Origin of the sequence: Bradyrhizobium sp. BRP23 (assembly GCF_020194135.1) — a bacterium.
Classification (GTDB): Bacteria; Pseudomonadota; Alphaproteobacteria; order Rhizobiales; family Xanthobacteraceae; genus Bradyrhizobium; species Bradyrhizobium yuanmingense.
The window spans coordinates 282888-339664 of record NZ_JADYVW010000009.1; the positions used below are offsets into that span (position 1 = coordinate 282888).

Sequence of the window (56777 nt, forward strand, 5' to 3'; positions counted from 1 at the left end):
TCTTTTCCCGATCCTGCTGTCGACCTATTACGGTGCCTCGACCGTCGAGCAGAAGCTGATCTGGTCGGCTATGGCTGCGGGATCGTCACGCTACGAAATTCTCTTCAAGGTAGTGCTGCCGGCAGCGATGCCGTCGATCCTGACCGGGTGCCGGATTGGCCTTGTCATTTCCTGCATCGTGGTGTTTCTGGCCGAGATGATCACGTCGACGGACGGACTGGGGCACGCGCTCGTGACTGCGGCCAGAACCTTCCAGGCCGTGGACATGTTCGTGCCGCTGATCACGATCTCGCTGCTGGGCTTGATCTTGAACGGCCTGCTGGGAGCCGTGCGCTCGTACTTGCTCCGGGGCTTCCCCGAAGCGTAACTAACAAGAATCCTGAAGACCGGGAGAGAACCATGCTGGCTGATCGTATCGAGGCAAAATGGATCGATGCGTTTTGCGAGATCTTTGAGCGATGCGCCGTCAAGGCCGGCGATACCGCGGCGATCCTGTCGGAGACCCAGTCACGCGCATTGAACGTCCATCTCGCGGAGCTGGCCCTGCTGCGGATGGGCGCGCGGCCGTTTCATGTGGTGATGCCGACGCCACGTAACCGGCATATCGTTCCGGTCCGCTCCACCGGGGCGAGCGAGGCGATCCAAAAGCTTGGTCCAGTGATCACGGCGCTTCAGCAGGCCGGCTTCGTCGTGGATTGCACCATCGAAGGACTGATGCATGCGGTGGAGACGCCGGAGATTCTCAAAGCCGGCGCGCGGATCCTGGTGATCTCCAACGAGCATCCCGAAGCGCTGGAGCGCATGGTGCCGGATTCCGCGCTCGAAAAGCGTGTTCGTGCGGCGGCCAAAATGCTGCGCGGAACGAAGCGCATGCGTGTCTCCTCGAAGGCCGGCACGGCGCTCGATGTCGATATGGTCGGAGCGTCGACTGTCGGTGTGTGGGGCTGGACCGACAAGCCCGGCACGCTCGCGCATTGGCCCGGCGGCATCGTCGTCAGCTTTCCCAAGAGCGGGACCATCAACGGCACTCTGGTGATGGCGCCCGGCGACATCAACCTGACCTTCAAGCGCTACCTGACCTCGCCGGTGAAGATGACTCTGAAGGACGACTATGTCGTGGAACTCGAAGGCGAGGGCACGGATGCCGCGATGATGCGCGCTTATCTGGCCGCCTGGGGCGATCGCGAAGCCTATGCCGTGTCGCATGTCGGCTTCGGCATGAATCCCGGTGCGCGCTATGAGGCACTATCCATGTATGACCAGCGCGACACCAACGGCACAGAGATTCGGGCCGTTTCCGGCAATTTCCTGTTCTCGACCGGTGCGAATGAATTTGCAGGGCGCTACACGGCCGGACATTTCGACCTGCCGATGATGGGAACGACGATCGAGCTCGACGGCGTTGCGGTCGTCCGCGAAGGCGTGCTTCAGGACGTCTTCGGGTAGCCGCGATCGAGCACGGGCGGCCGGGCGAGGTCGAAGTGCCGGAGCAGGTCGACCATGGCCTGCAACCGCTTCACGCGATAAGCATCGACGTCCATCCCGGAGTAATCCAGGAAGCCGGCGCCCGTGCGCAGGCCGATCCGGCCTTCATGCATGTTGCGGGAAATGACCTCCGGCGCGCGATAGCGGTCGCTACCAAGCGCGCCTTCGAGGTAACGGCTGGCGTAGTATAGGATATCGCCGCCGCCCCAATCGATGAATTCGAGCAGCCCGAGCACGGCATAGCGGAAGCCGAAGCCGTAACGGATCGCCTTGTCGATCTCTTCGGCGCTGGCGACGCCTTCCTCGACCATGCGCGCGGCCTCGTTCATTGCCAGCGCCTGGATGCGCGGGACGATGAAACCCGGTGTGGCGGCGCAGACCACCGGCACCTTCCCGATGCCTTCGAGCAGCGTCTTGACCTCGTCGATGACGGCCGGGTCTGTCGCCTTGCCGGGCGAAACCTCGACCAGCGGGATGAGATAGGCCGGGTTGAGCCAGTGCACGTTTAGAAAGCGGCGCGGGTTCACGATCGCGCCCGAGAGATCGTCGACGAGGATGGTCGAGGTCGTCGACGCGATGATCGTTTCAGGGCCGACCTGCTTTGCCGCCGCCCCCAGCACCTCGCGCTTGAGCTCGACCACCTCAGGAACGCCTTCGAAGATCATTCCGGCTTCGGCCAACGCTGCGCCGCTCCGGCTCGCCGGCACCACCGAGACCCGCGCGATCAGCGGATCGACATCCGCGTCGGTCAGCAGCCCCAGTTTTGACAGGCTGGCGAAGGTCTTCCTGACTTCGCCAAGCGCGTCCGTTTCCAGCTTGGTGAAGTCCTCCGCGGAACGCGCCTTGATATCGATCATCGTGACCCTGTGCCCTGCATACGCGAAGGCAACGGCAATGCCCCGGCCCATGCGGCCAGCGCCGAGACAGGCGATATTGATGCGACTGGTCATTGATCAGAATCCATTGCGGAGCAGCGTCTGCAATTCAGCCTTGCTGAGCTCGCCGAGTCCCAGCGTCTGGAGCGTTCGGCCACCTCGCGCAAAATCTTCGCCGCAGACCGCGCCGCCGATTGACAGAAACGCTTTGGCCAGCGGTGTGTCCACGCCAGCGAGACCCGCGACGGACACCAGCAGCGACAGCCCAAGCCGCAGATCCTCGCGCATGTAACGGTGCTCTGTCAGCACGATCCGCTCGCGCCAATCACCGGAATCGGTCAACCGGTCGTGCGAGCCGCGGCCATACATCCAGATCTCGCCTTCCCTCGCGTAGTGATGAGCCAGCGGGAAATGCGGCGCGCCGTAGCCGAGTGCCTCGCGCACTGCGATGCGTTCTGCGTCGAGCGCGTCAGTGACCCGGCGGATCGCGGCTTGCGTACCTTCCTTGTGAATGTCCCAGCGCTCGAAATGTTCGATCGGCCCTGCGTTCATCACGATCAACGGCGGGTGAATGATCGGACCTGCGTTCATCAGGGCGCCCGACAGCGCGTCTCCGCATGTCTCGATCGCGTCTAGGAAAGCGCGCCCGATCACTGCGAGGGCGTGGGGCGCCTGCTCGAGCGGGAACACGCCGACCGGGAGCCGCTTGGCGCGGATGGTGATCGCGACCTCGAACGGTCCGTGCTTGCGGGTCAGCCACGGAAGCGTGCCCGTTTCGGCAAAGCTGGCCTTGGCATTGTTGCCGGCATCTCGGGCCGCCTGGGCGAAGATCATCGAGCCGAACGTCGCCGGCGGCAGAAAGACGACCTGACCGTCCCGCAAATGCGGCGCGAGCAGGCGAGCGATATTTGATTGCGCGAAGGCGGGCGCGGGGCACAGGATCAGCTCCGTGCCTTCGACGGCGTCCGCGATGTCGGTCGTGACCAGCGCCAGCTTCACGTCATGACGGCCGTTGTGATCCTTGACCAGGATGCGCGAGCCGGCGGCGCGATGCGCTGCGACCTGATCGGCATCGCGGCGCCAGAGCCGCACCTCGTGCCCCGACAGCGCAAAATCGCCCGCGGCCGCGAAAGAGCCGTTTCCCCCACCCAGAACTGCGATCTTCAAGATGCTTCTCCTTGCGCCCGTGACTGCGCGTCAAGCTGCTTCAGCAGGAAATGCTGGACCTTGCCCAGCGCCGTCCGCGGCAGGTCGTTGACGAAGACGATCTCGCGCGGAATTTTGTAGCGCGCGAGTTGCGCCTGAAGATGCGCCCTCAATTCGTCCGCCTCGAGCCGGCAGCCGGATCTCGCAATGACATAGGCGACCGGCACCTCGTCCCAGCGCGGGTCCGGCCGGCCGATCACGGCGCATTCGCTGACGTCGGGGTGTTCGAGCAGGACGCGCTCGACCTCGGCCGGGTAGACGTTTTCTCCGCCTGAAATGATCATGTTCTTCTTGCGGTCGCGGACCCAGAAATAGCCGTCGGCATCGCACAGGCCGATATCACCGGTGCGATACCAGCCATCCTGCAGCGCCTCGCGCGTTGCGGCGTCGTTTCCCCAATATTCGAAGAACACGTTGGGACCGCGCACCGCGATTTCGCCCGGCGTGCCCGCGGGCAGTTCTTCGCCGGCCTGGTCGATCACCTTTGCCTCGCAGCACAGGCCGGCAAGGCCGGTCGATCCCGCGCGCGAAAGATCGCCGCCAAGCCGCGTGTAGACGGCGATCGGGCAGGTTTCGGTCGAGCCATAGACCTGAAGCACCGGGACGTCGCGCGCGACGAAGCGCTCGATCAGGTGCGGCGGTACGATGGTCGAGCCGGTGGCGACGGCCTTGAGTGAGGAAAGATCAGCGGTCGCCCAGGCGGGATGCTCACTCACCGCCTGAAGGATCGCAGGAACCATCACCGTGAGTGTCGGCCGTTCCCCTTCAATGGCCGCAAGCGCGGCGTCCGGCGTGAAGCGCGCATGGACCGTGACGGTCGCGCCCAGCTGCAACGCCGGCGTAGTCTGGATGTTGAGGCCACCGACGTGGAAGAACGGCAGCACGGTCAGCACGTGGTCGTCGGACGTCATGTTGTGCATGTGCTGGCTCATGACACCGTTCCAGAACAGCGCCTCCTGGCGCAGCACCGCGCCCTTTGGCCGTCCCGTCGTGCCCGACGTGTAGACGATGAGCAGCGGGCAGGAGAGGTCGGTATGTGGATTTCGGCTCGTGCCGTCACCGCGGGCCAGCAAATCTTCGAATGTCGTGCCGCGAGGTGGCGTGAAGTCGAGGCCGACGACGGATGTCCCTGCCGCGGTCTGTCCCAGCTCGGCAAGCACTCCGGAAAACGCCTGCTCGAGCACCAGGACCTTGGTGCCGGCATCGCCGAGAATGAACAGCTGCTCGGCGACGGCCAGTCGCCAGTTCAGCGGCACCAGCATCGCGCCGAGCCGCGCACAGGCGTAAAGCAGAACCAGATAATCCGGCCGGTTCAGGCTTAGAATCGCGACGCGATCGCCGCGGCCGACGCCGAGCGCCTGTTTTAAGGCCGTGGCCGTTTGCTCGATGCGTGCGGCGAATGCCGCATAACTCAGCCGCGTCCCTTCGAAGGCAATGGCCGTCTTGTCTGGCGCGAACGCCGCGTTGCGGTCGATCAGGCTACAGAGGTCCACGGTCAGTCGTCCGTTTCACCGGCCTCGTACAGCGCTTCGCGCCCGATCCGGTCGAGGCAGAGCTCGGCGGTCCAGGGCAGCATCAGCGAGCCGCAGCGGCTGTCACGATAGATTCGCTCCAGCGGCAGCGAGCGAAGCATGGCCTGACCGCCGCAGGTGCGGATCGCGAGCGCGGCGAGCTCATTGGCGCCCTCCATCACGGAATATTGCGCGGCATAGGCGCGCAGCACTTGCTCCTTGCTCGGATTGGCGCGCGCCTCGGTCACGGCCTGGAACCAGATTGCCTTAATCTGCTCCAGCTTGATCTGCATCTGCGCCACCGCGATCTGCTTGGTCGGGTACATCCGCCGCTTGACCGACGGCATGCCCGGGACCTCGCCGCGCAAGTAACGCACGGTGAAGTCGTAGGCGGCTTGCGCCAGGCCCATATAGGTCGGCGACAGCGTCAGGAACATGTGCGGCCAGCGCTGAGCTGCCTGGAAATACACGCCGCGCGGCATCAGCGCCGAATCTTCCGGAACGAACACATCCTTGAACAGCAGCGTCCGCGAAACCGTGCCGCGCATGCCCAGCGGGTCCCAGTCGCCGACGACCGAGACGCCTTCTGATTTGGCTGATATCGCCAGGTAAAGCGTGTTGCGGCGCGACGCCTTCTCGCCTTGCTCCATCTCGGTGCAAAGCACGCCGTAATAGTCGGCGTGGCCCGAAAGCGAGGCAAAGATCTTCTTGCCGTTGACGATCCAGCCCCCTTTAACCGGCCTTGCTTCAGTGCCGAATGCGACCCCGCCGGCAGCGGCAGCTCCACCTTCGGAAAAGGGCTGCGAGTAGATCGCTCCATCCTCGACGATGCGCTTGTAGTGCACCGCGCGCCGCCGCTCGTGCTCGGCACGGGTGTCCGCGTCCATGTCCAGATCGTCGGCGAGCGGACCCGACCACAGGGTCGAGCAGACATGCATGTTCCAGGTCAGCGCGGTGGCGCCGCAATAGCGGCCGATCTCGGCCGCCGCCAGGGCATAGGTCTGGTAATTCGCGCCGAGGCCGCCGTGCTTCTTTGGCACGGCAATGCCGAGCAGGCCGACGCGATGCAAATCGCAGTAATTTTCGGTCGGGAAGGTCGCCTCGCGATCGTAAGTGGCGGCGCGACCGGCAAAGACGGTCTGGCCGATCTCTCTCGCGCGGGTGATGATGCCGGCCTGCTCGTCGCTCAGGCTGAATGCGACAGGATCGAAGATCGGCGCATCCAGCGCGACCTTGTTGGTCGCGCCAATCGTCTTGCTGACTTGCATGGTCATCGCGCAGTTACCTTAGGCTTTGGTCGCGAGAGAGTTCAGGAACCGGCCGAGAGCTTCGTCGAAGGCCTCGGGGCGTTCGAGATTGGCGAGATGGCCGACGCCAGGCAGCTCGACATATTCGGCCCCCGGGATATAGGCCGCCGTCTTTGCCATCATCGGCGCGGGCGCGTTGTTGTCTTTTGAGCCGGACAGCAACAGCGTGGGAACAGAGATATTTCCGAGCGTGCTGCGCTGATCGAAGCCGATGAGGGCCAGCATCATGGCACGATAGCTCGCTTCGGGCACGCTCCCCATGCATTCGCGGGCGACCTCCATCCCATTCGGATCGGGATCGTCGCCGACGAGCTCCTTCACCAGGGAAGGGGCCAGCGACTTCATCGTCTCGCCGCGATCGAGCGGTCCCAGTCGCGCTGCGATGAATGATTTCTGCCAGTCGCCGTCCGCCTTTCCGAACGCAGGGCTGGTCTGCGCCAGCACGACTGCGCGTGCCAGCTTGGGGGATTGAACCAGCCACTTCTGAACGATCATGCCGCCGATGGAATGGCCGACCAGAACAGGTCTGCTGACGCCGAGTTGCGCGATGAACTGCTGGAGCGCCTCCGCCAGGGCAGCGATACTGACGCTCGCAAGCGGCGCCGATCCTCCATAACCGGGCATGTCCCATGCGATCGCGCGGAAGCGGTCGCCAAATGTCGCAAGCTGCCGCCGCCAGGCCCGCGCCGCGCCGCCGATGCCGTGCAGGAAGATCAGCGGTATCGCGTCCGGATCGCCCGCGGCTTCATAGGCGAAGCGTCCGTCCCTTGTTATCATTGGCACAGGCTGCGACACGCGACATCCTTCTGCTGGGCCCCTCGATGCTAACAGGCCTTTCGGAGATGGAAAGCGATAATTTTATACTTAAAGCAATTTTCGGGCCGTTGCTCGTGCCGCATCATTCGCCGCCCACGCGCCGCTTTCGTTGCAAAAACTTGAAGGTTAAAATATATCGGAAGCGCGATCACGAGAGCCGAGGGAGCCAGCGCATGTCCGGATTGCCGCATTCGCCGCACGCGCTGGTCACCGGTGGCGGGCGCGGCATCGGCCGCGCGATCGCGTCCGCTCTCGTCGGCGCCGGTGCGACCGTGACCGTGCTTGGCCGGAACGCGGCGGTTCTCGACGAGGCGGTCAATGCAGGCGCCGCGCACTTTACGGCTGTCGCTGATGTCTCGAACGAAGCGTCTCTGAAAGCCGCGATCGCCGGGGCAAGTGCGCGCAAGCCGATCGACATCCTGATCGCCAACGCGGGCAGCGCTGAATCGGCGCCGTTCGCGAAATCGGACAGCGCGCTCTTCAGCCGGATGATGGATGTCAATTTCATGGGCGTCGTGCATGCCGTCCAGGCCGTGCTGCCGGGCATGAAGGATCGTCCCTACGGCCGCATCGTCGCGGTAGCGTCCACCGCAGGCCTCAAGGGCTACGCCTATGTCAGCGCGTATGCCGCGGCCAAACACGCCGTGATCGGCCTCGTGCGTTCGCTTGCTCTCGAGATGGCCGGAAGCAACGTCACCGTGAATGCGGTGTGTCCCGGCTTTACCGACACCGACCTCGTCGCCGGGAGCATTGACAACATCATGAAGAAGACGGGCCGAACCCGCGAGCAGGCAATTGCCGAGCTCGCGAAGCACAATCCGCAAGGACGCTTGGTCACGCCTCAGGAGGTCGCAGACGCGGTTCTCTGGCTGTGCGGGGAGGGCGCGAGCGCGATCACCGGACAGGCGATCGCAGTGGCCGGTGGCGAAGTCTAGCCTGCCTGGCAGGCGCGGAAAAAGAAAGCCAAGGAGATCCCATGAGCAGACCAGCCAATCCCGTTACCGTGCCGCTTGCGGATTACTCACCGCAGCACTTCCTGCTCGCCGTGGTCGATGGCGTTGCGACGGTCACGCTCAACCGTCCCGAACGAAAGAATCCGCTGACGTTCGAGAGCTATCGGGAACTGACCGACTTCTTCCGCGCCTGCGCCTTCGACGACGCGGTCAAGTCCATCGTCGTGACGGGTGCCGGCGGCAATTTCTCGTCCGGCGGCGACGTGTTCGAGATCATCGGCCCGCTGGTGAAGATGGACACCAAGGGTCTGACCGCCTTCACGCGCATGACCGGCGACCTCGTCAAGGCGATGCGGGCCTGTCCGCAGCCGATCGTGGCCGCGGTCGAAGGTATCTGTGCCGGGGCCGGAGCGATCATCGCGATGGCGTCTGATATGCGCCTTGCGGCGAGCGGGGCCAAGGTGGCGTTCCTGTTCAACAAGGTGGGGTTGGCCGGCTGCGACATGGGCGCTTGCGCCATCCTGCCGCGGATCATCGGGCAGTCCCGCGCCTCCGAGCTGCTCTACACCGGCCGGTTCATGACGGCGGAAGAGGGCGAGCGCTGGGGCTTCTTCAGCCGCATCGTCACGCCAGAGCAGGTGCTGCCCCAGGCGCAGGTTCTGGCCAGGCAGGTCGCGGAAGGCCCGACCTTCGCCAACACCATGACCAAGCGGATGCTGGCCATGGAATGGGCGATGTCGGTGGAGGAGGCGATCGAAGCGGAGGCCGTGGCTCAAGCCCTGTGCATGACAACGGCGGATTTCGAGCGCGCCTTCGACGCTTTCGCCAACAAGATCAAACCGGTCTTCAGGGGCGACTGAGCCGGTCGCAATTATCTGCAGCCAATCCAGCGAGGGGGACTTGCGGGGGATTATTTTAGGTTTAAAATAATTTCATTGCCGCCTGCGTGAGATGAAGCTCGCCAATCGCGCGATGATGTCGCCGATGCGCATGTATTCGGGTTCCGCGACAGCGTGCGCGACCGGCAGGATCTCCAGGAGCTGAGAATTAAGGCTAAGCCCAAGACCCGGGCCGAGCTCAAGACGGAGGCGACAAAGCCGCTTGCGGCGGAGTGACCGCCCGTGCGACGTTAACCCATTGCCTGCGGTTCGAGTGGAGTTAGGGCGATGAAGGCGATTATCGTCGGTGGCGGTATCGGTGGTCTCACGACGGCTTTGATGTTCCGCTCGCGCGGCCTGGATTGCGAGATCTTCGAGCAGGCCGACACCATTCGCGAGCTCGGCGTCGGCATCAACACGCTGCCGCACGCGATGCGGGAGTTGGCCGGCCTCGGCCTGTTGCAGAAGCTCGACGAGGTCGCGATCCGCACCGATCAGCTCTATTATCTCAACCGCCACGGCCAGGAGGTCTGGCGCGAAGCTCGCGGCATCGACGCCGGCCACGATGTGCCGCAATTCTCGATCCATCGCGGGCGCCTTCAGGGCGTCATCCATCGTGCCGTCGAGGAGCGGTTGGGCCGTGAGGCGATCCACACCGGCTGCCGGCTCGGCGCCTTCACGCAGGACGAGGGCGGCGTCACTGCTTACTTCTTCGATCGCGCCGGCACCCATGTCCACACCGCGCGCGGCGATATCCTGATCGGCGCCGACGGCATTCACTCTCGCGTCCGCGAGACGCTGTTTCCGAACGAAGGGCCGCCGTGCTGGAACGGCCTCATGCTGTGGCGCGGTGCGCGCGACTGGCCGCTGTTTCTCACCGGAAAATCGATGATCGTGGCCGGCGGTCTCAATGCCAAGGTGGTGATCTATCCGATCGCGGAAGGATCGAGCCCGGCGAGCCGCCTGACCAATTGGGCGGTGCTGGTGAAGGTGGGCGAGGGCAACGCGCCGCCGCCGCGGAAGGAAGACTGGTCGCGGCCGGGCCGCCGCGAGGAGCTGATGCCGCACGTGGCACGCTTCTCGGTGCCCTATATCGACGTGACGAGCCTGATCTCGGCAACGCCCGAATTCTACGAATATCCGACCTGCGACCGCGATCCCTTGCCCTATTGGTCATTGGGCCGGGTCACGCTGCTCGGCGATGCCGCGCATCCGATGTATCCGGTTGGATCGAACGGCGCCTCGCAGGCCATTCTCGACGCGCGCTGTCTTGCGGATGTGCTGGTGCGCGCCGAACACCCGCGACAGGCCTTGCTCGAATACGAGAAGAAGCGTCTGCCGATGACGGCCGAAATCGTCCGCTCCAACCGGCGCGGCGGGCCGGAGGGCGTTATCGACGCCGTCGAGCAGCTCGCGCCCGACGGCTTCGACAATGTCGACAACGTCCTGAGCTATTCCCAGCGCGAGGCCATCGTGCGCGGCTATGCCACCAAGGCAGGTTTCGCCGCGGTGCCCGGACTCGCGGCGGTGCGCGCCTGAAGCGCGCCTAAAGCGTGATGCGATTGGGACGAATCGTCATCGCGCTTTAGGGTTCTTGTTTGAGCATGATCTTTTCGGAAAACCGCTACGCACTTTTCCGGATCATGCTCTAGCCGCCGGGCGGCGGCGGCAGGAAGTGGATGTTGAACTCGGCGGCCATCGCCACGACGTCCTCGGGCTTCTGCTCCTTCATGTTGTGGAGACCCCAGAACAGGTCGAACAGCTTGCGGCTCGGCGAGACCCAGAACAGCACCTTGGCGGTCTGCTCCGACTTGTTGAAGATGCCGTGCGGCACGCCCATGCCGAGGCGGATCAGGTCGCCTGCACTGGCCTGCGCCTCCGAATTGCCCAGCATGAAATCGAGCTTGCCCTCCAGCATGTAGAGATACTCATCCTGGTCGGGGTGAATGTGCGGCGGCACGAAGGTGCCCGGCGGCAGCGTCGCGTGCCAGGAGAAGCTGTTCTCGGCGTAGCTCTTCGGCACGTAGGTCTGGCCAAGGATGTTCCAGGAAATACCCTGGATTCCCTCATTGGCCCGCGTGATGCCGGTGATTTCGCTCTTCATTGCAGTCCTCCCGTAACGCGCTGCGTGGCTATTGTTAGAGCATGATCATTTTCGGAAAACCGCTGCGCACTTTGCGCTAGTGCGGCCCTTCGGGTCCGGATCATGCTCAGTTCGCCGCCTTGCAGTCCTTGGCATAGCGGTCGCCGTAATTCTCGAACACCTTCTGCACGATCTCGGTCTGGAATTTGCCGTCCGGACGCTTGGCGACCTTGGTCAGGTAGAAATCCTGGATCGGATAATTGTTGTTGTTGAACTTGAAGGCCCCGCGCAGCGAGGTGAAGTCGGCCTTCTTCAACGCGGCGCCAACGGCCTCCTTGTTGGAGAGATTGCCCTTCACGGCCTTGACTGCGCTGTCGATCAGCATCGCGGCATCATAGGCCTGGAAGGCGTAGGTGCCGGGAACGCTGTTGTAGGCGGCCTCATAGGCGGCAACGAACTTCTTGTTCTGGGGATTGTCGAGATTGGGCGCCCAGTTCGCGCCACCGAACATGCCCACCGCCGCATCCTGCTGTGCCGGCAGGGTCGATTCATCGACCGTGAAGGCCGAGAGCACCGGAATAGTATCGGCGAGCCCGGCCTGCCGGTACTGCTTGACGAGATTGACGCCGAGGCCGCCCGGCATGAATGTGAACAGTGCATCGGGCTTCTGCGAGGAAATCTTGGAGAGCTCCGGCTGGAAATCCAACGTGTTCAACGGCATGTAGGACTCTTCGACGATCTCGCCCTTGTAGTCCAGCTTGAAGCCAGCCACCGAATCCTTGCCCGCCTGATAGTTCGGCACCATCAGGTACATCCGCTTGTAGCCGCGATCCTGCGCGACCTTGCCGAGGATCTCGTGCACCTGATCGTTCTGATACGAGGTCACATAGAAGAACGGGTTGCAATCCTTGCCGGCGAAGGTCGAGGGACCGGCATTGGGGCTGATCAGGAAGGTTTTCGACTCCGTGATGGGCCGGTGGATGGCCTGCAGGATGTTGGAGAAGATCGGCCCGACCACGAAGTCGACCTTCTCACGTTCCAGAAGGCCCTTCACCTTGGTCACCGCAGCATCCGGCTTCAGCTCATCGTCGACGACGACGACCTCGACATCGCGGCCACCCATCTTGCTGCCGAGATCCTTCACGGCGAGCGCGAAGCCGTCGCGAACCTGCTGGCCCAGCGCTGCGGCGGGCCCCGATAGGGTCACGATCACACCCAGCTTGATTTTTTCCTGGGCGAGGGCAGGGGTCACCACGGTGCCGAGTAGCATCGCAGCTGCGGCCAAGGTTATTTTCGTCTTCATGATCTGTCCCTCGTGACGATTGGCTTGCGCTGCAAGCCACGTACTCCAATCCAAAGCTTATGCCGATGACGGCGGCCGCGGCAAGCCGAGCGCGGGGCGTCGCATCCTGCGGGCAGCGATGCATGCAAGCTGCGCGCCAATTATTTGAAGCCTAAAGAAATTGGCGTGCGGTCGATTGTTGCAGCTTTGGACTTGCGGCCGGCTCGGATTTATTTGAAGCTCAAAACGTTGGGGAATCCGTGCCCGCGCCATGGCCGGCCGTGAGTGACTGCATCGACATGCTCGATTCCGAGACCAAGGTTGTCGAAACACCGGAGGACCACGCCGAAGAGCTTCGGCTGTGGCTGCGGCTCCTGACCTGCACGACGCTGATCGAGGGCGAGGTGCGCGGCCGGCTGCGGCAGCGGTTCGACGTCACGTTGCCGCGTTTCGACCTGATGGCACAGCTCGACAAGGCGCCTGACGGCATGACCCTGTCAGATGTCTCCAAGCGCATGATGGTCTCGAACGGCAATGTGACCGGGCTCGTGGAGCGCCTGGTGGAATCAGGCCATCTCGACCGGCGGACCTCAGACACCGATCGCCGCGTCCAGGTGATCCGGCTGACCAAGCTCGGGCGTGCCGAGTTCCGCAGGATGGCCGCCGAGCACGAGACCTGGATCGCCGATCTGTTCGCCGATCTCTCCCCGAAGGATGTGCGCGAATTGATGCGCCTCCTCGCCAAGACCAAGGCGTCCGCGCAGAAATCGGCCGCCCGCCGCCGGCCGTAGCCTGCGGGCGCGACAGCCCGACACCCTTTGCCGCATGAAAAAGCACGGGATGCCCAAAATCCCCTATTGCGCTGAATTGCTTTAAGCCTAAAATGTTTTCCAGATCGTGCTGCCGGGTGCAATCCATGCTGAAAGGAGCGTGCGATGGCCAACGCCGCCAAGATTCAAGGGACGGGCTCGTCTGACGGCAGCGCCGCGACGGCCCATGTCGATACGTTCGCGCGGCAACATCTGCCGCCGCGCGAGCTCTGGCCCGAATTCATCTTCACGCGGCCGGAGCTGAACTATCCGCCGCGACTGAACTGCGTCAGCTATTTCCTCGATCGCTGGGTCGAGCAGGGCCATGGCGATGCCCCTTGCGTCATCAGCCCGGCCGTCAGCTACACCTATCGCGAGCTGCAGGCGCTGGTGAACCGCGTCGCCAATGTGCTGGTTGGCAAGCTCGGCCTCGTCACCGGCGGGCGTGTGCTGCTGCGCTCGGCCAACAATCCGATGATGGTTGCGACCTATCTCGCGGTGATCAAGGCCGGCGGAATCTGCGTGGCGACGATGCCGCTGCTGCGCGCCAAGGAGCTGTCCTATCCGATCCAGAAGGCGGAGATCACGCTGGCGCTATGCGATGGAAAGCTCGCCGAGGAGATGGAGAAGGCGAAGGCTGCGGCACCGGGCCTCGAGCGGGCCGTCTATTGGGGCAATGGCGCGGCGGATTCGCTCGAAGCGCTGATCGCCGATGCCAGTCCGGAGTTCGAGGCGGTCGATACCGCCGCCGACGACATCTGCCTGATCGCCTTCACCTCGGGCACGACCGGCGATCCCAAGGGCACCATGCATTTCCACCGCGACATGCTCGCGGTCTGTGACGGCTATGCGCGCAACATTCTGCGCGCCGAGCAAAACGATCGCTTTATCGGCTCGGCGCCGCTCGCCTTCACCTTCGGCTTCGGCGGCGTGCTGTTTCCGATGCATATCGGCGCCTCCTTCGTCGTGCTGGAGAAGACGACGCCGGACGACATTCTGAATGCGATCGAGCAGTACAAGACCACGGTCTGCTTCACGGCGCCGACCGCATACCGCGCCATGCTTGGCAAGCTCGCAGGCCGCGACATTTCTTCGCTCCGCAAATGCGTCTCTGCGGGCGAGACCCTTCCCAAGCCGACATTCGATGCCTGGCTTAAGGCGACCGGGATCAAGCTGATGGACGGCATCGGCTCGACCGAGATGCTGCACATCTTCATCAGCGCGACCGAGGACGAGATCCGCCCCGGCGCCACCGGCAAGCCCGTGCCGGGCTATGAAGCCAAGATCGTCGATGACGAGGGCCGCGACGTGCCGCCCGGAACGATGGGCTTTCTCGCCGTGCGCGGGCCGACCGGCTGCCGCTATCTGGCCGACGAGCGGCAGCGGAAATACGTTCAGAACGGCTGGAACATCACCGGCGACACCTATTTGATGGATAGCGACGGCTATTTCTGGTACCAGTCGCGCTCCGACGACATGATCGTGTCGGCTGGCTACAACATCGCAGGAACCGACGTCGAAGCGGCACTGCTCACGCATCCGGCGGTCGCCGAATGCGGTGTGGTCGGCGCGCCGGACGAGGCGCGGGGCATGATCGTCAAAGCCTATGTCATTGCCGCGCCCGGCGTGACCCCTGACGCTCAGCTCGTGGCCGAGTTGCAGGAGCACGTCAAACGCGAGATCGCGCCGTATAAATATCCGCGCGCCATCGAGTTCGTCGCGCAATTGCCGAAGACCGAGACCGGCAAGCTGAAGCGCTTTGCCCTGCGGCAGTTGGCGCAGGCTGCAGTGACGTCCTCAGGCGTCGCCGCGGAATGAGAGAAGGATAGAGAATTGTCTGTGACGACGCCGAAAAGCCCGCAACTCGCGGTCCTGCCGACCGCAGCCGAGGATGGAACGCGCACCAAGGCGCAGATCCTGCAGCCGTCAGGCTGGCCGCTGCCGAAGGGCTATGCCAACGGCATGGCTGCCGAAGGACGCATCGTCGTCACCGGCGGGGTGATCGGCTGGGACGCCGAGGAGCGTCTCGCCGAGGGCTTCGTTGCGCAGGTGCGCCAGACCCTGGACAACATCGCAGCGATCCTGGCCGAGGCCGGTGCCCGGCCCGAGCACCTCGTGCGCTTGACCTGGTACGTCGTCGACATGGACGAGTATCTGGCCAATCTGAAGGAGCTCGGCAGGATCTACCGCGACGTCTTCGGAACGCACTATCCAGCGATGGCCTTGGTTCAGGTCGTCCGCCTCGTCGAGAAGGCGGCGCGCGTCGAGATCGAAGCCACCGCCGTCATTCCGAGCTGAACTCCGCGGCAATCAGCTCGCTTTGGCGAGCTCGTCGTCTTCGGGCGAGTTGAGATAGACGCCGGATATGGTGTCGACCCAGCAGAGATGATCGTGCACCTTCTTCACGCCCTCGACGTTCTCCGCGGCGACGATCGCGGCCTGCCGTGCCCGCTCTTCGGTGATGACGCCGCTGAGATGAACGATACCGTCGCGCACGATGACGTTCAGCCCGAACGGGCACCAGTCGTTCTTCTCCATGGTGTCGATGATGCGGCTGCGAATGTGGTCGTCGTCCGCGGTCGGATCCGGCACTTCGCGGGCGAGCCCGGCCACGGCCTGTAACAGGTTGGCGCGGGACACGATTCCGACGACCTTGTCGCCGCGCACCACCGGCAGCCGCTTGACGTTGTTTCGCTCCATGAGGTCGACGATCTCCGCAAGCGCCGTATCCTCGGTGATGGTCACGGGCGAGTCGGTCATCACTTCCGAGATCTTGCGGCCGTGTTCGTGAACAAAGTCGCTGGCGGATTTGCCCGGACCGAGGATGAACCGCAGCCAGCGCCCGCGCTTGCGCCCGGTGCCGATCTCGCTGCGGCGGATGAAATCTCCTTCCGACACCACGCCGACCAGCTTGCCGGTAGCGTCGACCACCGTGAGGCCGCTCACATGTCGCTTCAGCATGATATTGGCCGCCTCGACGATGCTGGTGTCGGGGGTGACCGAGATGACCGACCGGGTCATGATCTGGTGGGCGCGCATGAACAACTCCGCTGGCATGTCAATTTCAATGGACAAAGCCTAGTGAAACCGTCCGGGTGCGGTTTGACCCAGGTCAAGCGACAAAGTTCAAGCGGACAAAGCTTGCCTTGATTGACCGATTTTGATCCGTGCCGCGATTTGATGCAGCTCAACGCGCGGCGGAAGCCTCGCCATATCCTGCCGCAGGCGTAGAACGGAAGCCCGCAGGAACAATGAGCCATGAGCGTCGTGAAAATATTTCCACGGGCCGAAGCGCCGCTGCAAGCTCCCGCTGCCAGGCCGGCTGCCGAGATTCACGAAAGGGTCGCAGAAACGCCGGCTGACTGCACTTGCCCGCAAACAACGGATTCGTATCCACTCGATCGCGCGTTTCATGCCATGCTGGCGCGGTTCACGGGCGGAATCTCGCCTGTTGCCTTGTCGCTCGCCTGGCTCGACTGGGGCGCGCATCTTGCGGCGGCGCCTCAGCACCAGATGGAGCTCTTCCGCAATATCTTCCGCGACTCAGGCCGCTTCCTGGAAGCTGCCGCTCACGCGACATCCAAAGAACCATGGTCCGTCATTCGGCCGCAGGCGCGGGATCGCCGCTTCAAGGACCGGCAATGGGAAGCCGCGCCGTTCAATCTGCTTGCGCAGGCGTTTCTGCTCACCGAGCGCTGGTGGCACGATGCCACGACCGGCATACGCGGCGTGTCGCACGCAAATGAGGGCATCGTCGAGTTCTCGATGCGCCAGATGCTCGACATGCTGGCGCCCTCGAACTTCGCGGCTACCAATCCGCAGGTGCTGGAAAAAGCGTTCCAGAGCGGCGGCGAGAACTTCGTGTTCGGCTGGCAGAACTGGTGCAGCGACCTGATGCGCCTGCTCTCCGGCTCGAAGCTGGCCGGCGAGGATCAGTTCGTCGTCGGCAAGACGGTGGCGGCTTCGCCCGGCAAGGTCGTCTACCGCAACAGCCTGATCGAGCTGATCCAGTACCATCCGACGACTGCGCAGGTGCGGCCGGAGCCGATTCTGATCGTGCCGGCCTGGATCATGAAGTACTACATCCTCGATCTGTCGCCGCAGAATTCCCTGGTGAGATACCTGACCGCTCAGGGCTTCACCGTCTTCGCGATCTCCTGGCGCAATCCGGACGCGAACGATCGGGATGTTGCCTTCGACGACTACCGCAAGCTGGGCGTGATGGCGGCACTGGACACGATCGGCCAGATCCTGCCGGGCCGGAAGATCCATGCGCTCGGCTATTGCCTTGGCGGGACGTTGCTGTCGATCGCCGCGGCGGCCATGGCGCGGGACGGCGACAGCCGTTTCGGCACCGTCACGCTTCTCGCGGCGCAAACCGATTTCACCGAGGCCGGCGAATTGACGCTGTTCATCAACGAGAGCCAGGTTGCCTTCCTCGAAGACATGATGTGGCAGCGCGGCTACCTCGACACCACACAGATGGCGGGCGCGTTCCAGCTGCTGCGCTCCAACGAGCTGATCTGGTCGCGGCTCTCGCGTGACTATCTGATGGGCGACGGGTCGCCACCGAGCGACCTGATGGCCTGGAATGCCGACGCCACGCGGCTACCCTATCGCATGCACTCGGAGTATCTGCGCAAGCTGTTCCTGAACGACGATCTGGCGGAAGGTCGCTATCGGGTCGAATGCCGGAGCGTCTCGCTGTCCGACATTCACACCCCGATGTTCGTGGTCGGCACGCTCGCCGATCACGTGGCGCCCTGGCGATCCGTCTACAAGATCCATTATCAGGTCGATGCCGACGTGACGTTCCTGTTGACCAGCGGCGGTCACAATGCCGGTGTCGTGGCGCCTCCAGAGGAGCCCGGCCACTTCTATCAGGTGCTGACCAGGGCTGCCGATGCGCCTTATGTTGGTGCCGACGAATGGCTGAAGCTGGCTCCGCGCATTGAAGGCTCGTGGTGGCCGGAATGGACCAATTGGCTGGCAGCACGCTCCGGTACGCTCTGCGCTCCGCCGCAGATCGGACTTGGCGACGCCCTCGGCCTGCCCGATGCGCCGGGGGACTACGTCCACACCTAAGTCTCCGGCTCCGAACTCGGCGCGAGATCCGAGGAGCGGAACGGTTTGGCCTTGTCCAGTTTCCGGTAGGCCGTCGAGGCCTTCCGCAACAGCTTCTTTTCGCGCTTGCGATCCAGGAAGCGATTGCTGGCCTCGATTCCGGCGCCATTCAATGACGCCGCCAGCGCTTGTCCGCGTGCATCGTCGTTCAATTGACCGAGCGAGCGTTGTGCCTTGCGCAATTGCTTAAGGATGGACTTCTGTTTCGTCGCCACCCCATCGGCGAACAGATCCGCAAGCGACTCGACCGAATAGGTCATCCGCTTGTTGAGCAGCCGCAGCTTGTGACGTTTCTCGACGTCGAGCTTCTTCAGCTTCCGGGCCTTCTTGAGCAGCGTCGTCTCCCATTCGGTCAGCCGCTCCGTCGCATGGTCGGCGAGGGTGCGGCGGCGCAACCGGATCGCTTCCTTGCTGCGGCGGGTCGACCAGGGGCCGCTTTCGATCCACGTTGAGGTTTGCTCGACCAGGCGGCGATACCGCGCCGATTGCAGCGCACGTGCCAGCAGCCGATGGCTCTCCGCGCGCTTCTCGTCCCAGCGCTGAAGCTCGGCGACCACGGCGAGCTCGTCGCTACTCTCTGCGACGATCCGCTCGATGGCCACGTCGAGGTCCCGCACCATGCCGAGCTGACTGTTCAGCCATTTCAGTTCGGCCCAGACATCCGGCCGCAGCGCATCGTCGACCATCGGCGAGAAGAAGCGGATGGCAGTCCGCAGATGAGTCAGTGCGATCCGGATCTGGTGCAGCGCATCCGGATCGCCGCGGCAGGTGCCGTCGTGCTGAGCGGTCACCGCGCCGAGGTGTCGGCGGGCGATGATGCGGAAGGCCGTGTCGCAGGCCATGCCGGGGCTGAGGCGGGCGGGCAGCGCATTGTGCCGCGTTGCCGGCTTGGCATGCGTATTTGCCGTCGAGCGCGTGGTGGGTCGCGACTTCCTTGCCCGCATCAGTCTGATTGCCTTGTTTCCCCCTCGGCGATGACGTTCCGGCAGTTCTGAAGCGTCTGCTCTTGTGTCCCGGATGCATCGATGGTCGCCCAGCCGACATGGCCGATATTATAGTGCTCTTGCAGCGCGGCAACCTCGGGCGTGGCGTCCGATGCGTCTCCTTGGCGGCTGCCGATGCGCGCCTGCCGGGTCGCAAGGTCTGCGACCAGGAACAGCCCATTCAACGTCACGTTGCACTTGCGCGCCAGCGCCGCGATCGCATCGCGTTCGTCCTCGCGCGCGAATACGCCGTCGACGATCGCCGAATGGCCCTGCGCCAGCACCCGCCGGGCCTGTTGCACCAGCGTGTCGTAGACGCGGGCCGTGACCTCCGGCTTATAGGCTGAAGGTGGCAGGCGATGGGTGTCCTCGACGGCGAACATCTGCTTGCGGACGAGATCGCTGCGCAGCACGACGGCGCCCGGCTCCGGTGCCACGACCGGCGCGAGCGCGTGCGCCAAGGCGGTCTTTCCGGTGCCGGACAGTCCGCCGACCGCAATCAGACGCGGAGCAGGAGGGCGGATCAGCGTCCCGGCGAGGTCGAAATAACGCCGTGCCTGGTCGACAATGCCGGGATCACCGGAGTGCGGCGGCTTCAGTCGCGCCAAGGTCACCTGCGCGCGGATCGCCGCCCGGATGGACATGAACAGCGGCAAGGCCGAGAGCGCGTCGAGATTGTCGGCCGGCGTCGCGGCGAGATAGCGGTTCAGCACCATGTTTGCCGCGCCCGGCTGATGGTGCTGCAACAGGTCCATCAGCGTGAATGCGAGATCGTAGAGCACGTCGACCGTCGCCATCTGCGCGTCGAACTCGATCGCGTCGAACAGCACGGGCCGATCATCGATCATGACGATGTTTGCCAGATGCAGATCGCCATGGCAGCGGCGCACAAAGCCCCGGCGGCCGCGCTCTGCGAGCAGGGGGCGAATACGCAGATAGGCCGCATGCGAAGCGTTCCCGAGTTGCTCGATCTCGTCTGCGCTGAAGTGTCCGCCGGCCCGCAGACCGTTCGTGTTGCCGTCGATCAGGGCCGGGATGGAGGAGACCCATGCTTTTCCGTCGGCGTGTGTCGCCGTCGCGTGCGAAGCCGCGATGGCGTCGGCGGTGGCCGAGGCAAGCTTCGCGTCCAGCGGGCCGGCCTCGGCCAGATGATCCAACGTCCTGCTTTCGTCGAAGCGCGACATCTCGACCGCATACTCGATCGGCCGGCCGGCGCCCGCGACCTTCACCGACCCATCCGGCTCTTCCGTGATCGCCACGACGCCATGATAGATCTGCGGCGCCAGCGGCCGGTTGATCCGGATCTCCTCCTCGCAGGCCGCCTTGCGCTTTTCGAGCGTCGAATAGTCGAGGAAGGGAAATTGGACGGCACGCTTGATCTTCAGCGCGCGCCTTGCGTCCAGGAACACTGAGGCAGCATGCGTGTCGATGCGCATCACGCCGGGATGGTCGGTCAGCATCCGAAAGATGCGCTCCTGAGCCGCCGTGTCATCCTTCATCGAAGCGGACATGGCAAGCACCATCAGGGCGTGAGCACGGCCGCGCCGAGGATCTGGCCATTGCGCAGCATGGTCAGGACCTCGTTGGCCTGATGAAGCGGAAACGCCGTTGTCTCGGTGCGCACGCCGGCTTGCGGGACGACCTTGAGAAAATCGAGGCCGTCCTGCCGGGTCAGATTGGCGACCGAGACCAGCTGCCGTTCCTGCCACAGCAGATCATACGGAAAGCTTGGAATGTCGCTCATGTGGATGCCGGCGCAGACGACGCGGCCGCCTTTGCGCACGGCGCGCAACGCCGCCGGCACCAGCTCGCCGACCGGTGCGTAGATGATCGCAGCGTCGAGCGGCTCGTCGGGCATCTGGTCCGATGACCCCGCCCAGACAGCGCCGAGACGACGTGCAAGGTCTTGTGCAGCGGCATCGCCAGGGCGCGTGAATGCATGGACGGAGCGTCCCTGCCAAACCGCGACTTGCGCAATGATGTGGCCGGCCGCGCCGAAGCCATAGAGGCCGAGTCTCTCGGCGGGGCCGGCCAGCACCAGCGAGCGCCAGCCGATCAGCCCCGCGCACAGCAGAGGCGCAATCTCGACGTCGCTGCCGGCCTCGCCGAGCGGAAAAGCGTAACGTGCATCGGCGATGGTGTGGGTCGCGTAGCCGCCGTCGCGCGTGTAGCCGGTGAACAGCGGTGCATCACAGAGGTTTTCCATACCCTCGCGGCAGAAGCGGCATTTTCCGCAGGTGAAGCCGAGCCAGGGAATGCCGACGCGGTCACCAGGCGCATGTGTCGTCACCTTCGCACCGACGAGGTCGACCCGGCCGACGATCTCGTGGCCAGGCACGATCGGGTAGCGGATGCCGGGCAGCTCGGCGTCGACGAGATGAAGATCGGTCCGGCACACGCCGCAGGCGCTGATCTTCAGCCGGATCTGACCCTCGCCCGGCATCGGGTCGGGCCGCTCCTCCATCCGGAGCCGCGCTCGCGGGGCCGGCAACACCATCGCACGCATATCTGTCTCCGGGCGAACCGCTCCGACTGAACTATCCATAGAATGAAGAGGTGGCCAGTCCTTGACGCCAGTCAACGCATGTTCCCCCGGCTGATCGGACGGAGGTTCCTGCGGTTGACGAGGATCAAGGGCCTCGACGACAACCAGCCTATATGGTGGCTCAGGAGAATTCCGATGCCCATCAAGGATGTGTTTCTGCCCCTCGTCGGCCGGCCGCGTGGGCCGGCCCTGGTTGCGATCGAGAAATGCGTTGCCGTGGCCGCCGATCTCGGCGCCAGGATCACTGCGCTCGCGCTCGAGGAAGATGTTTTCGAGCGACCGAGGGTGATGCTGCCTGACGATCGCGAATTGGCGCAGGCCAGCCTCGAGCCGAGCGACACGCAGCAACTGCTGAATGCCTTCACCGATGCGGCTTCGCGCGCCAACGTCCGCTCCCAAAGCCGGTCGGGCAAGGTGCCTGCGGATCAGATCGGAGCGATCCTGGCCGAGCACGCCCGCTTCAGCGACCTCACGCTGGTTCCCGTGAAGCCGCACGACAGTCGAACGGAGACCATCGTGGAGGCGCTGTTGTTCGAATCCGGACGGCCCCTTCTGCTCTGTCCCGAACATCGCGCCGACGAGCTTCGGCCCGAGTTCGAGAACGTTATGATTGCCTGGGATCATTCTGCACGGGCCGCGCGCGCGGTCGGCGATGCGTTGCCTGTTCTTCAGGCTGCCAGTTCGGTGCGTGTGCTGACCGTGGCGCAGGACAAGACGGACGCGGTCCTCCAGTCCGGAACGGCACTCGTCGACCATTTGCGGGAACATGGCGTCTTTGCCTCGTTCGAGACCACGAAGGGGGGCGGCAGCTCGACCGGCAAAGTATTGGGAAGCTGGGCGAATTCCCATGGCATCGATGCCATCGTGATGGGTGCCTATCATCATTCGCGCCTGAACGAGATCGTGTGGGGCGGTGTGACAAAGACCGTCATTGGCCAGCCACCATGCTGGGTTATGATCTCGCACTAGGTCTTCTTCCAGCCGGATCGTCCAATCATCGGAACCGCCGCTGGCGCGGCGCATTTGTTTTCATGTCGACTTATCGTCTGAACAACCTGCTGTCGCCGCGCTCGGTCGCGCTTGTCGGCGCGAGCGCGCGTCCGGCGTCCGTTGGACGCGCGGTCCTGGAGAACATTCGGAAAGCGGGATTCAAGGGGCGGTTCGGTCTCGTCAATCCGCGCCACGCCGAGATCAGCGGCCTCGCGGCGGTGAAGAGCCTGGACAGGCTGGATTTCGTGCCCGAGCTCGTCGTCGTCACGGCGCCCGCGGCCGAGATTCCAGGCATCGTCGAGCAGGCCGGCCGTCGCGGGTCTGCGGGTGCGCTGATCGTCTCGGCCGGGCTCGGCCAGGGACCGGGATCGCTGCACGAGGCGACCAGCGCTGCCGCCCGCAAACACGGCATGCGGCTGATCGGGCCGAACTGCCTCGGCATCATGATGCCCGGCGTCAGCCTGAATGCCAGTTTCGCCGCGCACATGCCGGGCGCCGGCAACCTCGCGCTGATCTCCCAATCCGGCGCCATTGCCGCCGGCATGGTGGATTGGGCCGCGCAGCGCGGCGTCGGCTTCTCCGGCATCGTCTCGATCGGCGATCAGATCGACGTCGACATTGCCGATCTGCTCGACCATTTCGCGATGGATCACAAGACCCGGGCGATCCTGCTCTACATCGAGGCGATCAAGGACGCGCGCAAGTTCATGTCTGCGGCGCGCGCGGCCGCGCGTGTGAAGCCGGTCGTCGTGGTGAAGTCCGGCCGCATGGCGCAGGGTGCGAAGGCCGCCGCGACGCATACCGGGGCGCTCGCCGGGGCCGACGCCGTCTATGACGCGGCGTTCCGCCGCGCGGGCGTGCTACGGGTGTCCGACCTGCGCGAGCTGTTCGATTGTGCCGAGACACTCGGCCGCGTCGAATCGCCGACGGGAAAGCGTCTCGCCATCCTGACCAACGGTGGCGGTATCGGCGTCCTCGCCGTCGATCGATTGGTCGAGCTCGGAGGTATTCCGGCAACCATTTCAGCAGAGACGCGCAAGAAGCTCGATGCGGCGCTGCCGCCGACCTGGTCGGGTGCAAACCCCGTCGACATCGTGGGCGACGCCGATGCTGCGCGCTACGCAGCGGCGCTGGAGGAACTGCTGGCCGATCGCGACAACGACGCAGTCCTCGTCCTCAATGTGCAGACCGCGATCGCATCGGCCGCCGAGATCGCCAAGACCGTGACGGAGCTCGTGGCTAAGTATCGCGAGCAGCACCGCCGATGGGCAAAGCCCGTGCTGGCGGCCTGGGTCGGGGCCGATCAGCACATCATCCAGGCACTCTCCAGCGCCGGCGTGCCGAACTATCCGACCGAGGACGACGCCGTGCGCGGCTTCATGCATCTAGTCCGGCACCGCGAGGTGGTGGAGGAACTGACCCAGGTGCCTCCCGCGATGCCCGATACGTTCGTTCCGGATGCGAGGGGGGCGAGAGAGATCGTCACCGCCGCGATCGCGGATGGCCGCCAGTGGCTCGAACCCGTCGAGATCAAGCACCTGCTCGAAGCCTACGATATCGCGATGGTGCCGACCTGTGCGGCAGCCGATGTCGAGCAGGCGGTAGCCTATGCAAAGGACATCTTCGCGCAAGGCGGCACCGTCGTGCTGAAGATCATGTCGCGCGACATCACCCACAAATCCGACGTCGGCGGCGTCGTGCTCAATCTGACGTCGCCGGAGGCCGTGCGTGCGGCGGCGACGGACATTCTTGCGCGAGCGCGGAAGCTGCGGCCCGAGGCGCGCATCGGCGGCGTCATCGTCCAGGCCATGGTCGTCAAGGCAAAGGCGCGCGAGCTGATCCTGGGCCTTGCCGACGATCCGACCTTCGGCACAGTGGTGGTATTCGGCCGCGGCGGCACGGCGGTGGAGATCATCAACGACAAGGCGCTGGCGCTGCCGCCGCTCGACCTGCAACTGGCCCGCGATCTGATCGACCGCACGCGCGTGTCGCGGCTGCTGAAGGCCTATCGCGACGTGCCGGCGGTCAAGCAGGACGCCGTCGCCATGGTGCTGGTGAAGCTGGCGCAGATGGCGGCCGACATTCCCGAGATCCGCGAATTCGACATCAATCCGCTGCTGGCGGATGAAACCGGCGTGACCGCGGTGGATGCCCGCGTCGCGGTCGGGCCGCCGCAGCGGAAGTTCGCCGGCTCAGGCCCTACCAATTTCGCCGTCCGCGCCTATCCGTCGCAATGGGAGCGCCGCCTCAAGCTCAAGGAGGACTGGCGCATCTTCGTGCGGCCCATGCGCCCCGAGGACGAGCCGACCATCCACGAATTCCTGCGTCACGTCACGGCGCACGACCTTCGCCTGCGCTTCTTCGCCCCGATGAAGGAGTTCACCCACGAATTCATCGCACGCCTGACCCAGCTCGACTATGCGCGCGCGATGGCCTTCATCGCATTCGAGGAGGCCAGCGGTGAAATGGTCGGCGTGGTCCGGCTCCATTCCGACTCGATCTACGAGACCGGCGAATATGCGATCCTGCTGCGGTCCGACCTCAAGGGCAGGGGACTCGGCTGGGCCCTCATGCAGCTGATCATCGACTACGCGCGGTCGGAAGGATTGAAGACCATATCGGGCGACGTGCTGCAGGAGAACACCGTCATGCTCGAGATGTGCCGGCAGCTCGGCTTCGAGGTCAAGCCGGAGCCGGCCGAGCCTGAGATCTGCGACGTCAGGCTGAAGCTCTGAGCGCGTCAGCTACGATTGCGCCTCGGCCGAATTTGCATCATCGGACGTTCTGGCCGTCGCCCGCAGAGTCTTGATGATGACCGCGATCAGCGGCAGCAGCACCCGCACGATCGTGCTGAGCGGATGATGCACCGCGCCCGACACCTGGGCCTGGAGCGCACGCGCCTCGAGCTGGAGGGCTTCGATCGAGCTGTCGTGAATTTCGTTCGCGAGCTCGATGTCACGCCCCGACGGCGCGCGGCCGGCGATCAGGAAGAGAGCGGCCGCGATGACGAAATTGACGGCGCCGAGGATGGCAGCCGCGACAGTCGCGCTCCAGATCTGCACCAGCGCGAAATAGGCCGACAGCTCCAGCATCATTAGCCCGAACGCGGCGATCAGCGCCGCGAAGGCGCGCAGGCCGAGGCCGATCAGCAAATGGCGCAACCTGATGTCGGCGATGATCCTGTCGGTGCGCCACAGCACGCGCAGATGTTTGACGACATTCTCGGTATTCACCTAGTGTCTCCTCAGCATGAAGCCGACAACCACGCCCAGCGCGAAGGCGGAGGCGAGCGAGGTGATCGGACGCTCCGCAACGAGGCCCCGGAGCTTCTCCCCCTCTTGTTCGACGGTCTCGCCGAGCTCGGCGAGTGCGGCCCTGATCTGATCGGCCAGTGCTTCGGTGCGAGCTTTCGAGCTCTCGAACATCTCCTCGCCGGCGGTGCTCAACAGGCGCGTGACGTCGACCTTCAGCGCGCGCAATTCCTCGCTCATCCTGTCACTGTCGAACATGGATTCGGTGTCCTCATTAAATTCGAACGAGCCTAAGACCAGCCCGTGCGATCGCGCTTGATTTGCGTCAAGAGACGGGCGTGTACGAAGGCTTGAGGCAGGTCAATCCGGCCGCCACATGCTGGCCTAGAAATGCCGGCTGAATGGGGACCAATTGTCCCGATGAGGTGGAAAGCGTGAATCACGAACCGCTGCTGCACGCGACGCCGGCAGGCGACGTGCTGAAATTGCGCCCCGAGGGGCCCTGGACCGCCGCGAACGTGGTGATGCTCGAGACTTTGTCCCGCTCGGTTGGGGTCAACGTCGATCGTTCGCGCGCCGTAACCTTGGACATGTCGGGCATCAGCGCGCTCGATACGCTCGGCGCCTGGGTCCTGGAGAAGCTGTCGCGCCGGGCCGCATCGTCAGGCAGGCCGGCCGAGTTCGTCGGCGTCGCCGATCATTTCAGCGGGCTGATGGACGAGGTGCGTCAGGTCAACCGCCACACGCCCCCTCCAAGCGCTGCGCCGAATCCGGTCCTGGCGCGGCTGGGCGAGCTCGGCAAGTCCACGCTCGGGGCGCGGGAGGACATCACGATCTTCCTCCAGATGCTCGGCGCCTTGTTCATGGCCGTGATCGGCGTGCTGCGCCGGCCGCGCTCGCTGCGCCTGACCTCGCTGGTGTATCAGCTCTACCGCATCGGGTGGCAGGCGATCCCCATCGTCACGCTCATCACCTTCCTGATCGGCGCCATCATCGCGCAGCAGGGCTTCTTCCACTTCCGCAGATTCGGCGCGGAGTCGTATACGGTCGACATGGTCGGCATCCTGGTGCTGCGCGAGCTCGGCGTGCTGATCGTCGCCATCATGGTCGCGGGACGGTCGGGCAGCGCCTACACCGCCGAGCTCGGCTCGATGAAGATGCGCGAGGAGATCGACGCGCTCTCGACCATGGGGCTCGATCCGGTCGACGTCCTGATTCTGCCGCGCGTTGCGGCCCTGGTCATTGCACTGCCCATCCTCACCTTCATCGGATCGATCGCCGCGCTCTACGGCGGCGGGCTGGTCGCGCAGTTCTATGGCGACATGGGGCCGGCGATCTACATCGCGCGGCTGCACGAGGCCGTTTCCGTTGCCCATTTCGAGGTCGGCATCCTGAAGGCGCCGTTCATGGCGCTGGTGATCGGGATCGTGGCCTGCAGCGAGGGATTGCGCGTCAAGGGCAGCGCGGAGTCGCTGGGCCGGCAGACCACGACGTCGGTGGTGAAATCGATCTTCCTGGTGATCGTGCTCGACGGCCTGTTCGCGATCTTCTTTGCTTCGATCGGAATGTGACGATGGAAGAATCGCAAGACCAGTTCGCGATCCGCGTCCGCGATCTCGTGGTCGGTTTTGGCCGCCAGACCGTGCTCGACCATCTGTCGCTCGACGTCCGCCGCGGCGAGATCCTCGGGCTGGTGGGCGCATCCGGCGGCGGCAAGTCGGTCCTGATGCGGACGATCATCGGCCTGATCCCGCGCCGGAGCGGGACCATCGAGGTCATGGGACAGCCCGGCGGAGGCCACGGCCGCGGCGCAGCGATGGCCTGGGGCATCCTGTTCCAGCAGGGCGCGCTGTTCTCCTCGCTGACGGTGCGCCAGAACGTCCAGTTTCCCTTGCGCGAGAATCTCGTCCTGTCGCAGGAGCTGATGGATGAGATCGCGATCGCCAAGCTCGAAATGGTCGGTCTGCGTGCGGAGGACGCCGACAAATATCCGGCGGAGCTGTCCGGCGGCATGACCAAGCGCGTGGCGCTGGCGCGCGCGCTCGCGCTCGATCCGCCAATCCTGTTCCTGGACGAGCCGACCTCGGGCCTCGATCCCATCGCCGCCGGCGAGTTCGACGCGCTGATCAAGACGCTGCAAAAGACCCTGGAGCTCACCGTGTTCATGGTGACCCATGACCTTGCGAGCCTGACCACGGTCTGCGACCGCGTCGCCGCGCTCGCCGACGGCAAGATCGTGGCGATCGGCCCTATGCGCGAATTGCTGCAATCCGAGCATCCCTGGGTGCGCGCCTACTTCCACGGCAAGCGCTCGCAGATGCTGCAACACGAGATGAGATGAGAGATGGAAACCCGCGCTCCCTATGTGCTGATCGGCAGTTTCGTGCTGGCCGCGATCGTCGCAGTGTTCGGCTTCGTCTATTGGCTGAACAACACCGGCGGCATCGGCCCGCGCACCAGCTACCACGTGCAATTCCAGGGGCCGGTGCCCGGCCTGCTGGTTGGCGCGGGCGTGCTGTTCAACGGCATTCGGGTCGGAGAGGTCACCCAGCTCGGGCTCGCGCCTGATAACCCGCGCTTCGTCAATGCCACGATCTCGGTTGCCACCGCGACGCCGGTTCGTGCCGACACTAAGGTCGGCCTCGAATTCCAGGGCCTGACCGGCGTTCCCGTGGTGACATTGGAGGGGGGCGTGATCGTCGCCAAGTCCGGCGAGCTGCCGACCTTGATCGCGGAGGCCGGCGCTGGCCAGAGCATGACGCAGGCGGCGCGCGATGCGCTGCGGCGGGTCGACACGGTGCTTCAGGACAATTCCGGCCCGCTGAAGGACACCATTGCCAATTTCAAGACCTTCTCCGACGGGCTCGCGCGTAACACCGGCAAGATCGACGGCATCCTGGCAGGCCTCGACAAGATGACCGGCGGCGGCACGCCCGCGCAGAAGGTCACCTACGACCTGCGCACGCCGCAGAATCTCGGGCCGGCCGGCAAGACGCTATCGGCCTCACTGGCCATTCCCGAGCCGACGGCGGTGGCGATGCTGCAGACCCAGCGCATGCTGTTCGCGCCTGGCGGCGACAGGCCGGGCTTTGCGGACTTCCTCTGGGCTGATAGCATTCCGAAACTGGTGCAGGCGCGCCTGATCGACAGTTTCGAGAACTACGACATCGCCCACGCCCCGCTGCGCACGACGGATCTCGGGCCGGCGGACTACCAGCTCCTGCTCGACATCCGGCGCTTTCGGATCGCGACGGATGGGGAGGCGCGGGCCGAGATCGGACTGTCGGCTCGGATCGTCGACAAGAATGGCAAGGTGATCGCATCGCGGCTCATCGAGGCCAGCGAAAAGCTCGACAAGGTCGAACCGGCCGCTTCAGTCGCCGCCTTCGATGCCGCCTTCGCGCGCATCGCCAAGGAGCTGATCGGATGGACCGTGCAGGCGGTGTGAGGGGTGACTATTCCAGCGTCTTCAGGTAGGACAGCAGGTCGTGGATCTGGTCCGGGCTGAGTTCGAAGGCCGGCATGTCGGCATGTCCGGTGGAGATCCCCTCGGCCAGCGCCTCACCAAGGCTGTTGATCGGATAGCGCCGATGCAGGGTGCGTAGCGGAGGCGCGATCTCCAGCGGGCTCTTGGAGGCGCGGTCGATCGCGTGACAGCGTGCGCAATTGGCTCGGGCGAAAGCCTTGCCGCGTTGTTCGGCGGCCGGGGCCGCGAGCGCAGGCGTGATCAGAAGCAGCCCAATCAGGCCGTGACGCAGTGCTCTTTGCAGCATGGAATCATCCCGTCGAACCGTGGACGCAGAATAAGAGCGGGATGCCAGCCAAATTTGATCTGGGTCAATCGGCTGCGGCACGGTGCAGTAAAATGCAGCCGCGCGGTGGACTCGGCCTGACGTCGGGAGCGGCCGGCGTGGGGAGCGATGGATGAAGCCTTCCGTGGTCACGAGTGAGCCGAACGGACATCATTGCGACGATTGTGCCGTGCGTGGAGCGGCGGTCTGCTCGTCGCTCGATGCAGCCGAACTCCGGGAGTTCGAGCATCTCGGCCGCCGCGTCCATTTCGATTCGGGCGAGACCGTGTTTTCCGAGGAAGACATCACGACCTCGTTCTACAACGTCCTCGAAGGCGTCATGCGGCTGTACAAGCTGCTGCCTGACGGCCGGCGGCAGATCGTCGGCTTTGCCTTGCCCGGTGACTTCCTCGGGATGAATCTGTCCGGCCGGCACAATTTTTCGGCCGATTCGATCGGCGTGGTGAAAGTGTGCCAATTCCCAAAAGGGCCTTTCGGCCGTTTCATCGAAGACCGGCCGCAATTGCTCAGGCGCATCAACGAACTGGCCATTCGCGAGTTGAGCCAGGCGCGCGACCACATGGTTCTGCTCGGCCGCCGCTCGGCCGACGAGAAGGTCGCGACCTTTCTGCTCGGCTGGCGCGAGCGGCTGGTCGCGCTCAACGGTCCGTCCGACATGGTCGCGCTTCCGATGAGCCGTCAGGACATCGCCGATTATCTCGGCCTGACCATCGAGACCGTCAGCCGCACTTTTACCAAGCTTGAGCGTCTCGGCGTGATCGAGATCATTCACGGCGGCATCAGCCTGCTCGATCCGGCCCGTGTCGAGGCCATGGCCGCAGCCTGACGTCATCTCCGGGACTCTCTCGGCAATTTGATCCCGATCAATGACGGCGGCCATGCCCGCAAAATAATGCCGGAGACAAATCCGGGAGGGGATGATGCCTGCTGACGCGTTGCTGGTGACCGTTGTCGTCGTCGCGATCTTTGTCGTGTTCGCCGCAGTTCTGGCCTGGGCTGACCGGCAAACCAGGGCGGGTCGGCTTGATCCGGATTCCAGGCACTGAAGCCTTCTGCAGGTCCAGGTCCAGGTCCAAGTCCAAGTCCAAGTCCAAGTCCAAGTCTAGGTTTAGGTCCGAGTCCGGCGCGCCAGGGTCGATGCTCGCCTGGGCGGGCGCTGGCCCTCGGCAGCGTCTCGACGCAATCGCGGTTTGCGTAATCCGCAACTCTGCGTCGAAGAGGACGCATCGCCGCAGCTTTTGGCTGCTGACTTCCTCGTTACGGGCCTTTTCGTGGCATTTGCCTCAAATCGCGCGCGTGCTTTCCGGTTGAAATGCCTGGTAACGTTGACTACGCAGGAACTCAGTGCCTCGTAGTCTTAGGAGCCCCGCGGCGTGCCTCAGGACAAGACCGGCGATCCCCGACAACCGGCGGGCAACAAACTATCGGTCCTGCGCAAGCACCCGATCTTCGCGGATCTGGAGCCGGAAGCGCTCGATCAACTCTGCCGCTACGCCAAGCACACCACCGTCAAGCGTGGCGCGACGATCGCCGCCAAGGGCGATCCCGGCAACAGCCTGTTCGCGGTGATCGCGGGGACAGTCAAGATTTCCTCCTCATCGCCTGATGGGCGGAACGCTATTCTCAATCTGATCGGCCCCGGAGAAATCTTCGGCGAGATCGCCGTGCTCGACGGTGCGCCCAGGTCGGCGGATGCGACCGCCAATACCAATTGCGAGCTCTACGTCATCGATCGCCGGGACTTCCTGCCGTTCGTGAAGAGCCAGCCGGCGCTGGCGATGAAGTTCATCGAGCTGCTGTGCGCGCGTCTGCGCTGGACCAGTCAGCAGGTCGAGCAGGTGATCCTGCAGAATCTACCGGGCCGGCTTGCCAGTGCACTGCTCGGTCTCACCGAAGAGCGCAAGCTGGATTCCGGCAGCGGCACGCTCGCCATCACGCAACAGGAGATCAGCGAGATGGTCGGGATGACGCGCGAGAGCATCAACAAGCAATTGCGCGCCTGGGCCGGCCGCAACTGGGTCCGCCTCGAGCACGGCGCCATCGTCGTGCTCGATACGGACGCGCTGCGCGAGCTCGCCGAGAGCGGCCTCGGCGGCGAGTGACGCCGTCGGCCTAATCGTCGATGATGGCGACCGCGCGGGTCCAGCCTGCGGAGGCGCGCTCGATCTTTGGAGGCGTCAAGTCACGGGCTAGCGACGTCGAGCCAGGCCGCCATACCCACCATAGTGCGAATTGCGCCAGGAATCGATTGATGCAAGTCTTGCATCGATCGATGCCGGATTTGGCTTGGACAGAGAATGCCGCCCGCCCTAGGGACGACATTGGCGCTTGACTTCACACCTGAAGCGGAGCGACCCAAGGCGGCCTGCAGCCGGGCCGACAACGATATAATCGATCTCAATCAACCCAGGAGGAAGCCCACATGAAGACGCTCACCGGTATCATCACAGCCGTTGCACTGGCGGTCTCAGCACCCCTGGCCACTGCACGCGATTTCCGCTCGGCTGACGTTCACCCCGCCGATTATCCGACCGTCGAGGCGGTCAAGTTCATGGGCCAGCAACTCGCGGCGGCGAGCGGCGGCAAGCTTGGCGTGAAGGTGTTTCCGAACGGCGCCCTGGGCTCGGAGAAGGACACGATCGAGCAACTCAAGATCGGCGCGCTCGACATGATGCGGATCAACGCATCGCCGCTGAACAATTTCGTGCCCGAGACCATTGCCTTGTGCCTGCCCTTCGTCTTCCGGGACACGCAGCACATGCGCACCGTCCTCGATGGTCCGATCGGCGATGAGATCCTGGCAGCCATGGAGCCCGCGGGCCTGGTCGGCCTTGCCTATTACGACAGCGGCGCGCGCTCGGTCTACACCGTCAAGGCACCGGTCAAATCGCTTGCCGATCTCAAGGGCCTGAAGATCCGCGTCCAGCAATCCGACCTGTGGGTCGGCATGATCCAGAGCTTGGGGGCCAACCCGACGCCGATGCCCTATGGCGAGGTCTACACCGCGCTCAAGACCGGCCTCGTCGACGCTGCCGAGAACAACTGGCCGTCCTACGAATCCTCCCGGCACTTCGAAGCCGCCAAGTTCTACAACATCACCGAGCACTCCCTCGCGCCCGAAGTTCTCGTGATCTCGAAAAAGGTCTGGGACGCGCTGAGCAAGGAGGACCAGGCGATGGTCCGCAAGGCAGCCAAGGAATCGGTGCCCGTCATGCGCAAGCTCTGGGACGCGCGCGAGCAGGCCGCCCGCAAGACCGTCGAAGCCGCTGGCGTTCAGGTGGTCACGATCGGCAACAAGGCGGAGTTCGTCGATGCAATGAAGCCGGTCTACCAGAAGTTCGCCGGGAACGAGAAGCTGCAGAGCCTCGTCAAGCGCATCCAGGACACGAAGTAAGATAATTCGGGAACCGGGTCCGGCGTCGCCGCCAGGCGGCACCGGATCCCGTAAGGAGGCGCGGGATGACAGACCCACACGTCGCAAGTCACGAGCAGGGGGCCGTAGCAACACGCCCGTCCACCGGCTTGCTGTCGCGGGTCAATGCCCCCATCGCGCGCCTTGGCATGTACCTGTCGGTGACAGGCCTGCTCGTCATCGTCGCCATCGTCTTCTACCAGGTGTTCGGACGTTACGTGCTCAACTCCAGCCCGACCTGGACGGAGAACCTGGCGCTGGTCCTGATCCTCTACGTCACGCTGATCGGCGCCGCCGTCGGCGTACGCGATGCCGGGCATATCGGCATGGACAGCCTGCTGGTCATGCTCCCCGATCACGCGCGGGAGAAGATCGAGATCGTGATCCACGTTCTGGTTGCCGGGTTCGGCCTCGCAATGGCCTATAACGGCTGGATCCTCGGCGCGTCGGTCGGCACCGTGAAGATCCCCAATCTCGGTCTGCCCGAGGTGATCCGCTACGTGCCGCTGTTCGCCTCCGGCGTCCTGATCGTTTCGTTTTCCATCGAGCACATCATTGCTCTCCTGCGCGGCGAAGAGGTCGTCCCCTCATGGAACTGATCATCCTCGGCGCCACCTTCTTCGGCTTTCTGATCCTCGGCGTACCGGTCGCCTTCGCGATCGGCCTGTCGGCCATCTGCACCATCCTCTACGAAGGCCTGCCGGTCGCCGTCATCTTCCAGCAGATGATGTCGGGGATGAACATCTTCTCCTTCCTCGCCATTCCATTCTTCGTCTTCAGCGGTGAGCTGATGCTGCATGGCGGCGTGGCCGACAAGATCGTGCAACTCGCCAAGAATCTCGTCGGGCACATCCGCGGCGGGCTCGGCATGTCGAACGTGGTCGCGTGCACGCTGTTCGGCGGCGTCTCGGGCTCGCCCGTGGCCGACGTGTCGGCGATGGGCGCGGTGATGATCCCGATGATGAAGAAGGAGGGATACGACACCGACTACGCCGTCAACGTCACCACCCACGCCTCGCTCGTGGGCGCCCTGATGCCGACCAGCCACAACATGATCATCTATGCACTCGCGGCCGGCGGCAAGGTCTCGATCGGCGCGCTGATTGCGGCCGGCCTGCTGCCGGCGCTGGTGCTGATGGTCTGCATGTTGGTTGCCGCCTACGCGGTCGCGGTGAAGCGCGGTTATCCCGCCGGCAAATTCCCGGGCTGGGCCGAGGTGGTCCGCTCGCTGGCGGCCGCGGTGCCTGGGCTTCTGATCGTCGGCATCATCCTGGCTGGCATCCTGTCCGGCGTCTTCACGGCAACCGAATCGGCGGCCATCGCCGTCACCTACTCGATCCTGCTGACGTTCTTCATCTATCGCACCATGACCTGGGGCAACTTCCTGCGCGCCGCCGCCAAGGCGGTGAAGACGACCGGCGTGGTGCTGCTGCTGATCGGCGTCTCCACCATGTTCCAGTACCTGATGGGACTTTACGAGGTGGCGGATCTCGCCGGCGCGATGATGAACAAGTTGTCGACGCAGCCCTGGGTGATCTTCCTGCTCATCAACATCATCCTGTTCGTGCTCGGCACGTTCATGGACATGGCGGCAACGATCCTGATCTGCACCCCGATCTTCCTGCCGATCGCGATGAAGGCGGGCATGGATCCGGTGCAGTTCGGCATGCTGATGTTGATCAATTGCGCCCTCGGGCTCAACACGCCGCCGGTCGGAACGACGCAATTCGTCGGCTGCGCCATCGGCGGCATTTCGGTCGGCGCGGTGATGCGCACCATCCTGCCGTTCTATGCTGCGCTCATCGCAGCACTGATGTTCGTGACCTACGTCCCTGCATTCTCGTTGTGGCTGCCGCGCCTCTTGATGGGCTACAAGGGCTAGTAGCACCAGGGAGACAATGTCAGTGGCGGACTATCGCAAGCTCTTCGATCTCACCGGCAAGACCGCGCTCGTGCTCGGCGCCGCATCCGGCATCGGCAGATCGTCGGCCGAAGCGCTTGCGGATCTCGGCGCCCGCGTCGTCTGCGCCGATCGTGCGCTCGACGCAGCGGAGGCGACCGCCGCCGGTATTCGTGACAAGGGCGGCTGGGCGGAAGCAGCTGGCTGCGACGCCGCAAGCGCCGCGGATGTCAATGCGCTGGCCCAAACCGTGATGCAGAAGTTTCCGCGGCTCGACATCGCCGTGACGACGCCCGGCCTCAACATCCGCAAGACCATCCTCGACTACACCGAGGAGGATCTCGACCGCGTCCTCAACCTCAACGTCAAGGGCACGGTCTTTTTCTTCCAGGCCTTCGGCCGCATCATGGTCGCGCAGAAGGGCGGCAGCATCATCGCCTGCTCCTCGGTGCGCGCGGTGACCATCGAACCTGGCCTCGGCATCTACGGCTCCACCAAGGCGGCGATCGGTCTCCTGGTGAAGGGCTTTGCCTCCGAGGTCGGGCACGCCGGCGTGCGCGTCAATGCGATCGCGCCGAGCATCGCCGAGACCGCGCTGACCGGCCCGTTCAAGCAGCGCCCCGACATCTACAATCTCTACGCCGGCCACACCGTGTTCAACCGCTGGAGCAGCGCCGACGAGGTCGCGACCGCCGTCGCCTATCTCGCCTCGGATGCCGCAAGCTATGTCAGCGGCAGCACGCTGTTCGTCGACGGCGGCTGGACCGCCGTCGATGGCCCGCCGACCGGTCTCACCCAGTTGCACAAATAGCAAAGGATGTAGCTCGGGTTGCGCTTGCACGTCGCGCGGCTCACTGGCCGGTCTCCTTCGCAGCCGCAGCAGGAGGCTCGGCGCGCGCGGTTTGAGCAAATCGCATGGGGCTTGCCGGATAAATGCGCTCGGCTGGCCGGTATTTTGGTGTTACGAACTGGGACATGAACCAGCACGCCAAGATCAACGCGAAGATCGAGATCCGCCATTCGACCTGTCCGCATGATTGCCCCTCGGCCTGCGCCCTCGATGTCGAGGTGGTCGAAGGCCGCAGCATCGGCCGCGTCCGCGGTTCGAAGAAGCAGACCTACACCGCCGGCGTCGTCTGCGCCAAGGTCGCCCGCTATGCCGAGCGCATCCATCATCCCGAGCGGCTGATCTATCCGCTGCGCCGCACCGGCCCCAAGGGTTCAGGTCAGTTCGCGCGGATCTCCTGGGACGAGGCGCTGGACGAGATCGGGCACCGATTCAATGCGGCCGAGCGCGAGTTCGGTGCGGAATCGATCTGGCCCTATTACTACGCGGGGACGATGGGGCTCGTGATGCGCGACGGGCTCAACCGTCTCACGCATGTGAAGAAATATTCGCGCTTCTACCAGACCATCTGTGCCAATGTTGCGCGCATCGGCTTTGCAATCGGCACCGGCAAGATCGCCGGCGTCGACCCGCGCGAGATGGCGCTGTCCGATCTCGTCGTGATCTGGGGCACCAATCCCGTCAACACTCAGGTCAACGTGATGACGCACGCCTCGCGCGCCCGCAAGGAGCGCGGCGCGAAGATCGCGGCGGTCGACATCTACGACAACGAGACCATGAAGCAGGCCGACATCAGGATCATCCTGCGGCCCGGCACCGACGGCGCCTTCGCCTGCGGCGTCATGCATGTCCTGTTCCGCGACGGCTACGCCGACCGAGCCTACATGGACAAGTATACCGATTGCCCCGCCGAGCTCGAGGCGCATCTGAAGTCGCGCACGCCGGAATGGGCCTCGGCGATTTGCGGCGTTCCGGTGTCGGAGATCGAGGCTTTCGCCAAGGCCGTCGGCGAGACCAAGCGGACCTTCTTCCGTCTCGGCTATGGCTTCACCCGCTCGCGCAACGGCGCGACGCAGATGCATGCGGCGCTGTGCATTCCCGCGGTGACCGGCGCTTGGCAGTATGAAGGCGGCGGCGCCTTCTTCAACAATTACGCGCTGTGGCACTTCAACGAATCCATCATCGAAGGCCACGACGCGATCGACAAGACCACCCGCGCGCTCGACCAGTCGCAGATCGGACGTATCCTCACCGGCGATGCCGAAGCTCTGCAGGGCAAGGGCCCGGTCAAGGCGTTGCTGATCCAGAACACCAATCCGATGACGGTGGCGCCGGAGCAGGCGCTGGTCCGGCAGGGCTTTGCGCGCGAGGATCTGTTCGTGGCGGTGCACGAGCAGTTCATGACCGAGACGGCGCAGATGGCCGACATCGTGCTGCCGGCGACCATGTTCATGGAGCATGACGACCTCTATTATGGCGGCGGCCATCAGCACATCTCGGTCGGGCCGAAGCTGATCGACCCGCCGGGCGAATGCCGCTCCAACCACGAGGTGTTGCAGGCGCTGGCGCCGCGGCTGGGCGCCAGGCATCCGGGCTTCGAGATGAGCCCGCGCGAATTGATCGACGCGACCTTGAGGCTGAGCAATCACGGCGACATCGCCGGCCTTGAAGCCGACATCTGGCGCGACCTGCAGCCGGATTTCCGCACCTCGCATTATCTCGACGGCTTCGCCCACGCCGACGGCAAGTTCCATTTCAAAGCCGACTGGGCGCATCCGCCGTTCGGCGTCACCATGGGCGACTACGACAAGATGCCTGGTCTGCCGGATCATTGGGCAGTGATCGAGCACGCCGACCGGGCCCATCCGTTCCGGCTAGCGACCAGTCCCTCGCGCAGCTTCCTCAACACGACCTTCAACGAGACGCCGTCCTCGCAGGCGCGCGAGGGCCGGGCCAGCGTGATGATCCACCCGTTAGATGCCGCCGCGCTCGGCATCGCCGATGGCGATGCGGTGACGCTCGGCAACGGCCGCGGCGAGACCACGCTGATCGCGACGCTGTTCGAGGGCGTGCGGCGCGGTGTCCTGATCGCCGAATCCGTTCATCCCAACAGCAACCATATCGGCGGCCGCGGCATCAACACGTTGACGGGCGCAGATACGATCGCGCCGATCGGCGGCGCGGCGTTCCACGATAATAAAGTCTGGATCAGGAAGGCGGCCTCAGCTCAAGGCGTGCACTCCGTGACGCCGTAGCCCGCGAATTCCTTTGCAATGTTCGGGTTCATCGACTTCGCCTGCGCGATATCGGTGGCGCCGTCGCCGCCGCTTCTGCGCGCAGCGATGCCGCGGCCGAACAGCGAGGACGAGGAGCGCGGGTTGCGCTGGATCGCGTCGGTATAATCCTTGATCGCCTCGGCATTGCGCCCGAGCTTGAGGTTGACGAGCCCGCGGCTGTCGAGTGCATCGCTCAAGCCTGGGTTGATCTGGAGCGCCAGATTGCAGTCGGCGAGCGCGCCTTGCGGGTCGCCCGTCGCAGCCCGGCTCCAGCAGCGGTTGTTTAGGGCTTCCGCGTCCTTGGGCGCGCGGCGGAGCACCGCGTCGAAATCCTGTATCGCGAGCGCATAGGCGCGCTTGATCGCGTAGACCTGGCCGCGTTTGTAGCGCGAGGTGACATCGTTGGCGTTGGCGGTGATCCTGCGGCTGAGATCGGCGAGGACGGGATCTCGTGCCAACTCGTCCGCATTCGGGGCGGGCTCCGCCTGCGGTACCTCGCAGACCGGCTTTTGCGGCTCGGGTGTCTGCACCTGTGGCTTGGCCGCGTCGTCCCGCGGCCGCGTCGCCGGGCTTGCGAACGAGAACTCCGTCGTCAGCGAGGAGGACAGCCAGGGCACTTGCTCGCGGTTGGTGGCGGCAACGACGCCATTCTTGGTGTTGGTCAGGGCCTGCTCGGCGCTGATGTTCGGCGCGCGCATTTCGCGCAGCAGCTCGGCGACAAAGAGGCTGCGATCGGTCTTGCCGGTCGCCGTGACCGCGCCGAGCGCAGCGGAGTAGAGCACCAGCGTATTGCTCGGTGCGATCGCCGGTGCCAGGCCAGCCGAATAGCGGCGGAAGCGCCGCTCGAACGGGTTGCGGCGGGAAGCGTCGATCAGCGCGATCTTGATGGCGGCACCGCGCGTGTTCATCTCGGCGAGGATGGCGTCGAGGCCGAAGCCGTCGCGCGAGACGTCCGGCTCGGTCCAGATCTGGGCGTCGACCGGCAGCAGATAGGTCTGACGGTTGGACTGGATGGCAAAGCCGTCGAAGAAGATCAGCGCCACCGCGCCGCGCTCGATGCGGTCGTAGAAGCGGCCCAGCACCTGCCGCATGGCATCGCCGGTGAGATTGCTCTGCCTGTCGACGACGAAGCCGCCGCGCTTCAATTCCTCGGCGACGTCCTGGGCATCGTTGGCGACCTCGCTCAGGACGAACTCATTGTCGGGATATTTCGCGTTGCCGATCACCAGCGCGATCTTCGCGGCGTCGGCCGCATGGCATGCGGCGCCGCCGCTCAGCACGACCAATCCTGCCAGCAACAACATCAATGCGGCGCGCATGAAATGGCTCATCGGTGATCAAATCTCCGGTCAGGATAGCGCGCGCAAGCCCCAGTTCAATCGCGAAGCGGAAGTTGCGCCCACACGCTATGGTGAGGCGACCCTGCAGATTGCCCTTGCGCGCGCCGCCGGTCCTGCCGCAAATGGCTGCAAAACGGGACCAAGCGAGCGAGCATGTCATGACCGACACCACAGCCGTCATCACCGAGAAGCGCGGGCAGGCGTTCTGGATCACCATCAACCGGCCGGAGAAACGCAACGCGCTGAACGGCGAGGTCATCGCCGGGATCACAAGAGCCTATCGCGACGCGCATGAGGACAAGGACGTCCGCGTCATCGTGCTGACGGGCGCGGGCGACAAGGCGTTCTGCGCGGGCGCCGACTTGCAGAATTCCGGCGCGGCTTTCGCGATGGATCATTCCAAACCAAATGTCGACTATGCCGATCTGTTACGTTTGTCACAGAACGCCGCGAAGCCGGCGATTGCGCGCCTCAGTGGCGTCTGCATGGCCGGCGGCATGGGCCTTCTGTGCATGACCGACATGGCGGTTGCGGCTGATCACGTCGTCTTCGGCCTGCCGGAGGTGAAGGTCGGCGTGTTCCCGATGCAGGTGCTGAGCCTGCTGCAGCGCATCGCTCCGCCCCGTCTCGTCAACGAATGGGCGCTCACGGGCGAGCCGTTCGACGCCAGGGCCGCGCAGGCCGCTGGCCTGCTCAACTACATCGTGCCGGCCGCCGAGTTAGATGCCAAGGTTGACTGGCTGATCGGCCGCATCGTCGACAAATCCCCAACCGCGATCCGCCGCGGCAAATACGCCATGCGCGCGATCGCCTCGATGTCGTTCGACGAGAGCATCGCCTATACCGAAAGCCAGATCGCACTGCTCGCGATGACCGAGGACGCCAAGGAAGGGTTGAAAGCGTTCAGCGAGAAGCGGAAGCCGGTCTGGACGGGGAGGTGAGGGGATCCGCTCTCGCATCCCGGACGCGCCGCAACGCGTCGGCGTCGCTGCGCAGAGCCGGGACCCAGGGCGGCACGAACGAGAATGTAGCCGCATCCTCCGCCGTCATTCCGGGGCGCGCGTAGCGCGAGCCCGGAATCCATCGTGCAGCAAGTGATGCGGAGAAATGGATTCCGGGCTCGCGCCAAGGGGCGCGCCCCGGAATGACAATCTCACCCCGCGTTCGCCTTCAGTCCCGCCGCCTGAATCCCCGCCACCGCGCAGGCTTCGTCATTGTCGGACGTATCGCCGGAGACGCCGACCGCGCCGAGCAGGGTGGTGCCATCCATGATCAGCACGCCGCCGGGGACCGGCACCAGCGCGCCCTTGGCGATCGTGTTCACGGCATCGATGAAATAGGCCTGCTCCTGCGCGCGCTGGAACAAAGCGCGCGAGCCCATGCCCATGGCGAGCGCGCCATAGGCCTTGCCATGCGCGATGTCGGCGCGCATCAGGCTGGTGCCGTCCTGCGCGGCCGCGAGCTTGAGCACGCCGCGCGCGTCCAGGATGGTGACGACCAGCGGCTTCAGCTTGAGCTCGCCGGCCTTCGCGAAGGCGGCGTCGAGGATTTTTCGGGCGGTGTCGAGGGTGAGGTCAGCCATGGCTGGTTTCCTTTGCAGCTGGAGAAGTGGCGTTGGACTTGAAACGATCGAGACTCATGGCCAGCACGCGCGCGACGTGAAGCGCCTCGCGCTGGGCGCCGTCGTGGATCTGGTGACGGCAGGAGGTGCCGTCGGCGACGATCAGCGTATCCGGGTCCGCGCGCCGCACGGCCGGCAGCAGTGAAAGCTCGGCCATCTCGATCGAGGCATCGTAGGTATCCGCACCATAGCCGAATGCGCCGGCCATGCCGCAACAGCTCGACTCGATGGTCTCGACCTTCAGCCCCGGGACGAGGCGCAGCACCTGCTCGACCGGCTTGAAGGCGCCGAAGGATTTCTGATGGCAATGGCCGTGCACCACGGCCTTGTCGGCGACGCTGCCGAGCGGCAGTTGCAGCCGTCCGGCCTCGGCCTCGCGCACCAGAAACTCCTCGAAGGTCAGCGCATGGGCGCCGATCGCCTTGGCGTCGTCGTCCTTGCGCAGCGAAGCGAGCTCGTCGCGCAGCGTCAGGAGGCAGCTCGGCTCGAGGCCGACGATCGGCACGCCGCGCGCTGCATAGGGTGCGAAAGCCGAGACCAGCCGGTCGAGCTCGACCTTGGCTTCGTCGACAAGGCCGGCTGAAAGGAAGGTGCGGCCGCAGCACAGCGGACGGCTCCCGCTCACCGGCTTCGGCAGATGCACGCGATAGCCGCCGGCCGTGAGCACGCGCAGCGCGGCGTCGAGATTCTCGCGCTCATAGATGCGGTTGAAGGTATCAGTGAACAGCACGAGCTCGCGGCCGGACTCCGGGCCAACGCTTTCGTCCGGCGGCACGAACACATCGCGGCGGAAGGCGGGGAGGGCCCGGCGCGCGCTGATGTCGGCAAAGCGCTCGAACAGCCTTCGCAGCAGCGGGCTGCCGTTGCGCAAATTAGCCAGCGGCGCCAAGCGCGAAGCAAGGCCGGCATAGCGCGGCAGATATCCAACCAGCCGGTCGCGTAGCGTCAGGCCCCGGCTGGCGGCGCGCGCCGCGAGGACCTCGATCTTCATCTTGGCCATGTCGACGCCGGTCGGGCATTCATGGCGGCAGGCCTTGCAGGAGACGCAGAGTTTGAGCGTCTCCATCATCTCGTCGGAAGCGAGCGCATCCGGGCCGAGCTGGCCGGAGATCGCAAGCCGCAGCGTATTGGCGCGGCCGCGGGTAACGTCCTTCTCGTTGCGCGTGGCGCGATAGGACGGGCACATCACGCCGCCCTCGAGCTTGCGGCAGGCGCCGTTGTTGTTGCACATCTCGACCGCGCCCTGGAAACCGCCGCCGGCGCCGGGATAAGCGGACCAGTCGAGCTTCGTCTTCAGTTCGCCGACCCGATAATCGGGCTTGAAGCGGAACAGCGAGCGGTCGTCCATCCTGGGCGCATCGACGATCTTGCCGGGATTGAGCAGGCCGGCAGGATCGAAGCGCTGCTTCACCTCCCTGAAGTCGGCGACGAGGCGCTCGCCGAACATGGCCTCGTGGAATTCGGAGCGCACCAGCCCGTCGCCGTGCTCGCCGGAATGCGAGCCCTTGTACTCGCGCACCAGGGCGAAGGCCTCTTCGGCGATGGCGCGCATCGCCTTGACGTCCTTCTCCAGCTTCAGGTTCAGAACGGGGCGCACATGCAGGCAGCCTTCGGAGGCGTGCGCGTACATCGTGCCGCTGGTGCCGTGCTTGGCGAAGACTTCGTTCAGCCGCGCGGTGTAGTCGGCGAGGTGCGGCAGCGGCACCGCGCAGTCTTCGACGAAGGAGACCGGCTTGCCCTCCTGCTTCATCGACATCATCACGTTGAGGCCGGCCGCGCGGAAATCGGCGATGCCGCTCTGCAGCGCGGGTTCGGTGATCTCGACCACGCCGCCCCATTTGCGCGTGTCGTTGTTCCAGCCGAAGCCGAGATCAGCCATCAGCTCGCTGAGCTGTTTGAGGCGCACCAGATTGTCCGACTGGTCTTCTTCAGCGAATTCGACCACCAGCACGGCATCCGGATCGCCCTTGATCGCCGCGGAGATCACGGGTGCGAACATCGCAATGTCGCGGCCGAGCGCGATCATGGTGCGGTCGACCAGCTCGACCGCAATCGGCTTGAGCTTGACGAGGTGCTGGGCCGCATCCATGGCCTCGTAGAAGCTGCCGAAATGGCAGACGCCGAGCGCCTTGTTGCGGATCACGGGCCACAGCTTCAGCTCGACCTTGGTGGTGAAGGCGAGGGTGCCTTCGGAGCCGACCAACAGATGCGCCATGTTGTTCGGCGCGTTGCGCGGCACCAGCGCATCGAGATTGTAGCCGCCGACGCGGCGCTGCACCTTTGGGAAGCGCGCGGCGATCTCGTCGGCCTCGCGGGTGCCAAGGTCGAGCATGTCGCGGAACAGGGCGCGGGTGCTGTCGCCGGCCTCGAGGTCGGAGAGATCGCGCGCGACCTCGCCAAAACGGCCCAGCGTGCCGTCGGCGAGCGATGCCTCCATCGACAGCGTGTTGTCGCGCATGGTGCCGTAGCGCAGCGAGCGGCCGCCACAGGAATTGTTGCCGGCCATGCCGCCGATGGTGGCGCGGGAGGCCGTGGAGACGTCGACCGGAAACCACAGGCCGTGCTTTTTGAGCTGGCGGTTGAGGTCGTCCAGCACGATGCCGGGCTCCACCACGCAGGTGCGGCCTTCGACATCAAGCGACAGGATCCGGTTGAGGTGCTTGGAGAGATCGACCACGAGACCGTCATTGACGGTCTGGCCGCATTGCGAGGTGCCGCCGCCGCGCGGGGTGACCTTCAGCCCCTCGTCGCGCGCGATCGCCAGCGCCCGCAAGGCCTCGTCCATGGTCTTGGGGGCCACCACGCCAGCCGGCATGATCTGGTAGAACGAGGCGTCGGTGGCGTAGCGGCCGCGGCTGAAGCCGTCGAACAGCACGTCGCCGGTCAATTCCGACCGCAGGCGCCGTTCGAGCGAGGAGGCGTTCGTCATCCCTGATCCCGGACTGACCCGGCGAGGCTCAGCCTTGCTGGGATATTCATTGTGGTTCCTGATCGACCATATTGTGAATGCAAAATGGGCAAGCCGGGCGCCCTCAAGGCGATGCCGGCGCGCCCTCTTGGGGCTCGGTCAGGTGCTCGATCGCTGCCGTCCGTTTGTTGCGCAGATGCTGGAACAGGACGTCGCTGAGCTCGCTCCCGGCGCGGCGGCGCAGCGCATCGAGGATGGCCTCGTGCTCGCGCATGGCTTCCGCCCAGCGCTGCCGCTTGCGGGCGAAATTGGCGGAGTAGCGGACGCGGCGAATGCGGCCGGCGAAATTGGCATAGGCACTCTTCAGCGTATCGTTGCGTGCGGCATCGACGATGCTCTCGTGGATGCGCTGGTTGGCCTGGAAATAGCCGTGCATGTCGCGATGCAGGTAGTGGCCGTACATCTCGTAGTGCAGCTGCTCGATCGCCGTGATTTCCGCATCCGTTATGGCTTCGCAGGCGAGGCGCCCGGCTAGGCTTTCCAGGCCCGCCATGACGTCGAACAGTTCTTCGAGGTCGCGCTGGCTGAGCTGGCGCACGCGCGCGCCGCGGTTGGGCAGTAGCTCGATCAGGCCCTCGGCGGCGAGCACCTTGAGCGCCTCGCGCAACGGCGTGCGGGAGATGCCAAGCATCTCGCAGAGCTGCCGCTCGGGAACGCGCGCGCCCTCAGGAATATTGCCCTCGACCACGTAATCGCGCAGCCGCAGCAGGATCTCGCCATGCAGCGAGGCCTCGTGACGGTTTTCCTGGCGATCGCCATTGCCGGGGGACGGGGTGATCGGAACCCCGGTGTCGGGAATCGTGGATTTCATTTGCAGCACAGTAGTTTGCCCGGTTGATCGCGTCGACGCTCGCAATCGAATACCAGATTTCGATTGAAGGGACAAAAAATGAATGCAAAATAGCCGGCGGAGCCGGCCATAACCTGCCGAAAAGGAGCTTTGCATGCCTCAGGGACACCATTTCCTGCAGATTCCGGGCCCGAGCCCGGTCCCCGAGCGCGTCCTGCGCGCGATGGACATGCCTGTCATCGACCACCGCAGCGCCGAATTCGGCGAGCTCGGCCGCACCGTGCTCGAAGGCAGCCAGCAGATCTTCCAGACCCGGGGGCCGGTCGTGATCTTCCCCTCGTCGGGGACCGGCGCCTGGGAAGCCGCGATCGTCAACACGCTGTCGCCGGGCGACAAGGTGCTGATGGTCGAGACCGGCCACTTCGCCACGATGTGGCGGCAGATGGCCGCCCGCTTCGGCATCGAGGTTGATTTCGTCCCGGGCGACTGGCGCCGCGGCGCCGATCCCACGGTGATCGAGGCCAGGCTCTCCGAAGACGCCGCGCGCACCATAAAGGCGGTGATGGTCGTGCACAACGAGACCTCGACCGGCGCGACCAGCCGCATCGCCGAGATCCGCGCCGCGATCGACCGCGCCTCGCATCCGGCACTCTTGATGGTCGACACCATCTCCTCGCTCGGCTCGGTCGACTATCGTCACGACGCGTGGAAGGTCGATGTCAGCGTCAGCTGCTCGCAGAAGGGTTTCATGCTGCCGCCCGGTCTCGGCTTCAACGCGATTTCGGACAAGGCCTTGGCTGCGTCCAGAACCAACAAGATGCCGCGCTCCTATTTCGACTGGGAGGAGATGCTCAAGCCCAACGCCAAGGGTTTCTTCCCCTATACGCCCGCGACCAATCTGCTCTACGGCTTGCGCGAGGCGATCGCGATGCTGCTCGAGGAGGGGCTCGACAATGTTTTTGCGCGGCATCAGCGCTTGGCGGCAGCGACGCGGGCCGCGGTCAACCATTGGGGTCTCGAAGTGCTGTGCCAGGAGCCTTCGGAGTTCTCGCCGGTGCTCACGGCCGTGCTGATGCCTCCGGGGCATGATGCCGATCAGTTCCGGAAAGTCGTGCTCGACAATTACAACATGTCGCTCGGCTCGGGCCTGTCGAAGGTCGCCGGCAAGGTCTTCCGCATCGGCCATCTCGGCGAATGCAATGCGCTGACGCTGCTCGGCGCACTCACCGGTGTCGAAATGGGCCTGTCGGTCGCCGGCGTGCCGCACCGCTCCGGCGGTGTGGATGTCGCGATGAAGCTGCTGGAGCAGCGCCCGCAGGGCAATGCCGCGCCGCATCTGAAGATCGTCGGCACGTAAAGGTCGGCACGCAAAGGTGGTCGCGACGGAGCGGCTGAGGGCAGGCCGGTCCGCTATGCGCGAGGGACCCTTTGGAGGAGAGGACAAGCCGGTCAAATGGTGCTATTCGGCGCCCACCAAACCAAGGCAAGACCGGGAAGGACGCCGATGACCGTGCATACTGGAAGGCATTTCTTACAGATTCCAGGACCGACCAACGTGCCCGATCGGGTGCTGCGGGCGATGGATATGCCGACTTTGGACCATCGCGGTCCGGAGTTCGCCGAGCTCGGTTTTGCCGTGCTTGCCGCAATGCAGCGCGTATTCCGCACCAAGCAGCCCGTGATCATCTTCCCCTCGTCCGGTACCGGCGCCTGGGAAGCGGCGATGGTCAACGTGTTCGCGCCCGGCGACAAGGTCTTGATGTGCGAGACCGGCCAGTTCGCCGTGCTGTGGCGCGGCATCGCCGACAAGTTCAAGCTCGATGTCGACTTCATCCCGAGCGACTGGCGCCATGGTGCCGATCTTGCGGAGATCGAGAAGCGCCTTGCCGCCGACAAGCAGCACGCCATCAAGGCGGTCTGCGTCGTGCACAACGAGACCTCGACCGGCTGCGTGACGCCGCCGCTGGAGGTGCGCAAGATCCTCGACCGCACCAAGCATCCGGCGCTGCTGATGGTCGACACCATCTCCGGGCTCGGCTCGATGGAATATGAGCACGACGCCTGGGGCATCGACGTTTCGGTCGCCGGCTCGCAGAAGGGCCTGATGCTGCCGCCGGGCCTCGGCTTCAACGCCGTCTCGGAGAAGGCGCTCGCGGTCGCCAAAGCCAACCCCGGCATGCGCTCATACTGGGACTGGCAGGAGGTCATCAGCTTCAACAAGCTCGGCACCTTCCCCTACACGCCCGCAACGAACCTGCTCTACGGCCTGCGCGAAGCGGTGAAGATGCTGGAGGAGGAGGGGCTGGAGAACGTCTGGACCCGCCACAAGCGCCACAGCGCCGCGACGCGTGCTGCGGTCAAGGTCTGGGGCCTCGAGACGCAGTGTGCCGATCCCGCCGCGCATTCGCCGGCGCTGACCGGCGTGCGCGTGCCCGAGGGCTTTGATGCCGACGCCTTCCGCAAGGTCGTGCTGGAAAACTTCGACATGTCGCTCGGCACCGGCCTGAACAAGGTCAAGGGCAAGGTGTTCCGCATCGGCCATATCGGCCATTTCAACGATCTGATGCTGATGGGCACGCTCGCCGGCGTCGAGATGGGCCTCGACCTCGCAAAGATCCCGCATCGGAGCGGCGGCGTGCTCGCGGCGATGGATGTGCTGAAGGGACGCGACGTGGTGCCAATGACCAAGGCTCAAGTCGCCTAAGGCTCAGGTTGCCTGAGGGCGGCCTGACTGAACTGTAATGAAGAAAGTGAGCGCGCGATGAACGCACCGACGACTGCCAACGAAGACCTGCTCTACTCCGTTACGGACGGCATCGCGCGGATCACCTTCAACCGCCCGCAGGCGCGGAACGCCATGACCTTTGCCATGTATGACCGCATGGCGGAGATATGCCAGGAGATCAACGTCGACCGTTCGATCAAGGCGCTGATCCTGACCGGTGCGGGCGACAAGGCGTTCGCCTCCGGCACGGACATCTCGCAATTCCGTGCCTTCAAGACCGCGCAGGATGCGCTCGACTACGAGGCACGCATCGATCGCGTGCTCGGCACGCTCGAGCAGTGCCGCGTGCCGGTGATCGCGGCGATCGCCGGCGCCTGCACCGGCGGCGGCGCAGGGATCGCGGCCTGCTGCGATCTTCGCATCGGCACCGAGACGACGCGGATGGGCTTTCCAATCGCACGCACACTCGGCAACTGCCTGTCGATGTCGAACATCAGCCGCGTCGTCGCGCTGGTAGGTCCCGCCCGCACCAAGGACATGATCTTCAAGGCGCGCCTGGTCGACGCGCCGGAGGCGCTGGCGCTCGGCCTGCTCAACGAGGTCGTGCCTGACGTCGAGACGCTGCAGCGCCGTGCCGACGAGACTGCAAAGCTCGTCGCCAGCCACGCGCCGCTGACGCTGGAAGCGACCAAGGAAGCGGTGCGCCGCATCCGCCGCACGCTCTCGCGCGAGGAAGGCGAGGACCTGATCCTGAAAGCCTATATGAGCGAGGATTTCCGCGAGGGCATGGATGCCTTCCTCAACAAGCGGACGCCGGTCTGGAAGGGCAAATAAGTCTCCCGGACTTTCGGATTCGTCAGTCGAAAGTCATATGCATGCAATTGCCCGTCTGCTTGAACTCTACAGGATTAGTGCGCACTATGCAGGGATAGAATTTTCCGCATCTACAACTCAAAAACATCAGGGGACGAAACTCGTGCGAATTCCAGTAAAGGCCGTCGGCGCTGCGACGGCGCTGTTGTTGAGCACGCCGGCCGTTGCGGCCTGGGAGCCGACGAAACCGGTGGAGATCGTGGTGGCGGCGGGCGCGGGTGGTGCCTCCGACCAGATGGCCCGGATGATGCAGGCCGCGATCCAGAAGAACAATCTGATGAAGCAGCCGATGGTGGTCTCGCTCAAGGGCGGCGCCTCCGGCGCGGAAGCGCTGATGTACATGAAGTCCAGCGAGGGCGACCCCAACAAGGTGCTGATCGCCTATTCGCTGATCTACATGCTGCCGCTGTCGGCGAAGATCCCGTTTAACTGGCGCGAGCTGACGCCGGTCTCCGTGGTCGCGCTCGACCAGTTCGTGCTGTGGGACAACAGCGCAGGCCCCAAGACGTTGAAGGACTTCGTGGCGGCGGCGAAGGCTGCGAGCGCGCCGTTCAAGATGGGCGGCACCGGCTCCAAGCGCGAGGACCACGTGCTCACCGTGTTCCTGGAGCAGAAGACCGGCGCGAAATTCTCCTATCTGCCCTACAAGTCCGGCGGCGAGGCCGCGACCCAGCTGGTCGGCAACCACACCGAGGCCAACGTCAACAACCCATCCGAAAATCTCGAGGTCTGGCGCGCCGGCCAGGTGCGTCCGCTCTGCGTGTTCGATAGGGAGCGCATTGCCTATACGACCAAGGTGACCGACACCCAGTCCTGGGCCGACATCCCGACCTGCAAGGAAGAGGGCGTCGACGTGCAATATCTGATGCTGCGCGCGATGTTCCTGCCCGGCAAGGTCACGCCGGAGCAGCAGGCGTTCTACGTCGATCTGTTCCACAAGGTGACGCAGACCGCGGAGTACAAGGACTACATGGAGAAGCAGGCCTTGAAGCCGATCTTCCTCTCCGGCAAGGACATGGTGCAGTTCCTCGAGGAGGACGATGCGCTGAACAAGTCGCTGATGACGGAAGCCGGCTTCGTCGCGAAGTAGCTCTCTCTTCTTCTCCCTCGCCCCGTTCTTGCGGGGAGAGGGTTGGGGTGAGGGGCTCTCTCCGCGAGTTCGACTCTCACCGTCCCTGCGGAGACTCCCCCTCACCCCGACCCTCTCCCCGCAAGCGGGGAGAGGGGGAATTGAACGCACTCCGTCCCTAACAGAGCATGTCCCAAACCGATATCGAAATCGTCGTCGAGGATCCCACCGCGCCCGAAGACGATTCCCCTTCCGTCGTCTCTTCCGGCACGATCGAGATCGTCGTCTGCCTGCTGCTGCTCGCGCTCGCGGTCACGCTCGGCTACGACAATTGGCGCACCGGCGCGTCCTGGGATGCGACCGGGCCGGAGCCCGGCTATTTCCCGTTCTATCTGTCCGTCATTCTCGCCGGCGGCAGCCTCTACGGCCTGATCGCCGCGCTGCTGGCGCGGCGCGTCTCGCCCGGAACCTTCGTCACGCGCGCGCAAGGCCGCCGCGTGCTGGCTGTGTTCGTGCCGACGTCGCTGTTCTGCCTGGCGACGCAGTTCCTCGGCCTCTATGTCGCGAGCTTTCTCCTGATCGCGGGCTTCATGCGGCTGGTCGGCCGGATCGCGTTGTGGAAGTCGCTGCTCACCGCGTTCGCGTTCACGGCGATCATGTTCGTCACCTTCGATGTCGCCTTCGACGTCATCATGCCGAAGGGGCCGCTCGAAGCGGCCCTCGGCCGCTAAGCGGAGCCGCGCGCGATGGAAGCTCTCGGTCTCCTGCTCCACGGCTTTGCCGTCCTGCTGACGTGGAAGACGCTCGTGCTGATGATGGTCGGGCTGGTGCTCGGCATCTTCGTCGGCGTGCTGCCCGGGCTCGGCGGCCCCAACGGCGTTGCGATCCTGTTGCCGCTGACCTTCACGATGGACCCGACCTCGGCCATCGTGATGCTGTCCTGCATCTATTGGGGCGCCTTGTTCGGCGGTGCCATCACCTCGATCCTGTTCAACATCCCGGGCGAAGCCTGGTCGGTCGCGACCACGTTCGACGGCTATCCGATGGCGCAGCAGGGCAGGGCGGCGGAGGCGCTGACTGCGGCGTTCACCTCCTCCTTCGTCGGCTCGCTGGTCGCGGTGCTCCTGATCACCTTCCTCGCGCCGATGATCTCGTCCTTTGCGCTGAAATTCGGCCCGCCCGAGTTCTTCGCGGTGTATCTCCTCACCTTCTGCTCCTTCGTCGGCCTCGGGCGCGAAGCCAAGCACAAGACCGTCATCTCGATGTCGCTGGGCCTGCTGCTGGCCGGCATCGGCATGGATACGGTGTCCGGCAGTCTGCGCATGACCTTCGGCTCGCCGGAGCTCTTGCGCGGCATCAACTTCCTGGTCGCCGTCATCGGCCTGTTCGGCATCAGCGAGATCCTGCTGACGATGGAGGAGCGCCTTGCGCTGCGCGGGCATGCGGCTAGCATCTCGCTGCGCGTCGTGCTCGGCGTCTGGAAGGATCTGCCGAAATACTGGGTGACGCTGCTGCGCTCCTCTTTCATCGGTTGCTGGCTCGGCATCACCCCTGGCGGTGCGATCGCGGCCTCCTTCATGGGCTACAATCTGGCAAAGCGCTTCGCCAAGGAGCCCGAGGGCTTCGGCAAGGGCCGCATCGAAGGCGTGTTCGCGCCGGAGACGGCGGCGCATGCCTCCGGCACCTCGGCGCTGCTGCCGATGCTGGCGCTCGGCATTCCCGGCTCGGGCACGGCCGCGATTCTGCTCGGCGGGCTGATGGTGTGGGGTCTCAATCCGGGGCCGCTGCTGTTCGTCGAGCACAAGGATTTCGTCTGGGGCCTGATCGCCTCGATGTATCTCGGCAACGTCGTCGGCCTCGTGCTGGTGCTGACGACGGTGCCGATCTTCGCCTCGATCCTGCGCGTGCCGTTCGCGGCGGTGGCGCCGATGATCGTGGTGTCCTGCGCGATCGGCGCCTATGCCATCCAGAACGCGATGTTCGACATCTGGCTGATGCTGGGCTTCGGCGTGGTCGGTTACGTCTTCAAGAAGATCGGCATTCCGCTGGCGCCGTTCACCCTGGCGCTCGTGCTCGGCAACCGTGCCGAGGATGCCTTCCGCCTGTCGATGATCGGCTCCGGCGGCACCCTGAAGGTGTTCTGGTCGAACGGCCTGGTCGGCTCGATCACGACCCTGGCGATTCTGCTGCTGTTCTGGCCGGTGATCGACAATCTCCTCGCCCGTGTCGGGTTGACGCATGGGACCAGGGCGACATCGCCTTAGGATGGTGGAGAAATTTCCTATGAAATCAATAGCTTATGTCGAAGGTAGCTTTCTAGTGGGATGCCAGCGCGACCTCCGATTGTTTCCGAATGTTGCCGCGGCGGCACAGCTCTTGGGTGAGGATGCGCGTATATTTCGATCACAAGATCGTGCAAGGGGGAATTCTCCATGAAGCGGATAGTGATTGGAATGGCGGCTGCGATGTCGCTGTTTGCCACGGGCGCGCTGGCCGCCGATCTCGCGGCAAAGCCGTATGTCAAGGCGCCTATGGTCGATCCGGTCTGGAGCTGGACGGGCTTCTATGTCGGCGCCAACGGCGGCTACAGCTGGGGCCGTTCGCGCACCGACGTCACCTACACCAACACGGCGACCGGTGCGGTGATCGTGCCGCCGGCCGGATCCGTCACCAGCGCCTCGTTCGACATGAATGGTGCCGTCGCCGGTGGCCAGGCCGGCTACAACTGGCAGAGCACGAATTGGGTGTTCGGCATCGAGGGCGACCTGAATTGGTCGGACGAGAAGGGCCGCGCCGGCTTCAACTGCGCCCCCACCAGCATTGCAGGCGGCGCCTGTCTTCCGGGCCTGACCTTTCTGCCCCCCGGCGCTGCTGTCGGCACCACTCTGACGCTCGACCAGCATCTGCAATGGTTCGGCACGGTGCGCGGCCGCGTCGGCTTACTGGCGACACCGAAAGTGCTGTTCTATGGCACCGGCGGCGTGGCCTTCGGCGAGATCAAGACCACGGGCACCATCTCCGGCTTCACGCCGGCTGGTGTCGCGGTCGCCTCGACCAGCTCTTCGTCGGATACCCGCGTCGGCTGGACCGTGGGTGCGGGTGTGGAAGGCAAGATCACTCAGAACTGGAGCGCCAAGCTCGAATATCTCTATGTGGATCTCGGCCGGTTCTCGTCAGGTCCGTTCTCGCTGGCGCCGTTGCCCACGATTGCGGCCAGTGCTTCCTCCCGCTTCACCGACCACATCCTGCGCGCCGGCATCAACTATCAATTTGGTGGCCCGGTGGTCGCGAAGTACTAAGCGAAGTACTGAGATCAAGAAGGCGTCAATAAGAAGCAAAGCCCGGCTCGCGCCGGGCTTTGTCGTTGCAGACGGGGCGCGCGAGATTCACACCACCTTCGCGTCTCTGAGCCCAGCGATCTCGTCCGCGCCGAAGCCGAACTCCTTCAGCACTTCGTCGGTCTGCTCGCCGAATTCCGGCGGCCGCGCCACCATCCTGCTCGGCGTGCGCGACAGCGTCACGGGCTGGCCGACCAGGCGGATATCCCGGCCTTCATCGTTCGGCACGTCCTGCGCAATGCCGAGATGCCTGACCTGCGCGTCCTCGAACATCTGGTCGATGGCGTAGATCGGCCCGCAGGGCACGCCGGCCTCGTTGAGCTCGCGGACCCAGGTCTCGGTCGACTTCGTCACGGTGCGCTTCTCGATCTCGGCGTTGAGCGCATCGCGATTCTTCGAGCGGGCGGGAGCCGTCGCATAGTCGGGATGAGTGTAGAGCTCCGGCGCGCCGATCGCCTGCGCACAGCGCTCCCAGATCCGCCCGCCCGTGGTGGCGATGTTGATGTAGCCGTCGGAGGTCTTGAACACGCCGGTCGGAATGCTGGTCGGATGGTTGTTGCCGGCCTGCTTGGCGACCTCCTTCTCCATCAGCCAGCGCGCGGCCTGGAAGTCGAGCATGAAGATCTGGGCCTGCAGCAGCGAGGTCTGCACCCACTGGCCCTTGCCCGAGACCTCGCGCTCGAGCAGGGCGGTGAGGATGCCCATCGCGCAAAACAGACCGGCACTGAGGTCGGCGACGGGGATGCCGACCCGCATCGGGCCTTCGCCCGGCGCGCCGGTGATCGACATCAGCCCGCCCATGCCTTGCGCGATCTGATCGAAGCCCGGCCGCTTGTGGTAGGGGCCGTCCTGGCCGAAGCCGGAGATGCTGCCATAGACGATGCGCGGGTTGATCGCGGCGAGGCTGTCGTAGTCGATGCCGAGCTTCTTCTTCACGTCGGGCCGGAAATTCTCGACCACGACGTCGGCCTTGACGGCGAGGCGCTTGAACACCGCGAGCCCGCGCTCGTCCTTCAGGTTCAGCGTCATTGCCCGCTTGTTGCGGTGCAAATTCTGAAAGTCGGAACCGCGCCGCGGCCCGCCCGGCTGCTCGCCGCCGGCATCCTCAGTCAGCGCGTCGATCTTGACGACGTTGGCGCCCCAGTCGGCGAGCTGCCGCACGCAGGTCGGCCCGGAGCGGACACGGGTCAGATCGAGCACGGTGAAGCGCGACAGGGCTTCCGAGGCATGCGGGAAGGGCATCGTGAAAGGCTCCGGGACAGATTGGGCGCCTACCATAGTGCCCAGAGATCACGCGACAAGCCGGGCCGGCGCCGATGCCGCCTGCTGAAATGCCTTGCCTGAGGCGCTGTCTGCGAGATCAGCGCGACAGGCGCTTCAATTCGGCCCGCGCCTGCGCGGCAAGGGGATCATCGCCATGGCGCGCAATGAAGAGTTCAAGGGCCTCCCGCGTTCCCTTCCGGCGGGCAGCTTCATATTCCTCTGCCACCGCAGCGGCAGGATCTCGCGCCATCGGCATGGAGGGCGCGCGCCCTCGCTTGCTGCTGTCGTCTGCCTTGGCCTTCTCCACCACCACGGGCAGTCCTCCGAGAGGTTGATGGGACAGTCCAGCAAGCGCAATCAAGGCGCCAAACAGGCTGGCCGGGAGTGTGCGTCGTTTCATGAAACCCTGCAAATCACGGGTGTTCCGGGAACGAAACTCTATGCTGCCGTTCCGTATGACTACGGGATTTAATGGCTAACACGGCCTTATGGGAGCAGCGCAAACGTCGCTGCCCCATTTAAACCAAACGTTTAACTCTCTAGCTAGAATCATGTGCCCCCGCGGCGAATCACACGACGCGTTGCTTGGAGAGTCCATTGGCCACCGCCGTTTATGTCAGTGCCACCAACAACGCCGAGATTGACGGCCTGCTGTCCGGCGTCAAATGGTCGGGCACGATCACCTACAGCTTTCCTGACGCGCCGAGCGACTATTCAAATCCTTATTCCGGCGGCAGCGGCGAGCCGACCACCTCGGGCTTTGCCTCGGTGCCCACGCAGATCCAGGCGGCGATCAACTACGCCGTCGGATTGATCCTGAGCTACACCAACGCCAACATCCAATATGCGGGCACCAACGGCGCCGACCTCATGATCGCGCAGTCGTCGGCCGCCAGTCCGACCGCCTACGCCTACTATCCCGGCAATTATGCACCCGGCGGCGACATCTGGTTCGGGACTCAATACAATTTCTCGCTGGCCAAGCTCGGCAATTACTACTTCACCACTGCGCTGCACGAGCTCGGACACGCGATCGGCCTCAAGCACAGCCAGGAGGCCGGCGGCCCCGGCAACGTTGCGGTGCCGAGCGCGCATGACAGCAGCGAATACACCGTCATGAGCTATCGCAGCTATGTCGGCGCTTCGACCACGGGCGGCTACACCAACGAAGCCTACGGATATTCGCAGACTTACATGGCGAACGATATCCTCGCGCTCCAGACGATGTACGGCGCCGATTACACGACTCAGAGCAGCAACACCGTCTACACCTGGAATCCGACCACGGGGCAGCAGTTCATCAATGGCGTCGGCCAGCTCGCACCGGGCGGAGGCGTCGGCGGCTCGGCCAATCGCATCTACGAGACCGTCTGGGACGGCGGCGGCATCGATACCTACGACCTGTCGAACTACACGACGAACCTGAGCATCAACCTCAATCCCGGTGCCTCGTCGGTGTTCTCCTCCGTGCAACTGGCCTATCTCGGCAACGGCCACTACGCATCGGGCAACGTCTACAACGCCTATCTTTATAATGGCGACGCGCGCTCCTACATCGACAACGCCACCGGCGGGTCCGGCAACGACACGATCATCGGCAACGCCATCGCCAACACGCTGAACGGCGCCGGCGGCAACGACACGATCACCGGCGGTGCGGGCAGCGACACCATCAACGGCGGCTCAGGCACGGACACCGCAGTGTATTCGGGCAGCCGGGCCAACTACACCATTTCCTACAACGCTGCGACACAGACCTTCACCCTCGTTGACCTGCGCAGCGGATCGCCTGACGGCACCGATACCGTCACCGGCACCGAATATTTTCGGTTTGGGGATGGCACGGTAGCCAGCTCCAGCCTCGTTTCGACAACGATCGAGGCGTTCGGGTCGACCAGCGTGTTCCGGTCCGGCGGCAACTATTATCTGAACAACATCTCGACCGGCACCGGCCCAACGCTGAAATACCAAGGCAATGTGGTGGACACGGCCAATTACTCGACGTGGTCCGTCATTGCGGCCGAGCAGGTGTCCGGTGGCGGCTACGACGTGGTCTGGAAGAACTCGGCCAACGGGCACTACTCGGTCTGGAGCACCGACAGCACCGGCAATTTCGTGACGACGCTAGCCGCGGCTCCCGAAGTCCTGGGGAGCGATCCGACCCTGAAAGCACTGGAGCCGACGCTCCAGCAGGATCTCAATGGCGATGGCGCGATTGGTATACCCGCAGGCAGCCTTGTCACGATCGAGGCGTTGGGATCGACCAACGTGGTGGTGTCCGGCGGCAACTATTATCTGACCAACATCTCGACCGGCACCGGCCCAACGCTGAAATACCAAGGCAATGTGGTGGACACGGCCAATTACACGACGTGGTCCGTCATTGCTGCCGAGCAGGTGTCCGGTGGCGGCTACGACGTGGTCTGGAAGAACTCGGCCAATGGG

The 56777-nt window shown here is 64.6% G+C and carries 51 protein-coding genes (1 of these 51 only partly in view); 30 read left to right on the forward strand and 21 right to left on the reverse strand.

Annotated elements, in window-relative coordinates:
- A protein-coding gene (locus tag I6F24_RS25045) for an ABC transporter permease subunit (RefSeq protein WP_225111951.1) crosses the window boundary here: on the forward strand, positions 1-367 show its 3' portion. Its footprint begins 401 nt before the window's first position; 367 of the gene's 768 nt are visible here — the last part of the coding sequence; its start codon lies beyond the left edge, outside the window; the stop codon is at positions 365-367.
- 32 nt (positions 368-399) lie between these two features.
- On the forward strand, positions 400-1446 hold the full coding sequence (locus tag I6F24_RS25050; protein ID WP_036028939.1) for a peptidase M29: 1047 nt from the start codon (positions 400-402) through the stop codon (positions 1444-1446).
- Here I6F24_RS25050 and I6F24_RS25055 read toward each other — a convergent pair.
- Genes I6F24_RS25055 through I6F24_RS25075 form a run of 5 tightly spaced genes read right to left on the reverse strand, consistent with a single transcriptional unit; the run spans position 1428 to position 7161 of the window.
- Positions 1428-2435, reverse strand: a complete 1008-nt coding sequence (locus I6F24_RS25055; protein WP_036007580.1) for a 3-hydroxybutyryl-CoA dehydrogenase — start codon at positions 2433-2435, stop codon at positions 1428-1430. The genes I6F24_RS25050 and I6F24_RS25055 overlap by 19 nt on opposite strands.
- A 3-nt stretch (positions 2436-2438) precedes the next feature.
- Positions 2439-3527, reverse strand: a complete 1089-nt coding sequence (locus tag I6F24_RS25060) for an NAD/NADP-dependent octopine/nopaline dehydrogenase family protein (RefSeq protein ID WP_225150544.1) — start codon at positions 3525-3527, stop codon at positions 2439-2441.
- The gene (locus I6F24_RS25065; protein WP_225150546.1) at positions 3524-5059 is read right to left on the reverse strand and encodes a long-chain fatty acid--CoA ligase; all 1536 of its coding nucleotides are present in this window, start codon (positions 5057-5059) and stop codon (positions 3524-3526) included. The genes I6F24_RS25060 and I6F24_RS25065 overlap by 4 nt, the downstream gene beginning before the upstream one ends.
- A gap of 2 nt (positions 5060-5061) precedes the next feature.
- Positions 5062-6351 carry an acyl-CoA dehydrogenase family protein gene (locus I6F24_RS25070; RefSeq protein ID WP_225150548.1) on the reverse strand — a complete coding sequence of 430 codons (1290 nt, stop codon included), beginning with the start codon at positions 6349-6351 and terminating at the stop codon, positions 5062-5064.
- 12 nt (positions 6352-6363) lie between these two features.
- Positions 6364-7161, reverse strand: a complete 798-nt coding sequence (locus I6F24_RS25075) for an alpha/beta fold hydrolase (protein WP_225150550.1) — start codon at positions 7159-7161, stop codon at positions 6364-6366.
- A gap of 212 nt (positions 7162-7373) precedes the next feature.
- Here I6F24_RS25075 and I6F24_RS25080 point away from each other — a divergent pair, with 212 nt between their 5' ends.
- The 3 genes from I6F24_RS25080 (at position 7374) to I6F24_RS25090 (ending at position 10570) form a co-directional block, all read left to right on the forward strand.
- Positions 7374-8135: an SDR family oxidoreductase gene (locus I6F24_RS25080; RefSeq protein WP_225150552.1), complete on the forward strand. Its 762-nt coding sequence runs from the start codon at positions 7374-7376 to the stop codon at positions 8133-8135.
- Between the two features lie 41 nt (positions 8136-8176).
- On the forward strand, positions 8177-9013 hold the full coding sequence (locus I6F24_RS25085; protein ID WP_225150554.1) for an enoyl-CoA hydratase family protein: 837 nt from the start codon (positions 8177-8179) through the stop codon (positions 9011-9013).
- 306 nt (positions 9014-9319) lie between these two features.
- The gene (locus I6F24_RS25090) at positions 9320-10570 is read left to right on the forward strand and encodes a flavin-dependent oxidoreductase (protein ID WP_225150556.1); all 1251 of its coding nucleotides are present in this window, start codon (positions 9320-9322) and stop codon (positions 10568-10570) included.
- Between the two features lie 109 nt (positions 10571-10679).
- On the opposite strand, the gene I6F24_RS25095 is transcribed toward I6F24_RS25090, so the two are convergent.
- Together I6F24_RS25095 and I6F24_RS25100 are read right to left on the reverse strand one after the other, a co-directional pair.
- Positions 10680-11135, reverse strand: coding sequence for a cupin domain-containing protein (locus I6F24_RS25095; RefSeq protein WP_036007559.1), 456 nt, complete (start codon positions 11133-11135; stop codon positions 10680-10682).
- Positions 11136-11241: 106 nt separating this feature from the next.
- Positions 11242-12417 (reverse strand): ABC transporter substrate-binding protein, encoded by a 1176-nt coding sequence (locus I6F24_RS25100; RefSeq protein WP_225130379.1) that lies wholly within the window; start codon positions 12415-12417, stop codon positions 11242-11244.
- A gap of 278 nt (positions 12418-12695) precedes the next feature.
- On the opposite strand from I6F24_RS25100, the gene I6F24_RS25105 reads away from it, so the two are divergent.
- The 3 genes from I6F24_RS25105 to I6F24_RS25115 all read left to right on the forward strand — a co-directional run bounded on the left by I6F24_RS25105 (position 12696) and on the right by I6F24_RS25115 (position 15503).
- On the forward strand, positions 12696-13187 hold the full coding sequence (locus tag I6F24_RS25105) for a MarR family transcriptional regulator (protein WP_036007554.1): 492 nt from the start codon (positions 12696-12698) through the stop codon (positions 13185-13187).
- 144 nt (positions 13188-13331) lie between these two features.
- Positions 13332-15023 carry a benzoate-CoA ligase family protein gene (locus I6F24_RS25110; RefSeq protein ID WP_225150558.1) on the forward strand — a complete coding sequence of 564 codons (1692 nt, stop codon included), beginning with the start codon at positions 13332-13334 and terminating at the stop codon, positions 15021-15023.
- 15 nt (positions 15024-15038) lie between these two features.
- A complete protein-coding gene (locus I6F24_RS25115; RefSeq protein WP_225150560.1) occupies positions 15039-15503 on the forward strand; it encodes a RidA family protein in 465 nt (154 codons plus the stop codon).
- 12 nt (positions 15504-15515) lie between these two features.
- On the opposite strand, the gene I6F24_RS25120 is transcribed toward I6F24_RS25115, so the two are convergent.
- A complete protein-coding gene (locus tag I6F24_RS25120; protein WP_128263366.1) occupies positions 15516-16244 on the reverse strand; it encodes a CBS domain-containing protein in 729 nt (242 codons plus the stop codon).
- A gap of 219 nt (positions 16245-16463) precedes the next feature.
- Here I6F24_RS25120 and I6F24_RS25125 point away from each other — a divergent pair, with 219 nt between their 5' ends.
- Positions 16464-18290, forward strand: coding sequence for an alpha/beta fold hydrolase (locus I6F24_RS25125; protein ID WP_225150562.1), 1827 nt, complete (start codon positions 16464-16466; stop codon positions 18288-18290).
- On the opposite strand, the gene I6F24_RS25130 is transcribed toward I6F24_RS25125, so the two are convergent.
- Genes I6F24_RS25130 through I6F24_RS25140 form a run of 3 tightly spaced genes read right to left on the reverse strand, consistent with a single transcriptional unit; the run spans position 18287 to position 21818 of the window.
- Positions 18287-19273: a CHAD domain-containing protein gene (locus I6F24_RS25130; RefSeq protein ID WP_225150564.1), complete on the reverse strand. Its 987-nt coding sequence runs from the start codon at positions 19271-19273 to the stop codon at positions 18287-18289. The genes I6F24_RS25125 and I6F24_RS25130 overlap by 4 nt on opposite strands.
- Positions 19273-20811, reverse strand: coding sequence for a bifunctional aminoglycoside phosphotransferase/ATP-binding protein (locus I6F24_RS25135; protein WP_225150703.1), 1539 nt, complete (start codon positions 20809-20811; stop codon positions 19273-19275). The genes I6F24_RS25130 and I6F24_RS25135 overlap by 1 nt, the downstream gene beginning before the upstream one ends.
- Positions 20812-20834: 23 nt before the next feature.
- Positions 20835-21818 carry a zinc-dependent alcohol dehydrogenase family protein gene (locus I6F24_RS25140; RefSeq protein ID WP_074448215.1) on the reverse strand — a complete coding sequence of 328 codons (984 nt, stop codon included), beginning with the start codon at positions 21816-21818 and terminating at the stop codon, positions 20835-20837.
- 174 nt (positions 21819-21992) lie between these two features.
- On the opposite strand from I6F24_RS25140, the gene I6F24_RS25145 reads away from it, so the two are divergent.
- On the forward strand, positions 21993-22826 hold the full coding sequence (locus I6F24_RS25145; protein ID WP_036028993.1) for a universal stress protein: 834 nt from the start codon (positions 21993-21995) through the stop codon (positions 22824-22826).
- A 62-nt stretch (positions 22827-22888) separates the two neighbouring features.
- Positions 22889-25582 (forward strand): bifunctional acetate--CoA ligase family protein/GNAT family N-acetyltransferase, encoded by a 2694-nt coding sequence (locus tag I6F24_RS25150; protein WP_036029002.1) that lies wholly within the window; start codon positions 22889-22891, stop codon positions 25580-25582.
- A gap of 9 nt (positions 25583-25591) precedes the next feature.
- Here the strand turns inward: I6F24_RS25150 and I6F24_RS25155 are convergent, their stop codons facing one another.
- Complete coding sequence (locus I6F24_RS25155; RefSeq protein WP_225150566.1) at positions 25592-26080, reverse strand: phage holin family protein; 489 nt, start codon at positions 26078-26080, stop codon at positions 25592-25594.
- Positions 26081-26356: a hypothetical protein gene (locus I6F24_RS25160; RefSeq protein ID WP_036029006.1), complete on the reverse strand. Its 276-nt coding sequence runs from the start codon at positions 26354-26356 to the stop codon at positions 26081-26083. It abuts the gene before it with no gap.
- A 176-nt stretch (positions 26357-26532) separates the two neighbouring features.
- Between I6F24_RS25160 and I6F24_RS25165 the strand changes: the two genes are divergently transcribed.
- Genes I6F24_RS25165 through I6F24_RS25175 form a run of 3 tightly spaced genes read left to right on the forward strand, consistent with a single transcriptional unit; the run spans position 26533 to position 29546 of the window.
- Positions 26533-27669 (forward strand): ABC transporter permease, encoded by a 1137-nt coding sequence (locus tag I6F24_RS25165; RefSeq protein WP_074448232.1) that lies wholly within the window; start codon positions 26533-26535, stop codon positions 27667-27669.
- Positions 27670-27671: 2 nt separating this feature from the next.
- Positions 27672-28439, forward strand: coding sequence for an ATP-binding cassette domain-containing protein (locus I6F24_RS25170; RefSeq protein ID WP_036029007.1), 768 nt, complete (start codon positions 27672-27674; stop codon positions 28437-28439).
- A 3-nt stretch (positions 28440-28442) separates the two neighbouring features.
- Complete coding sequence (locus I6F24_RS25175) at positions 28443-29546, forward strand: MlaD family protein (RefSeq protein ID WP_036029008.1); 1104 nt, start codon at positions 28443-28445, stop codon at positions 29544-29546.
- Between the two features lie 7 nt (positions 29547-29553).
- Here the strand turns inward: I6F24_RS25175 and I6F24_RS25180 are convergent, their stop codons facing one another.
- Entirely contained in the window at positions 29554-29871 is a 318-nt protein-coding gene (locus tag I6F24_RS25180) for a cytochrome c (protein WP_081493003.1), read from the reverse strand.
- Between the two features lie 151 nt (positions 29872-30022).
- On the opposite strand from I6F24_RS25180, the gene I6F24_RS25185 reads away from it, so the two are divergent.
- On the forward strand, positions 30023-30736 hold the full coding sequence (locus tag I6F24_RS25185) for a helix-turn-helix domain-containing protein (protein WP_036029009.1): 714 nt from the start codon (positions 30023-30025) through the stop codon (positions 30734-30736).
- A 37-nt stretch (positions 30737-30773) separates the two neighbouring features.
- Here I6F24_RS25185 and I6F24_RS25190 read toward each other — a convergent pair whose 3' ends face one another.
- Entirely contained in the window at positions 30774-30986 is a 213-nt protein-coding gene (locus I6F24_RS25190) for a hypothetical protein (protein ID WP_157786033.1), read from the reverse strand.
- A 297-nt stretch (positions 30987-31283) separates the two neighbouring features.
- On the opposite strand from I6F24_RS25190, the gene I6F24_RS25195 reads away from it, so the two are divergent.
- From I6F24_RS25195 to I6F24_RS25220, 6 genes are all read left to right on the forward strand, one after another.
- Positions 31284-32012 (forward strand): Crp/Fnr family transcriptional regulator, encoded by a 729-nt coding sequence (locus I6F24_RS25195; protein WP_036007486.1) that lies wholly within the window; start codon positions 31284-31286, stop codon positions 32010-32012.
- Positions 32013-32332: 320 nt separating this feature from the next.
- Positions 32333-33304 carry a TRAP transporter substrate-binding protein gene (locus I6F24_RS25200; RefSeq protein ID WP_036029010.1) on the forward strand — a complete coding sequence of 324 codons (972 nt, stop codon included), beginning with the start codon at positions 32333-32335 and terminating at the stop codon, positions 33302-33304.
- Positions 33305-33369: 65 nt separating this feature from the next.
- Positions 33370-33921 (forward strand): TRAP transporter small permease, encoded by a 552-nt coding sequence (locus tag I6F24_RS25205; RefSeq protein ID WP_036029012.1) that lies wholly within the window; start codon positions 33370-33372, stop codon positions 33919-33921.
- Positions 33912-35204: a TRAP transporter large permease gene (locus I6F24_RS25210; RefSeq protein ID WP_036029014.1), complete on the forward strand. Its 1293-nt coding sequence runs from the start codon at positions 33912-33914 to the stop codon at positions 35202-35204. The genes I6F24_RS25205 and I6F24_RS25210 overlap by 10 nt, the downstream gene beginning before the upstream one ends.
- A gap of 22 nt (positions 35205-35226) precedes the next feature.
- Positions 35227-36033 carry an SDR family oxidoreductase gene (locus I6F24_RS25215; RefSeq protein ID WP_036029015.1) on the forward strand — a complete coding sequence of 269 codons (807 nt, stop codon included), beginning with the start codon at positions 35227-35229 and terminating at the stop codon, positions 36031-36033.
- Positions 36034-36197: 164 nt separating this feature from the next.
- Positions 36198-38324: a molybdopterin oxidoreductase family protein gene (locus tag I6F24_RS25220; protein ID WP_036029016.1), complete on the forward strand. Its 2127-nt coding sequence runs from the start codon at positions 36198-36200 to the stop codon at positions 38322-38324.
- Here I6F24_RS25220 and I6F24_RS25225 read toward each other — a convergent pair.
- Positions 38297-39676, reverse strand: a complete 1380-nt coding sequence (locus I6F24_RS25225; RefSeq protein ID WP_193375208.1) for a caspase family protein — start codon at positions 39674-39676, stop codon at positions 38297-38299. The two genes, I6F24_RS25220 and I6F24_RS25225, sit on opposite strands and share 28 nt — an antisense overlap.
- A gap of 167 nt (positions 39677-39843) precedes the next feature.
- On the opposite strand from I6F24_RS25225, the gene I6F24_RS25230 reads away from it, so the two are divergent.
- Positions 39844-40626, forward strand: a complete 783-nt coding sequence (locus I6F24_RS25230) for an enoyl-CoA hydratase/isomerase family protein (protein ID WP_036029031.1) — start codon at positions 39844-39846, stop codon at positions 40624-40626.
- Positions 40627-40838: 212 nt separating this feature from the next.
- Here I6F24_RS25230 and I6F24_RS25235 read toward each other — a convergent pair whose 3' ends face one another.
- From I6F24_RS25235 to I6F24_RS25245, 3 genes are all read right to left on the reverse strand, one after another.
- A complete protein-coding gene (locus I6F24_RS25235) occupies positions 40839-41267 on the reverse strand; it encodes a heme-binding protein (RefSeq protein ID WP_036029017.1) in 429 nt (142 codons plus the stop codon).
- Entirely contained in the window at positions 41260-44235 is a 2976-nt protein-coding gene (locus tag I6F24_RS25240; protein WP_074448214.1) for an FAD-binding and (Fe-S)-binding domain-containing protein, read from the reverse strand. The genes I6F24_RS25235 and I6F24_RS25240 overlap by 8 nt, the downstream gene beginning before the upstream one ends.
- A gap of 103 nt (positions 44236-44338) precedes the next feature.
- Positions 44339-45085, reverse strand: coding sequence for a GntR family transcriptional regulator (locus tag I6F24_RS25245; protein WP_036029036.1), 747 nt, complete (start codon positions 45083-45085; stop codon positions 44339-44341).
- Positions 45086-45218: 133 nt separating this feature from the next.
- Here I6F24_RS25245 and I6F24_RS25250 point away from each other — a divergent pair, with 133 nt between their 5' ends.
- The 7 genes from I6F24_RS25250 to I6F24_RS25280 all read left to right on the forward strand — a co-directional run bounded on the left by I6F24_RS25250 (position 45219) and on the right by I6F24_RS25280 (position 53030).
- On the forward strand, positions 45219-46421 hold the full coding sequence (locus I6F24_RS25250) for an alanine--glyoxylate aminotransferase family protein (protein WP_036029019.1): 1203 nt from the start codon (positions 45219-45221) through the stop codon (positions 46419-46421).
- 147 nt (positions 46422-46568) lie between these two features.
- Positions 46569-47768, forward strand: a complete 1200-nt coding sequence (locus I6F24_RS25255) for an aminotransferase class V-fold PLP-dependent enzyme (RefSeq protein WP_036029042.1) — start codon at positions 46569-46571, stop codon at positions 47766-47768.
- Positions 47769-47825: 57 nt separating this feature from the next.
- Positions 47826-48623 (forward strand): enoyl-CoA hydratase/isomerase family protein, encoded by a 798-nt coding sequence (locus tag I6F24_RS25260; protein WP_225150571.1) that lies wholly within the window; start codon positions 47826-47828, stop codon positions 48621-48623.
- Between the two features lie 142 nt (positions 48624-48765).
- The gene (locus I6F24_RS25265; protein ID WP_225150572.1) at positions 48766-49752 is read left to right on the forward strand and encodes a tripartite tricarboxylate transporter substrate-binding protein; all 987 of its coding nucleotides are present in this window, start codon (positions 48766-48768) and stop codon (positions 49750-49752) included.
- A 167-nt stretch (positions 49753-49919) separates the two neighbouring features.
- Positions 49920-50462 (forward strand): tripartite tricarboxylate transporter TctB family protein, encoded by a 543-nt coding sequence (locus tag I6F24_RS25270; RefSeq protein ID WP_225148175.1) that lies wholly within the window; start codon positions 49920-49922, stop codon positions 50460-50462.
- A 15-nt stretch (positions 50463-50477) separates the two neighbouring features.
- Positions 50478-51995 carry a tripartite tricarboxylate transporter permease gene (locus I6F24_RS25275; RefSeq protein ID WP_036007455.1) on the forward strand — a complete coding sequence of 506 codons (1518 nt, stop codon included), beginning with the start codon at positions 50478-50480 and terminating at the stop codon, positions 51993-51995.
- Between the two features lie 168 nt (positions 51996-52163).
- Positions 52164-53030: an outer membrane protein gene (locus tag I6F24_RS25280; protein ID WP_225150574.1), complete on the forward strand. Its 867-nt coding sequence runs from the start codon at positions 52164-52166 to the stop codon at positions 53028-53030.
- An 87-nt stretch (positions 53031-53117) separates the two neighbouring features.
- Here I6F24_RS25280 and I6F24_RS25285 read toward each other — a convergent pair whose 3' ends face one another.
- Positions 53118-54311: a CoA transferase gene (locus tag I6F24_RS25285; protein ID WP_036032141.1), complete on the reverse strand. Its 1194-nt coding sequence runs from the start codon at positions 54309-54311 to the stop codon at positions 53118-53120.
- Positions 54312-54429: 118 nt separating this feature from the next.
- Positions 54430-54732, reverse strand: coding sequence for a hypothetical protein (locus I6F24_RS25290; RefSeq protein WP_225150576.1), 303 nt, complete (start codon positions 54730-54732; stop codon positions 54430-54432).
- A 197-nt stretch (positions 54733-54929) separates the two neighbouring features.
- On the opposite strand from I6F24_RS25290, the gene I6F24_RS25295 reads away from it, so the two are divergent.
- The coding region (locus tag I6F24_RS25295; RefSeq protein WP_225156505.1) for a M10 family metallopeptidase C-terminal domain-containing protein at positions 54930-56777 on the forward strand (1848 nt) is incomplete at its 3' end.

What these genes read in the sequence shown, in the direction of transcription:
- I6F24_RS25270 (WP_225148175.1), top strand. Translation starts at nt 49,920, where the DNA reads ATGTCCCAAACCGATATCGAAATCGTCGTCGAGGATCCCACCGCGCCC.
- I6F24_RS25105 (WP_036007554.1), top strand. Translation starts at nt 12,696, where the DNA reads ATGCTCGATTCCGAGACCAAGGTTGTCGAAACACCGGAGGACCACGCC.
- I6F24_RS25140 (WP_074448215.1), bottom strand. Translation starts at nt 21,818, where the DNA reads ATGCGTGCGATGGTGTTGCCGGCCCCGCGAGCGCGGCTCCGGATGGAG.
- I6F24_RS25280 (WP_225150574.1), top strand. Translation starts at nt 52,164, where the DNA reads ATGAAGCGGATAGTGATTGGAATGGCGGCTGCGATGTCGCTGTTTGCC.
- I6F24_RS25135 (WP_225150703.1), bottom strand. Translation starts at nt 20,811, where the DNA reads ATGAAGGATGACACGGCGGCTCAGGAGCGCATCTTTCGGATGCTGACC.
- I6F24_RS25220 (WP_036029016.1), top strand. Translation starts at nt 36,198, where the DNA reads ATGAACCAGCACGCCAAGATCAACGCGAAGATCGAGATCCGCCATTCG.
- I6F24_RS25210 (WP_036029014.1), top strand. Translation starts at nt 33,912, where the DNA reads ATGGAACTGATCATCCTCGGCGCCACCTTCTTCGGCTTTCTGATCCTC.
- I6F24_RS25120 (WP_128263366.1), bottom strand. Translation starts at nt 16,244, where the DNA reads ATGCGCGCCCACCAGATCATGACCCGGTCGGTCATCTCGGTCACCCCC.
- I6F24_RS25240 (WP_074448214.1), bottom strand. Translation starts at nt 44,235, where the DNA reads ATGACGAACGCCTCCTCGCTCGAACGGCGCCTGCGGTCGGAATTGACC.
- I6F24_RS25245 (WP_036029036.1), bottom strand. Translation starts at nt 45,085, where the DNA reads ATGAAATCCACGATTCCCGACACCGGGGTTCCGATCACCCCGTCCCCC.
- I6F24_RS25075 (WP_225150550.1), bottom strand. Translation starts at nt 7,161, where the DNA reads ATGATAACAAGGGACGGACGCTTCGCCTATGAAGCCGCGGGCGATCCG.
- I6F24_RS25260 (WP_225150571.1), top strand. Translation starts at nt 47,826, where the DNA reads ATGAACGCACCGACGACTGCCAACGAAGACCTGCTCTACTCCGTTACG.
- I6F24_RS25150 (WP_036029002.1), top strand. Translation starts at nt 22,889, where the DNA reads ATGTCGACTTATCGTCTGAACAACCTGCTGTCGCCGCGCTCGGTCGCG.
- I6F24_RS25230 (WP_036029031.1), top strand. Translation starts at nt 39,844, where the DNA reads ATGACCGACACCACAGCCGTCATCACCGAGAAGCGCGGGCAGGCGTTC.
- I6F24_RS25125 (WP_225150562.1), top strand. Translation starts at nt 16,464, where the DNA reads ATGAGCGTCGTGAAAATATTTCCACGGGCCGAAGCGCCGCTGCAAGCT.
- I6F24_RS25180 (WP_081493003.1), bottom strand. Translation starts at nt 29,871, where the DNA reads ATGCTGCAAAGAGCACTGCGTCACGGCCTGATTGGGCTGCTTCTGATC.
- I6F24_RS25070 (WP_225150548.1), bottom strand. Translation starts at nt 6,351, where the DNA reads ATGACCATGCAAGTCAGCAAGACGATTGGCGCGACCAACAAGGTCGCG.
- I6F24_RS25050 (WP_036028939.1), top strand. Translation starts at nt 400, where the DNA reads ATGCTGGCTGATCGTATCGAGGCAAAATGGATCGATGCGTTTTGCGAG.
- I6F24_RS25200 (WP_036029010.1), top strand. Translation starts at nt 32,333, where the DNA reads ATGAAGACGCTCACCGGTATCATCACAGCCGTTGCACTGGCGGTCTCA.
- I6F24_RS25205 (WP_036029012.1), top strand. Translation starts at nt 33,370, where the DNA reads ATGACAGACCCACACGTCGCAAGTCACGAGCAGGGGGCCGTAGCAACA.
- I6F24_RS25170 (WP_036029007.1), top strand. Translation starts at nt 27,672, where the DNA reads ATGGAAGAATCGCAAGACCAGTTCGCGATCCGCGTCCGCGATCTCGTG.
- I6F24_RS25285 (WP_036032141.1), bottom strand. Translation starts at nt 54,311, where the DNA reads ATGCCCTTCCCGCATGCCTCGGAAGCCCTGTCGCGCTTCACCGTGCTC.
- I6F24_RS25130 (WP_225150564.1), bottom strand. Translation starts at nt 19,273, where the DNA reads ATGCGGGCAAGGAAGTCGCGACCCACCACGCGCTCGACGGCAAATACG.
- I6F24_RS25055 (WP_036007580.1), bottom strand. Translation starts at nt 2,435, where the DNA reads ATGACCAGTCGCATCAATATCGCCTGTCTCGGCGCTGGCCGCATGGGC.
- I6F24_RS25225 (WP_193375208.1), bottom strand. Translation starts at nt 39,676, where the DNA reads ATGAGCCATTTCATGCGCGCCGCATTGATGTTGTTGCTGGCAGGATTG.
- I6F24_RS25185 (WP_036029009.1), top strand. Translation starts at nt 30,023, where the DNA reads ATGAAGCCTTCCGTGGTCACGAGTGAGCCGAACGGACATCATTGCGAC.
- I6F24_RS25085 (WP_225150554.1), top strand. Translation starts at nt 8,177, where the DNA reads ATGAGCAGACCAGCCAATCCCGTTACCGTGCCGCTTGCGGATTACTCA.
- I6F24_RS25110 (WP_225150558.1), top strand. Translation starts at nt 13,332, where the DNA reads ATGGCCAACGCCGCCAAGATTCAAGGGACGGGCTCGTCTGACGGCAGC.
- I6F24_RS25235 (WP_036029017.1), bottom strand. Translation starts at nt 41,267, where the DNA reads ATGGCTGACCTCACCCTCGACACCGCCCGAAAAATCCTCGACGCCGCC.
- I6F24_RS25255 (WP_036029042.1), top strand. Translation starts at nt 46,569, where the DNA reads ATGACCGTGCATACTGGAAGGCATTTCTTACAGATTCCAGGACCGACC.
- I6F24_RS25275 (WP_036007455.1), top strand. Translation starts at nt 50,478, where the DNA reads ATGGAAGCTCTCGGTCTCCTGCTCCACGGCTTTGCCGTCCTGCTGACG.
- I6F24_RS25090 (WP_225150556.1), top strand. Translation starts at nt 9,320, where the DNA reads ATGAAGGCGATTATCGTCGGTGGCGGTATCGGTGGTCTCACGACGGCT.
- I6F24_RS25175 (WP_036029008.1), top strand. Translation starts at nt 28,443, where the DNA reads ATGGAAACCCGCGCTCCCTATGTGCTGATCGGCAGTTTCGTGCTGGCC.
- I6F24_RS25290 (WP_225150576.1), bottom strand. Translation starts at nt 54,732, where the DNA reads ATGAAACGACGCACACTCCCGGCCAGCCTGTTTGGCGCCTTGATTGCG.
- I6F24_RS25100 (WP_225130379.1), bottom strand. Translation starts at nt 12,417, where the DNA reads ATGAAGACGAAAATAACCTTGGCCGCAGCTGCGATGCTACTCGGCACC.
- I6F24_RS25250 (WP_036029019.1), top strand. Translation starts at nt 45,219, where the DNA reads ATGCCTCAGGGACACCATTTCCTGCAGATTCCGGGCCCGAGCCCGGTC.
- I6F24_RS25160 (WP_036029006.1), bottom strand. Translation starts at nt 26,356, where the DNA reads ATGTTCGACAGTGACAGGATGAGCGAGGAATTGCGCGCGCTGAAGGTC.
- I6F24_RS25145 (WP_036028993.1), top strand. Translation starts at nt 21,993, where the DNA reads ATGCCCATCAAGGATGTGTTTCTGCCCCTCGTCGGCCGGCCGCGTGGG.
- I6F24_RS25080 (WP_225150552.1), top strand. Translation starts at nt 7,374, where the DNA reads ATGTCCGGATTGCCGCATTCGCCGCACGCGCTGGTCACCGGTGGCGGG.
- I6F24_RS25095 (WP_036007559.1), bottom strand. Translation starts at nt 11,135, where the DNA reads ATGAAGAGCGAAATCACCGGCATCACGCGGGCCAATGAGGGAATCCAG.